The sequence below is a fragment of the Arthrobacter antioxidans genome (assembly GCF_023100725.1).
GTDB lineage: Bacteria > Actinomycetota > Actinomycetes > Actinomycetales > Micrococcaceae > Arthrobacter_D > Arthrobacter_D antioxidans.
Map to the genome: position 1 here is coordinate 1076516 of NZ_CP095501.1, position 57671 is coordinate 1134186.

The following is a 57671-nucleotide window of genomic DNA, read 5'->3' on the forward strand; positions in this document are numbered from 1 at the left end:
GCATCGTCACCGGGTCGTTCGCGGTGGTCAGCACGGACCTGCCGTTCCACAGCGAGGTCTTCAGCAGCACCACCGTGGCATGTCGTCCACGATCAGCCCGGCAGTGGATCAACGATTTCAGGACATTCACCAGATACGCCCTGCCGAAGAAACCGTTCGATTGTGCCTTCTCACGGAGCACAAGGACGGACAGTCTTCCGGGACCTCTCCACTGCGGAGAGAGAGCCATCGCTCGCGCTACGCGGTCCCCGTCGGGCACCACCACCAGGTCCGTACCAAGCTCCCTGGCGAGGTGGTGGAGGTGTCCCAGTGTCATCGCCGTCGTGCCTTCGGGCAACGACCGCACAGCGAATGGCCCATCGATCGCGCCGAGATGATGCTCGTACTCGTCGCTGGCCGGGGCGTCAGCCGCCAGCAGGACGAAGACCTCATCCCCCCGCCGCGCCGCTTCCTCGACGAGCAGCCGAACGTAGTACAGGCGGTGCCCCGTGGAGTTCGGCTCTACGATCGCAACCCTGCGAGGCCTGCTCGAAACCGCTGCATCACGGATCAAGTTCCGTCTCTCCTCCGGTGCGGGCCGGGACAAGTGCCGCTCGATTCTTCGTAGACCTGTCCGAGTTCGTGGGCTACGGCGTCCATGCCGAAACTGTTGTGTGCGAGCTCACGCGCCCGCGCGCCCGAACTCGCACACCTGGTGGGATTCACCAGGTATTCCGCGACGGCCTCGACGAGCCCCTCCAGGCTTCCATCGAACACTGTTCCGGCGCCGCTCGTGCGGACCTGTTCTGCGAGTCCGCACGACTCACCGACCACGACCGGCAGTCCCAGGGACAGCGCCTCCACGACCGACATACCGAAAGGCTCATCGACAGATGGAAGCACATAGAGGTCGCATCGCGACATCCGAGTCAGGGTCGCCGATGGACTGAGTGCACCTTCCCACAGGATGGTGTCCCCGAGGTTCGCGTTCCTGATGGCGCGTTGCACCGCACGACCTTCCCCTTCGTCCGGTCCGACCAATCGGAACCGAGCGTCGGGAAACCTTCCATGCAACTCGATCGCCATCTCGACGAATTGAAGAGGGCGCTTCCGCGGGTGAAGTCGAGCAAGGAACAGGACCTCCGGGCCGCCGCTCCCACGAGTGGATACGTCAGCACTCGGTACCCCATGGGGAAGGTATTGCAGGGGAAGTGCCGTTGCGGCGAGCTCGGTCAGATCGTCGGCTTCTCGATCCGTGAGGTACAGCACCCGCTGCGCCCGCCGAAGCAGCGGCCGGGTCAGGACACGGTCGAGAGGGCCGGCGAGGGGGTGGTTCGAGGCATCGATCATGCCGTGGGTCTGAACGACATAGGGAACGCCTGCTGCACGGGCGATGGCCGCCGCCGGCAGCGTGACGAAATCACGCGCCAGGTGGATGTGCACCGCGTCGAATCGTCGGACATTCGTCGCCAGCCACCGCAGGAGCGACACCGAGGTGAGCCCGGCGAATCCGGTCCGGGGGATGACCGTTCTGACCGTGAACAGCGAGACGGGGAACCCCATGAACCGTGTCGGGTTGCCTCCGGTGAAGCCCCGGGCTCCTGCCACGAGTTCGACGTCATGCCCTGCGTCGGTCAGGGCGCGGGATTGGTTGATGGCAACGCGGAGCGGCCCCCCGAAGGCTCCATCAGGCGAGGCGAGCGTGACCACCTGCAGTATTCTCATGATTCGATCCTGCCCGGCCTCACGCCGGCGACGGGGGCGAGCACTCGCGCTCCGTCAGGAACATCGGTGACCACGAGAGCAGTCGCCCCGATCACGGCGTCTCGGCCGACTGTCACCCCGCGAAGGACAGTCGCCCGACTGGCTATCCACGCCCCGTCTCCGATGCGGATCGGAGCATTGTCGAATTCAAAAGTTCGGGAATTGACGTCGTGGCTCCCTGTACACAGGAATGCCCCCTGGGAGATGCAGACGTCGCGCCCGATGGTGATGGGTTCGAGATTGAGCAGCCAGGCGTCCACTCCGATCCAGACGTCATCCTTGATGGTCAGCTTCCAGGGCCAGTGGACGCGCACCCCCTGCCGAATCAGCACGCCTTCACCTATTTCCGCTCCGAATGCGCGCAGGACTCCGACGCGGACCGACGGCGGACACCAGATGCGTTCGACGACGAGGGATGAGGCCGCAATCCAGAGGGCTTGGACGATCCTGCCGCGACCTTTGTCGTAGCCGGACCCGGTGAAGGCCGCAAGTCTGCGGAAATGCGTCACTGCTTTCACCTTTCACGCTTCGGCCGCACGCCAGTTCTCGCGGAGAATGCGACGGACCCGCGCGGTCGTGACAAGGCTACTGGACAAAGTGAATTTTCGCGGCAGCACACGTCAGCCGCTTCAACAAGGCATTGTCACGGTACAGGACGGCTGATTCTCACCCTCGGAGGAAGAAAAGCGCAACAACGCAGAATGGATTTTTCGATGACGGCCGGGTCCGGGATCGGAAGTAGCGGGTGGCCACTCCACCTAGCAGGTGTGAACGTCTCGTCCGCCTGCGACGAGGCTCACGAAGGGGCCTCATCCAGACTCGGCCGCAGGAATCAACCGAGAGGCCCCGCTGAGTGTCTATTCTTGGGGCGTGATCGATCGGAAGCTGCGTATCTCAATAATCGCCCTCAACTACATGCCGGAGTCGACGGGGATCGCTCCCTACGTCACCCGGCTGGCGGAGCGATTGGCAGCGGAGGGTCACTTCGTGCAGGCACTTGTCGGATTCCCGCACTATCCGGAGTGGAGACTGAGGGCCGGGTACTCCGGCTGGCAATCAATGGAGAAGATTCAGAACGTCCATGTGAAGCGCCTTCGCCACTACGTGCCCGCGAACCCCACTGCCCTGAAGCGCCTGCATCTCGAACTCAGCTTCGGAGTGCGAGTGTTGTTCGCGCGATGGAACAGCCCGGACGTGGTCCTGGTGGTGACACCCGCCCTGTTTTCGGCTGCGCTCGTCCTCTTGCGGACGCGATTCGGCCTACGTCGGCCGGCGACGGGCATATGGGTCCAGGATATCTACAGCCGCGGTCTGGAAGAGATCAGCAGAGGGCCGTCCGCACTCGTGTCCGCGATGCGGAATCTGGAGGGGCTCGTCTTTCGCTCGGCGACAGGCGTGTGCGTCATTCACGAGCGCTTCAAGGACTACGTCGTGTCAGCTCTCGGCGTGACTGATCGACACGTCACGGTCATTCGTAATTGGACTCATCTGGAGCCCCACGAATCGAACGAACGGACGGCAACTCGCTCACGGTGGGGGTGGCGAGATCAGGACATCGTTGTTCTGCATGCTGGAAACATGGGTGCGAAGCAGGGGCTGGACAACGTTGTCCGAGCTGCAGCCCTCGCGGCTCACCAGGACTCGCCCGTTCGTTTCGTGCTCCTGGGCGACGGCAATCAGCGCCAGCGCGTGGAGGCGCTGGCCGCGGGGGTCGGGCATGTCCAGTTCATCGACCCTCTTCCAGACGAGGATTTCAGAGCCGTCCTTGGTGCAGCAGACATCCTCCTGGTGAATGAGTTGCCCGGCCTCAGGGAGACTGCAGTTCCGAGCAAGTTGACGTCCTACTTCTCGACCGGGTTACCCGTCATTGCAGCAACAGATCCCGGCAGCACTACGGCAGGCGAAATTGCCAGGTCCCGTGGCGGAATACGTGTAGAACCTGATGCTCCAGCGGCCCTGCTGGAAACGGCCGAGCTGCTCGGTGCGAATGGATCGCTAGCCGAAGCGCTCGGACAATCGGGCAGGAATTACGCCATCAGTGCTCTGTCCGAGGACGCCGCTATAGTGGCCTACGGCGCCTGGTTGCAAGCGCTCCGGACAAACGAAAGTGCGCTCCAGCAGCCGATACGGCATGAAGCCAAATAGAACAGGGGATTCGGGTTGTCCAAGCGTGCTCTCATCACTGGAATCACCGGCCAGGACGGCTCTTACCTGGCTGAACTGCTGCTCGGGAAGGGGTATGAAGTTCACGGTTTGATCCGGCGAGCGTCAACCTTCAACACGGCGCGCATCGGTCACCTTTATGTCGATCCCCACGATCCCAGCGCAAAGTTGTTCCTCCACTATGGTGATCTGGGCGATGGCTCACGCCTCGTGACCCTTCTCGCGGATATTCGTCCCGACGAGGTCTATAACCTTGCGGCGCAGTCGCACGTCCGGGTCAGCTTCGACGAACCCGAACACACCGGAGACATCACCGGCATGGGTACGGTTCGGCTCCTCGAAGCCGTGCGGTTGGCAGGTATCGAAACGAAGTTCTATCAGGCGTCGTCATCGGAGATGTTCGGAGCAACTCCCCCTCCCCAGAACGAGGAGACACAGTTCTATCCCCGTTCCCCCTACGGCGCGGCAAAGGTCTACAGCTACTGGGTAACGAGGAACTACCGCGAGGCTCATGGCATGTATGCGGTGAATGGGATCCTCTTCAACCACGAGTCCCCCCGCCGCGGCGAGACGTTCGTGACCCGGAAGATCACGCGCGCCGTCGCCGCTATTCAGGCTGGGCAGCAGGAGCACGTCTACATGGGAAATCTCGACGCTGTACGGGATTGGGGTTACGCGGCGGAATACGTAGAGGGTATGTGGCGGATGCTGCAGGTCGACGAACCGGACGACTTCGTTCTGGCCACTGGCGGTAGCTACACGGTGAAGGACTTCCTGCGGATCGCATTCGAACACGCCGGCTTGAACTGGGAAGACCACGTCAAGTTCGACGAGCGATACCTCCGGCCGACAGAAGTCGACGCTCTGGTGGGAGACGCATCGAAAGCACAGGACAAGCTCGGGTGGAAGGCCACCATTCATACGCCCGATCTCGCTCGCCTTATGGTCGATGCAGACATCGAGAGCCTGAAGCATGCTGGACGCCACTGGATCGACACGGTCGCTCTCGAATGCTGGGGACGCTGACATGGCGGCTTTCGAGCCTCGCCGTCTCGAACGAGACGCTCCCTTCTACATCGCGGGCCACGGGGGACTGGTAGGGTCCGCGATCTGGCGCAAGCTCGAGTCGGAGGGATTCAGCAGCCTCCACGGACGAAGCTCGTCCGAGCTGGACCTCAGGGACCGCTCCGCCGTCTTCGGCTACATGGCGGACCTGCAGCCACGCTATCTGGTGTTGGCCGCCGCCAAGGTCGGCGGCATCATCGCCAACAACACCTACCCGGTGGACTTTCTGACGGACAACCTTCAGATCCAGTTGAACGTGCTCGACGCAGCCCGGGAACAGAATGTCGAGAGAGTACTCTTCCTGGGATCCTCCTGCGTCTACCCCAAGTTCGCGCCGCAGCCGATCCGTGAGGACGCCCTGCTCACCGGGTACCTCGAACCCACCAATGACGCTTACGCGATTGCCAAAATCGCCGGCATCGTGCACATCCAGGCAGTTCGCCGCCAGTTCGGTTTGCCCTGGATCTCGGCGATGCCCACGAACCTGTACGGTCCCGGCGATAACTTCTCTCCGGAGGGCTCCCATGTACTACCTGCACTCATCCGCCGATACGACGACGCCGCGCGGCGCGGCGAGGACACGGTCACGAACTGGGGCACCGGCTCACCTCGACGGGAATTCCTCCACGTCGATGACATGGCATCCGCGTGCCTGCACCTGCTGGAGCATTACGACGGGCCTGCGCAGGTCAACGTCGGCACCGGTACCGATGTAACCATCAGGGACCTCTCTGAGATCGTGGCTGCCGCTGTCGGCTACCGGGGCACCATCGAATGGGACGCCACCAAGCCCGACGGGACGCCACAGAAGTTGCTCGATGTGTCGAAGTTGACCGATGCAGGGTGGACCGCAGAGATCGGCCTGGAAGCCGGCGTGATGGCTACCGTCGACTGGTACCGCGCAAACCGATCCAGGCTACGCAGCTGACACCCGGCATCAACCTCGCGTACGCGGGCCTTCGGCCCCGTTGCCCGTAAGCATCCGTGGCACGACAAGCATCTAGAGAGGTCTCCTTTGGAGCTGAACGATTACCTTCGGATCCTGCGGCGCAGTTGGCTGCTGATCACCGTGTGCGTCGGCGTCGGCCTGCTCGTAGGAGCCGTTGCGTCCTTCGCTGTCCGGCCCGTCTATACGGCCCAGACCAAACTCTTCGTCGCGATCCAGAGCTCCGGCAGCGTACAGGAACTGCAGCAAGGTGATTCGTTCACGCAAGCCCGCGTGCAATCCTACGTGGAGACGGTGGCAGAGCCTTTGGTGCTGCAGCCTGTCGTCGAGTCCCTCGACCTCGGTGTCACGGCCGCGCAGTTGGCGAAAAAGGTCACTGCCACCGCTGATCCGAATACTGTCATCATCACTATTGCCGTGGACGACACCTCCCCTGCTCAAGCCGCTGCGATTGCACAAGCGACGGCGGAGAGTCTTGTCCAGTCGGTAGGGGGGCTGGAGAGTCCGACTGAGAGAGGTGCTTCGCCGGTCAACCTGACGGTCATCACTCCGGCAACTGCACCCTCGCAGCCCTCCGCTCCGAACACCTGGCTCAACCTCGCGCTCGGACTTCTGGTAGGGCTCGGACTCGGATTCGGCGCGGCGTTGCTCCGCACAACACTCGACACCCGAGTTCGTGGAGAGGCAGACCTGCGGCGAGTCAGTGATGCACCGCTCTTGGGTGGAATTTCGTTCGACACCGACGCACAGGCGAAGCCTCTGTTGACGCAGGCGCCCGTTCAAAGCCCCCGGTCGGAATCGTTCCGGCAGCTACGTACCAACCTGCAGTTCGCACACGTCGGCCGCGAGTCCAAAGCGGTCCTCGTCACGTCGTCGCTTCCCGGGGAGGGAAAGAGCACCACCGCCGCGAATCTCGCCATCGCTATCGCCCAAGGCGGCCAGTCAGCGGTGCTCGTGGATGCCGACCTCCGGAGACCACGCTTGGACGAGTACCTCGGGCTCGAGCGCAACGCCGGGCTGACCACTGCGCTGGTCGGCCGGGCAGAAGTGGAGGACCTCCTGCAGCCATGGGGCCCAGACGAGCTGTATGTATTGACGGCCGGCCAGATCCCGCCGAATCCCAGTGAACTGCTGGGCTCAGACGCCATGAAGCAGCTCATCACCGGCCTCGAGCAGAAGTTCGATGCAGTCATCATCGATGCCCCTCCTCTCCTTCCGGTGACGGATGCTGCAGTGCTCGCGCAGCAGGTCGGTGGCGTGGTGCTGGTCATCGGCTCCTCGAAGGTGAAGCTGCCCGATCTCCAGAAGTCGCTCGGGAGCCTTGAGATGGTCAACGCGGATCTGCTCGGCGTCGTCATCAACCTGCTTCCCAGCAAGGGTCCCGACGCCTATGCCTACGCCTACGGCTACTATTCGTATGATTCGGAAGCCCCGTCCGCCATGGAGGACACCCACCAGATCACCCGGCGCTCCACCGGAAACTCCTCCTCCGACATCGATGGGCGAGTCATCGGGGTTTCGTCTCAAAGCGCGTAATCCGCACGGCGCTGTCGCGCAGTGTGCTCCGGGGATGGGGAACGGGTGTCGAGAACGAGGAAGAATGATGGGTGGGCCCAGCGATACGGGCGACGGCTGGCTGTCGTCGATGCGGCTGTCGTTCTATGGGCCACCGTCGGAGCGCTGATCATCCGGTTCGGTGTTCCCGAGACGGAGCAACTGAACGCGCGTGATCAGCCCTACATCGTTCTGTCTCTCGTGCTCGCAGCGGGCTGGTGGGTGACGCTATCGCTGCGGGGCAGCCGCGAAGCAACCGTGCTGGGACACGGCACTGAAGAGTACAAGCGGGTTGTCAGTGCCTCTCTCATCCTCTTCGGCCTCGTGGCGATCGTCAGTTACGCGCTGCAGTTCGACACGGCCCGCGGATATGTAGGCGTTGCCCTACCGGCTGGACTCATCATGCTCCTGCTGTCCCGCGTGATCGTTCGTCGCCTCCTTCACATCGAACGGGAACACGGCAGGAGCTGCCTTCGTGTACTGGTGGTCGGCAGTTCCAGCGGCGTCCAGCATCTGGCCGACTCCCTTCGAGCGCAGCCCATGGCCGGCTATATCCCGATCGGGGCCTACCTTCCCGGGGTTGAACCTGATGCGAGCACTGCGGGCAATCTGGATCTGCAGGTGGTGGGAAGGGCGGTGGAGGCCGACGACATCATCTCCGACATCAAGGGGTTCAGCCCTGATGCGGTAGCCCTCTCGAGCAGCATGCAGCTCGCCCCGGAGACCATCAGGGCCCTCGGCTGGGCGCTTGCTGACCTGAATATCCGTCTCATCATGGCGCCCGCCCTCACGGATGTTGCCGGACCCCGCATCCATACCCGCCCGGTAGCGGGCCTTCCATTGATCCACGTCTCGACACCGAACCTCGAGAAGGGCCAGCGCTTCTTCAAGCGCACCACTGACATCATCGGCGCCACCGTGCTGATCATCGCCGCATCCCCACTTCTTGCTGCAATCGCCCTGCTCGTGCGGTTCGACTCGCCCGGCCCCGTCCTGTTCCGTCAGGAACGGGTGGGTACTGCCGGGGAATGCTTCGAGATGTACAAGTTCCGGTCCATGGTGGTGGACGCCGAAGCCAGGCTGGAGCAGCTTCTTGACAACCACGAAGGCAACGAAGTCCTGTTCAAACTGAAGAACGACCCCCGGATCACGAAGGTCGGCCGATTCCTCCGCAAGTTCAGCCTCGATGAGTTGCCCCAGTTGTTCAATGTGCTCGGTGGTTCCATGTCCCTGGTGGGTCCTCGCCCGCCACTGGCCGCCGAGGTGGAGCGCTACGACATCCGTGCTCACCGTCGGCTGCTTGTCCGTCCGGGAATGACGGGCCTCTGGCAGATCAGCGGCCGGTCGTTGCTCTCCTGGGACGAGACCGTGCGACTCGACCTGTACTACGTGGAGAACTGGTCCTTTCTCGGCGACCTGACCATCCTGCTGCGCACGTTCAAGGCCGTGGTCGGCCGTCATGGTGCCTTCTGATGCGTCCCGCCTGCTGCGAGCGTAGGTATCACATCCGCCTGTGGCCCTGGTTGCCCGGCAGACGGGAGGGCAAGCGTTCGGAGGGGCGGGATGATCTGAGCAACCATCTGTCGGTACACCTCGTCGCTGCGTCGGTAGGGATCCACGACGTCATCCAGTTCGGGTGCGGTGTGGGACGCCCGCGCGCGAAGTGCCCGGGGGAGGGCTGCCCGCCAGCGGTCAGCCGGCGGCAGTGCCTCGTCGAGCGTGAGGTGCGGGAGAATTCTCGCGAACTCGCGCAGGGTGAAGGTCTTCCTCAGCATGGCCGGCACCGTTTCGACGACACGGCTGCGGTGAGCCCTCGTGAGGGCGAGTACGAGGTCCACCTCGCGAAGGATCTCCGGGGTGAGCTGGCGGGCTGAGAAGTTGTCCGCCGTGCCGCCGAACCTGCGAACAAGCCCGGCGATCTGCGGATCGATCGGATTCCCTGCCAGGGCGCCGGTGCCGGCGCTCTCCACCACGAACTGCCCGGGGTAGCGTTCGTCCAGCCCTGCCTGCAGCAGCCGCTCCGTCATGGGGGACCGGCAGATGTTGCCGGTGCAGACCGCAAGGATGCGGAACGGAGTGTCCGTTGTCATGACTGAAGGTCCTCGTTGGTCTTGCCGGGAGGGACGTGTGTTGGGTGCGCAATGAGCCTACCCGCGGTTCGCCGCCCAGCTCAGGGAAGCGGTGCCGCGCGCCTTCGAGCAGGCCCCGGGTCCCAGGGGGCGGGGAGCCGGGGGACGGATCGCAGTGCCCGGTCCTGTAGGATGGCAGGCGATGCCTAGGCGAGGGAGCGGGCCGGATTGCAGGATCTCCGGCCGTACTCCGTGATCGACGGTGGCTAGCACCTTGACTGGTTTCTAGACAACTGCCCCACTCGCGTGTTCCTTCCGCCCCGGCTTTTGTCCCAGTGCTCCCGCAACCGCGTGGTGAGCCACAATCGTTTCAGGAGAAGCCATGTCCGAGCAGAAGCTCGCCGCACACGTCCGCACCGAATTCGGCAAGGGCTCGGCCCGCCAGGCCCGCCGCGCCAACATGATCCCCGCGGTCATCTACGGCCACGGCGCCGATCCCATCCACGTCCTGCTGCCCGCCAAGGCCACCACCCTGGCCGTCCGCACGCCCAACGCCCTGCTCACGCTGGACATCGCGGGCGAGGACCACCTGGCCCTCGTCAAGGACATCCAGCGCAACCAGCTCAAGCGCATCGTCGAGCACCTCGACCTCCTGACCGTCCGCCGCGGCGAGAAGGTCCAGGTGGATGTCGCCATCCACGTCGAAGGCGAGCCCGCACCCGAGGTCGTCTTCAACCTCGAGACCACCACGGTCCTCGTCGAGGCAGAGGCCACCCACCTGCCCGAGACCCTCACCGTCAGCGTCGAAGGCCACCAGATCGGTGAGCACGTCCACGCCTCGGACATCGTGCTGCCCCAGGGCGTCACCCTCCTCACGGACCCCGAGACCCTGGTGGTCAACCTCATGGCGCCCACGGTCCAGGACCTGGGCGAGACCGAGGAGACCGACGTCGACACCGAGGCCACCGCCGAAGGCGCGACCGCCGGCAGTGCCGACGCTGACGCCGTCGTCACCGACGCCGACGAGAAGTAGGTAACGATCGGTGTCCTCTGACACCTGGCTCGTAGTCGGGCTCGGGAATCCCGGGCCCGGCTACGCGGGCAACCGCCACAACGTGGGCCAGATGGTCCTCGACCTGCTCGCCTCCCGGATGAGCGGACGCTTCACGTCCTCGAAGGCGCAGGCGGTCACCCTCGAGGGGCGCCTGGGGATCGGCGGTCCGCGCCTGGTCCTGGCGAAGCCGCTCACCTACATGAACATCACGGGCGGCCCGGTCTCCACGCTGGCCCGCTTCCACGACGTCGCGCCCGATCACGTGATCGCCGTGCACGACGAGATCGACATCCCCTTCAACACGCTGAAGCTCAAGCTCGGCGGCGGGGAGGGCGGGCACAACGGCCTGCGCGACATCAGCAAGGCCCTCGGCACCAAGGACTACCACCGGGTGCGTGTGGGCGTGGGTCGTCCCCCTGGACGCCAGGATGCCGCGGACTTCGTGCTCAAGGACTTCGGCACGGTGGAGAAGAAGGAACTGCCCTTCCTGCTCGACGATGCAGCGGACGCCGTCGAACTCCTCATCCGCGACGGCCTGCTGGAAGCCCAGCAGAAGTTCCACGCCCCGGCCTAGGCCCCGGTGAGGGGCGCATAGGACTACCTACGCGAAGAAGGGGCGGAAGTGGCGGATCTCCACCCCTGGTCGGCTGGTTTCCCTCTCCGACGCAGGTGAGGACTCGCACCCGCGTAGTGAATCCCCATCTTTGCGAGTGGGTGGCCGTAGTCGGAAACCGGCCGAACAAGTAGCACTCTTCTTACGGCCCGTAGGTCCCACTCGTGTTACCGGGCAACTACCTTCCTACTGTGATCACAGGTCTTTGGTGGTTATCTGGGGGAAGAGGGCGACGACGTCGTGCAGTCTCAAACACGCGGTTCCATGAGTACGAACAGCTCGCCGGCGGTCGGCCCGTCGGTCACCTCGGACGGGGAGCGGGCCTTCTTCCAGGTGCGGACACAGCTCGTCGAGGACGTCCTGCGGCGCGTCGTCTCGGGGGACGGCGTCGGAGCCGCACTGCTGGGCGAGGAAGGCAGCGGCAAGACGGTCGTCCTGCGCGTCGTCGCACACCGTGCTTCCCGGACCCACCACGTCATCCGGATGTGGGCCTCGCGGACCTCCGCCTCCGAGCCCTACCGGGCCATCGCCTTCCTGCTGGCGGAACTGGAGGCGGAGCAGGCGGAGCACCCGCTGACCATGTTCCAGGGAATCTGCGCCCTGCTCGAGGAGCAGGCGAACGGGCGACCCGTGGTGCTCGCCATCGACAACGCGGAGCACCTGGATCCGGAGTCGGCCACGATCATCTCGCGGCTCGTGATCGCCGGACGGGCGTCCGTCCTGATCGCCGCCGAATCCCTCGGTGCCATGGACGACTCGTTCGCCCGGCTGTGGCGTGAAGGCGACCTGGAGCGCTTCGATCTCCAGCCCCTGACCCGGAGGGAGATACGTTCCGTCGCGGAGGCAGTGCTCGGGGCCCCCCTCTCACCGGATGCGCTCGAGGCCCTGTGGCGCTCGAGCGAGGGCAACGCCCGCTTCCTGCGCTGCGCACTCGAGGAGCTGCCGTCGTCGGACGTCAGCCTCCACGGGGGCGTCTGGGTCTCCACCGGCGATTCCACCGTGGTCCCCTCCCTGGTGCGCGAGAGGACCCACGCCGTCCTCGACGACCTCCACCCGCGGGAACTGGAGATCGTGCGTGTTCTCGCCCTCGCCGGATCCCTTCCCGCCGCAGCCGTCCGGCGGCTCGCGGGCCGGCTCGACAGCCCCTCGGACGCGCCGGGGGCCGCTGCAGGGCACCTCGACGCCCTGCAGTCCCTGACGGCGCTCGAGACCGGTGGAGGAACGGCGATCCTGTCCCTGCGGTCACCGCTGGTGGCGGCCGCCGTGCGCGGACAGACGACGGCCACGACAGCGGCGGTGCTCCATGCCCTGCTGACCGACCTGCCGACCGAGGCCTTCGACCCCGCGGACCTGGATCCGGCGATGCACGCCGAATGGCTCCTCCTCGCCGGACTGCCTGTCCCGCGGGGCCTGTGCCTGGCAGCGGCGCGACGCTGCACCGCCCTGGGGCAGGCGGTCCGCGCACGCTTCTGGATCACCCGCCGCCCCGCTGACCAGGATCTCCAAGGCCTCGTCGAGGCTGCTCGCGGCGCATTCGCCGACGGGCACCCCGAGGAGGCCCGGGCGCTGATGGCCGCGGGACACCTCCTGGCAGGGTCCGAGGAGGCCCCCGGTGCGGCGGCGACCACCCTCCTCATCCTGCGGAGCCGCGCCGCTCGACTCTCCGGCGGTAGTCCGGCTGAATGGACCGCGCTGCTCGACGAGGCCGAGGCCTCCATCGACTCGACCGAGCGGGACCCCGGAACCCCGTGGAGCAGCCGGCACGTCCTCGAGCAGCGCGGCGAGCTTGCGGTCGCGCGCGCCGAGGCGGCGTCGTTCGGCGGGGACTACCGGGCGGTCCTGCGGATCCTCCAGGACGGTGGCCGGACCGGGTGGACTCCGGAGCAGGGGGTGTCCGCGGACGCCCTCCTGTGCGAAGCCCTCGCCCTGACCGACCAGCAGCACGCCGCCGTCGGGCTCGCCCGCTCGCTCGAGGCGAGGCTGGGGGACCAGCGCGGCCTGGGCCACCGGGTGGTTGTCGCCGCGTGGCTGCGCCTCGCGGTCGCGCACTATGCCGCCGGGAGCATCGGAGAGCTGGCGCGGGCTGCCGACGCGGAGTCCCTGCCGTGGAGTTCCTCCGTGGCCCGCAGTGGCGCCGCCGAGACCGTCAGGGGAGTCGTCGCGGTGCTCCAGGGCAGGCCGGAGGAGGCGCTGGAGCTGCTGTTTCCCGTCGCACGGCAGCTCGAACGGCAGGACCCGCACGGTCTCCTGCCCCTGGTGGCGGCAGGCCTCGCGCACAGTCACGCCGAGACCGGCGCGGTGGCCCCCGCGATCGGATACCTCCCCCTCGCCCAGGCGGGGCACTCGATGCCGTGGGCGGTCCGCGCCCTGCTCACCCAGATCCAGTTGGGATCGTCCGGTCTGCGCGAACCACGGATGCAGACCGCCACGAAGCTCGGTGACCTCGCGGACGCTGCCTGCAGGGGAGGCGCGCCGATGCTCGAGCTGACGCATCGGCTCGCTCAGGTGCGGGCGGGTGATACACGTGCCGCCGAGGCGCTGGCCGGAGCGGCCGCACGGGTCGAGGGTGCCTATGCCGCAGCCTGCGCCCTGTACGCGCAGGCCGTCGCATCCGGCGATGCCGAGCTCTTCGCCCAGGCCATGGAGCACGCCCATTCCGTCGAGGACAGCGGCCTCGCGCGGGACTGTGCCACCCAGGCCATCCAGACGGCGCAACTCCTCGGCGCGCGCAGTGTCCTGAGGGACATCCAGCGGCGGGCCCGCCACCTCTTCGGCGACATCACCGAGATGGAACTGAGCTCCGCCCTCGAGCGCCTGACCAAGCGTGAGCGGGAGGTGGCCCAGCTTGCCGCCCGGGGGGCGAGCAACAGGGACATCGCTGCGCGGATGGAAGTCACGATCAGGACCGTGGAGGGGCATCTGTACCAGATCTATTCCAAGCTCCATCTCCGGGCCCGCAGCGAACTTGCCGACCTCGTGCTGACCGGAGAGCGATGAACTTCCCGCGTACCGGCGACCTGCTGCCGTGTCGGCAACCCGTCGTCGAGACCCTTCAGCGCGCCCTCCGTCGGGACGACCGACAGGGAGCCCTGGTCCTCGGGGAGACGGGGATGGGCAAGTCGATGATCGTGCGCGCCCTGCAGCAGTCCGCCCGGGACGGCGGCCCACGGCGCGTGGTCCGGGCGAGCCGTGCACTGCGCACCGTGCCCTACGGGGCCCTCAGCGAGGTCCTCGCGGGGGTCTCCACCCGTGACCTCGGTAGTCCCGTCTCCATGCTGCGCATCGCGCGGCAGCGCCTGAGCCGGCCCGAGGGCCGTGGTGTCCCCCAGATCCTGGTGGACGACGCACAGTTCCTCGACGACGAGAGCACACACCTGCTGACCCAGCTCGCGGTCATGGGCGCCATCCGGATGGTCGCCTTCGCCGACTACTCGGTGGCGGATTCGAGCGGGCTCTCCGCGTTCGCGAACGAGGGATACCTGGACCGGGTGCACCTCGAACCGCTGGCGGGGGCCGACCTCCGCACGGAGGCGGAGTCCGCCCTGGGGATGGGGTCCCTGGGACAGCAGTCGATCCTCCACCTCGAGCGGGCCACCGGCGGCAACCCGATGCTGCTGAAGGCGCTCCTCGGGCATGCCGGCATCCGGCTCGCCGCGGACGGGCCGGACTGGGACACGATCCTCACGGGGCCGCCCACCGATGCCCTGATGGACGTCGTCGCATCGATCGTCACCCCCGTGCCCGTGCCCGCGCCGCAGCGGAAAGCCCTCGATCTCCTCGCCCTCGGCGGTTCGGTGGCGATCACCCACGTGGAGCGACTCGCGGGAGGCGACGCCGTGCGCTCTCTCGTGGCGCGGCGTCTCGCGGTCGTCCACCCGGTCGCCTCCGGCTCCCTGATGCTCCGACACGGACTGGTCGCGGACGTGATCCGCGCAAGCCTGCCCCTCGGCCGGAAGGCCCTGCTGTGGGACCAGCTCCAGGATGTGGCACCGGTCCTGCCGCCGTACGACCTCCACCGCATCCGCCACCTGGAATGGGCCGTCGACACCGGATCGCCCGTGGCCCCGGGAGTGCTGCTCGACGCCGCCCGGGTCGCCACGCATGTCGGCCGCTTCGAGGTGGCGGACCGGTTCATCCACACCGCCTCCGCCCGCGAACCGGCGCATGCCGCACTCGAACGGGCACGCCTGCTGGCGGCGGGCGGCAGGGCCGCCGAAGCGGTGCAGCTCCTCGCCGATGTCACCGCCGGCGACGACGCCCGGTCGCAGGCCGTCGTCCTCCGCTGGACGGCGATGCGCCAGGGCGGCGCCGCGCCGGCCGAACTCCACGCGCTGCTCGACTCCTGCACCGCCCCCGACGGCTCGGACGGAACCGGTGCCGCGGTCGACGACGGCGAGGCCGCCGGGCGCCTGCGGCTCCTGAGAGCACGGACCCACCTCGATGAGGGCGAGGTCACCGCCGTCGCCGCCCTGACGAGGGCCCCCGTCGCCGGTCCGGAGGACGTCCTCGGGCTGGCACTGCGTGGCGCTGCGCTGGGAATGCGGGGCCACGCGGTCGAGGCCGAGGAGTGCACGCGGGCCGCGGTCGAGGCTGTGACGGCGGACCCGTACGCGCTGGTCGACGTCGTCGAGGATGTCGTGACCCACCACATCCTGGTCCTCGCGCACGCCGGCAGGGCCGCCGACGCGTTGCGCGGGATCGAGCAGGCCGGCGCCACGATCCCTCCGGGAGTCGCATCCGCCCTGCGCGGCATCGTCCTCACCCGGCAGGGCGAGTTCCGGAGCGGCCTCCGGACGCTGATGGCGGCCCTGCCGGGGCTGCGCCGCGCGGACCGGCAGCTCCTGCTGCCGTACGCCCTGGGGATCGCGGCCTGGGGAGCGGCGGTCCTGGGGGAGGTGGACCAGGCCCGGGCCCTGGTCCACGAAGGCCGCATGCTGCCGCGCCGGGGGCGCCTGGACCTGGAGCTGCTGGGCCGTGCCTTCGCCGCGGCGGCCGCATCCCTCCTGCCCCACTCCGCACGGCCCTCCGTGTCCGTGACCGGGTGCCTCGACGACGTCAGCCCTCTCGGGCTCCGCGCGTGCGAGAAGGACATCCTGGTGCTGGGGCTGCTGCTCGGCGTGCACGAGGGCGTCGACCGCCTGGCCCGTCTCGCCACGGAGATGGAGGGCGAGGAGGCCCTCGTCCTCGGCCGGTTCGCCGGAGCCGTGAGCTCACGCGATGCCGCGGAGCTGATCGGGGTGGCGGACCATGCGGCAGCGTCCGGTTTCCCGCTCCTCGCGGTCAGCGCGGCCGCGCGGGCACGGGCGCTGCAGGGGGAATCCGCCGCCTTCACCGAGGCGCGGGCAGCGTCCCGCCGCCTCGGCAGGTACGGCGCGCCCTTCGTCGGCACACATTTCGAGGTCCCGGCCGGCGCGCGGAGACTCTCCGACCTCGCGAAGAGCGAACAGGTGGTCGCGCATCTCGCCGCAACCGGCCACAGCAACAGGGGCATCGCCGAGGCACTCTCCCTCTCGATCCGCACGGTGGAGGGCCACCTGCACCGGACCTACGTGAAGCTCGGCATCACCGGGCGTGCCGACCTGGCGCGTGAGTTCCACGATCAGGGCGGGGAGCCGCTGGTGGGCGCCTGAGGCGCCGTCCGCTGCAGTCCCCCAGGGCAGGGCCGGGCCGATCGGGCCCGGCCCTGCCCTGTCGTCCATCACCCGTCGGGCCGGTTACCCCAGCTGACGCCGTCCCGGACCGCGGAGGGCGGGTACCCGCTGCCGGGAGCCGGCCTGCGCCACCCGCCGCCGTTCCGTTCCGGACCGCGGATCGCGCGTATCCGCTGCCGGGAGCCGGCCCGCGCCACCCGACGCCGTCCCGCCGGACCGCGGATCGCGCGTACCCGCTGCCGGGCCCGGACACACGAATGCGCCGGTGCGCTCCGGGCCATGACACCCGGAGCGCACCAGCGCATTCGTGCTGCAGCTGGTGGGAGGGCGGTCAGACGCCCTGACCCACCGTCATCAACTCGTCCGCGAGGAAGCCCGCGTTGACCGGCTGCTCGGGCCGTCCCAGTGCGCGGTACTCCCAACCGGCGGACCGGTACGCGTCGGAGTCGAGGGCGTGGCGTCCGTCGACGATCCGCCGCGAGGACACGAGGCGCCCCAGGACCTCCGGGTGGGCCTTCCTGAACTCGTCCCACTCGGTCAGCAGGACCACGACGTCGGCGTCGAGGACGGCCTCGGTGAGGGAATCCGCGTAGTGCAGCTGCGGGTAGGCCCGGCGGGCGTTCGCCATCGCCTCGGGGTCGAACACCGTGACCTGGGCACCCTCCTCCTGCAGCATGCGGGCGACATCCAGTGCCGGCGCGTCGCGGATGTCGTCCGAGTTGGGCTTGAACGCGGCACCGAGGCACGCGATCCTCGTGCCGGCGAGGTCTCCCTCGACCAGCCCGCGCACGATGTCGACGGTGCGGTGCCGGCGTCGGAGGTTGATGCCGTCCACCTCCCGGAGGAAGGCGACGGCCTGCCCGACGCCGAGCTCCTCGGCCCGGTAGGCGAAGGCGCGGATGTCCTTGGGCAGGCATCCGCCGCCGAAACCGAGACCGGGCTTGAGGAAGCGGCCGCCGATCCTGCTGTCGTAGGACAGGGCCTTGGCGAGCAGGCTGACATCCGCGCCGGTGGCCTCGCACACCTCGGCCATGGCGTTGATGTAGGAGATCTTCGTGGCCAGGAAGGAGTTCGCCGCCACCTTCACTAGTTCCGCGGTCGCCAGGTCGGTGACCACCAGGGGGACCTCGGCGGCGAGCAGCGCGGTGTAGCAGCGGCGGAGCTGCTCCTGCGCCCAGTCCGAGCCGACGCCGAAGACGAGACGGTCCGGCTGGAGGGTGTCCTGGACGGCGTAGCCCTCGCGGAGGAACTCGGGGTTCCACGCGAGCTGCACGGCCTCGCCGGCCGGCGCGACGTCGTGCACCAGGGTGGTGAGCCGCTGGGCCGTGCCGATGGGCACGGTGGACTTGCCGACGATCAGGGCGGGCCCCGTCAGGTGTCCTGCCAGCCGGGTGACGGCGGCATCGACGTACTGCATGTCAGCGGCCGCCGAGTCCTTCGCCTGGGGCGTCCCCACGCAGATGAAGTGGACGTCCGCGGACGCAGCAGCATCGGCGAAGTCCGTGGTGAAGCGCAGCTTCCCCGAATCGAGGGCGGTCCGCAGGAGCTCGGGGAGCCCTGGTTCGAAGAAGGGTACCTGCCCGGACTGGAGGGCCGCGATCTTGGTCTCGTCGACGTCGACGCCGACGACCTCGTAGCCCAGGGTCGCCATGCAGATGGCGTGGGTCGCTCCGAGATAGCCGGTACCGATGACGGACATGCGGGGCTGCTCGATCACGGGAGAACCGACGGCGGCCGTGAATGCTGCGGAGTTTTCGATGATGGTCATGACATGCTCCTGATGTGGTGAACTGTTCGATTGATGGAACCGATCGGGTGGTCGACCGGCCTGTTTTCGGGCTGGGTGTAGCGCGGAAGGTACTTCCGGGTGGTGCGGGTGGGCCGGTGGTCTAGCGGCAGTCCGCGTTGGTCAGGCCCTGCTCGGCGTTCTCGACGAGGTTGGCGCAGTCGACGATGTTCGCGCGTTCGGGGCGGGTGGCTATCGCATGGCCCGCACCGTTCACGATGGCGGTGTTGTCGACGAACAGGTTGCGGGTGCCCCAGCCGTCGACGATCTCGTGCGTCTGGAACCCGTCGAGCGGGGTGTCTTCCCCCCGGTTGCCGGTGATGGTCCAGGCCGTCCCCTTGACGTCGACCCAGGAGTCGGCGCCGCTCAGGGCCGACCCGTCGAACGTGTTGTCGATGATGAGGCCGTGCACCGTCCCTTCCTTGACGTCGATGCTCTCCGAGGTGGTCCCCGTGATCGTGTTGCCGGCGATGACGTTGCGGTCGCTGCGGTCGGGGAGGCAGTCGGTCACGGTGCACCAGTTGCTCTCGGCGGATCCGATGTAGACGCCTTCACCGAACTTCGGCTTGCGCAGGCCGGTGTTGCTGATGGTGTTGCCCAGGACGACGTTCGCCGTGCTGTTCTTCCGGAGGTGGATCGCCTCGTCGCCGATGCCGGTGACGGTCAGCTCCTGAATGACCGTTCCCGTGGTGGAGTCGGCCATGACCCCCTTCTGGCCGTTGCGGACGGTGAATCCGATGAGCGCCCAGTGCTCGGCCTGGTCGAGGTGGAAGACGTAGCCGCCCTTGATGCTGCCGCCGTCCAGCACGGCGCCCCGCCCGCCGCAGAGGAAGATGCGGTCCTGGGGGGTGCCGGATGAGCGTGCGACGAACGAGCCGCCGTAGACGCCGTCCCCGAGCTCGATGACGTCGCCCGGCGCGGCCGTGTCCAACGCCTGCTGGAGTTCCTCGCTGGTGGCCACCTGCGTGGTCGCGGCAGGACAGTCGAGTCTCTCGTAGTCGGGGAGGTCGGCCTGCCCCGGCTGGGCCTGGGCCTCGATGCCCGGTGTGGTGATGGGCTCGTCGTCCTTCCCGCGGTCCTCCTCCGGTTCCTCGGTCTCCTGGGGTTCCTCGGATTCCTCGGTCTCGTCCTCCTTCGTCCCGGAGTCCTGGGTCAGGGTGGGCAGGGGTGCGGGCGAAGTGCCCACGGTGGGCGGTGGGGTGATCGGGGCTGCCTGGGCCGCCTCGTCCGTGTCGGGGCCGGCGGGCGGCTCGATCAGCGGGACGACGATCACGAGTGTCAGCAGCACGCCGGCGAGGAGTCCTGCGACGGCGGCGACGATGAGCGAGGTGACGGTGCGTTTCACAGGGCTGGTCCTGCCGTCCTGCGACCGCTGGTCGCGCTGCCGGTGATGGCGGTGAGGGGTATCTTGTCCGCGTAGGGGTGCTGCCGGTCCCGGCTGCGTCCCGCCCCCTTCACCGCCGTGACGACGACGATCAGCGCGAGCAGGAGCCAGAGGACGGTCAGCGGCTGGAAGAAGTTCCGCAGCATGATGTACCAGGGGGTGGTGTCGTTCCAGGCGGAGGTGGTGTTCCCCTCGATGGTGACCTCCGCGGCCCGGCGTGAATCCACCGCACTCGGTCCCTGGCCTGCGATGGTGTTCTGCGCGATCGCCGTCCCCTGCGTGGCCCCGACGATGGTGATGCCGTGGTTCGTCAGGCCCGTGAGGGTGTTGCGCCCCACCTCGGCGATGGAATCGCGCACGTAGATGCCGATCTCGCCGCCGTCGACGATGTTCCCCGAGACCGTCGCGTCCGAGACCGTGTCACGCACCGCGATGCCCTGGCTCACCTGGTCGCGCAGCTGGTTGCCGACGACGCTGACGTTGCGGGCGCCGTCGCGGACGACGATGCCCATCGTGTTGCCGCTGATGTTGTTGGCGTGGACGCCCACATTGTCCCCTCCGACGACCTCGATCCCGTAGCGCCCGTTGCCCTCCGCCGTGCTGTTCGCGACGGAGTTGTTGCCGTACCGGCCCAGCGCGATCCCGGTGGCGCTGGGACCGTTGGCGAGGGGCTGGCCCTCGATGGAGATGCCGTTCCTCCGATTGTCCCGGGCCGTCACCTCGCTGAGCACGATGCCCGTCGTGGCCCGCGAGAGGACGAAGCCGTCGCCGGCGTTGTCGCTCGCCTCGGTCTTGCCGACCGCGGCGTTCGTGACGTAGCGGTGCATGACCACTCCGTCCGCCAGGCTGTTGCGGACCGTCGTGTCCTTGATGTCCACGCCGTTGGCATTGGCGATGAACAGGCCGAAGGCGTTCCCGTCGATCGTGGTGTCCGTGATGGAGGCGGAGACGTAGCTGTAGGTCGGGTCGGTGAGGTCGACGTCGGGGAGGGGGAGCTCGCCGGCGGGGAGGACGCCGTCCACCGGCTGCTGGGGGGACTCGGTGCCCGGGGCGTCCTTCAGTGCCTCGACCCCGGCCTTCACGTCCCTGCCGAAGGTCGCGAGCGTCCCGGTGCTGGGACGGTCCGTCCCGGTCAGGGACAGGCCGCCCGTACGGCCGCTCCAGAAGCCCATGTTGTGCAGCTCCACGTAGTTGAGCGCCACCTGACCGCCGATCGACCGGATGTAGGCGCGGCCGTCGTCGGTCAGGGTGTCGTCGGTGCCCTTGTCACGGTCCCAGCTGCGGATTCTGACGGGGTTGCCCTCGGAGCCGCTGAGCTTGAGGGTCCCGCCGTAGTTGACGATCGAGACGAAGCCCTGCGCGTCGCTCGCCATCCTCAGTTCCAGGCCTCCCGGCTCGGAGAGGTCCAGGGTCGCACCGTTCTGGATGACCAGGTGCTCGGAGAGCAGAAAGGAGCCGTCGGGCTGCCGGACGAAGGTCTGCGGCGCGAGTTCGAGCAGGCTCTCCACCGTGTAGGCCTCGTCGCGGGACGTCAGCACGAGGGAGTAGGCGGAGCCCGCCGCCAGGCGGTACGCCGTCTTCACGTCGAGGTTGCGCCACCGGACCATGGATGCCACGGTCCTGACCTCGGTCAGGCGCCTGTCCTCATCGGCGACCAGGGCGGCCTCCAGCTCGGGGTTCCCCGGATAGTCCGTGCCGTCCATGACCTCCGTCGTCCCGAGGTCCCCGATGCTCGCCTCCGCCGACGGTCGCGGGTCCGGTTGCCCGGCTGCGCCGGTCTCGTCGAGGGCATGGGCAGGAGCTGCGAGCGCCGGCAGGGCGACGCCGAGCGCCAGGAGGGCACAGGGCAGGCGGTGCCTGCGCAGGGAGGAGGGACGGCGGTTCATCGGGCACCTACCGGGGTCTGCTGGGCGGCCGTCGTGCCGGGGCTCGGCACGGGCTCGGGGAGTCGGGGGGCCGGCGACGCCTGCGTCCGGGGGAACGAGGGTGACTGCGAGAGGGAGGACGACGTCTGGCCGTCCCCACCCGTCGAGTCGGCGTGGCGCGTGAGCCAGCCCTGCTTGTTCATGGTGAAGAAGGCGTAGACCTTGATCGGCAACGCGATGAAGATCACCACCACGGTGACGAGGGGGAGCAGGAGGATCTCCTGCGGGTGGCGGCGCAGGTGGGAGAACCCTCGCACGCCCCGTCCCAGCAGGATCCAGCCCAGCGCGAGGGCTGCAGCGACCGGCGTCAGTTCCAGCCGGCTGAAGACGAGGTAGCCCATCGTCACCCCCATGGTCACGGGGGTGAGCAGGATCTGCAGCACGGTGATCTTCGTGACGAAGGGGACCCTCCAGAGCCACCCCTTGTAGACCGCGGTGAGGTAGCAGCGGTAGGAGTTGCGGCTCCACCGCACGCGCTGCTTGACGAAGGCACTGAAGCTCGAGGGGAACATCGACAGGGCGCGGGCCGTGGACTGGTGGACGGTCTTGTACCCGGAGGCCAGGACGAGCCAGGTCAGGCGGCCGTCGTCGCCCGAGATGCAGCGCCGCCCCAGGAAGAACTCGTTCTCGAGGTTCTCGAGGACGGGCAGGACGGCGGACCGGCGGTAGGCGCCGGTGCGGCCCGAGATGCAGGCGACGGCGCCCGCGCGCCCCATCGCCGGGACGTAGTCGTAGTACCGCAGGTTGACGAGCCAGTCGGCGACGCGCCGCCAGACGCTCGTGGTGCGCTGGTAGACGTTCTGCTGCGTGCTGACCCCGCCGACGGACGGATCGGCGAACGGCATCTGGACGGAGGCCAGCAGGCCGGGCTGCCAGAAGGTGTCGGAGTCGGTCAGGATGAACAGTTCACCCGATGCGCGCCGCATGCCCTCACCGAGCGCCGATCGCTTGCCGGCGTGGGGGAAGAGCACCGGTTTGATCCGCTCGTCCCCGAGGGCGACGAGCCGGGCGTAGGCCTCGGTGTCGGCCAGGTCCAGCACGATGATGATCTCGTCCGGATCCTGTTTCCGCCAGGTCTCCAGGCACGCCATGAGGATCTCCGTGTCCTCATGGAACGAGGGGACGATGACCGAGGTTGTCGCCCGGAAGTCGTTGACGGTCGGCCTGGCGCGCCGCGAGAGGATCACCCTGTAGAGCCACAGCGCCCAGACGACGGCGCCGGCGAGGGCGATCGGCATATAGGCCGTCCAGCCGGACAGGTCGATGGTCGGCAGCTGGACGGTGGAGAGGGCGTCGAAGAGCAACGCCCTCGATCCGGGCGGGTATGAGGTAGTCATGGAACCTCCAGTTGATGGGATAGCACGAGGATGCCGGGGCTCCTTGCGGAAGCGTCCAATCAGAAGGTTCGACGACGCGCTTGATGAAAGCGACTCTGCCCCCAGCGGCATATACCGAGGCTATGGGCGGTGCTCGGGACGGGACACCGTGCCCACCGCCCGAATGGGGCGGCACCCTACGTGGGATTGATGCGAGTAGTACTGGGCTCCGACGGGCAAAACTACGCATGATGAGGGCGCCGATGCGTATGTGCGGCGCGGGGAGTACGTATCCGCTGAAGAACCGGGGAGTAGAAAAGAGGTGATTTCGGGGACGGATCGAGTAGTATTCGGCGAAACCACAGTGCTGACCGACGCCCGTCGAGAGGACCGGGTCGCGTGTCCCGGCCGGCCAGGGCCAGGGGGCCGGGTGGTGGCTCGCGAGATGGAGAAGGGGGACCCACCGTGACGGACGACTACGCCGGCACCTGGCCCTTGCTGGAACGATCCGAGGAGGCCGCGGAGGTGCTGGCCGGCCTGGCGGCGCCCGGCTCGGCCGGTGTGCTGATCGTGGGCCCCTCGGGCGTGGGGAAGACGGCGATCGCCCGTGTCGTCGCGGCGCAGTTGGACAGCACCTCGCACGTGATCCTCATCCGCGGATCGGCTGCCATGGCCTCCACCCCCTATGGTGCACTCAGCGTGCTGCTGATGGACGTGGACCCGGCCGGGAGCGTCGAATCCCTCCCCATGCTGCAGTCCCTCCAGTCGGCCCTGCGGAGCCGCGCGCGCAACCGCCCCGTGGTCCTCGTCGTGGACAAGGTGCACCACTTCGACGATCCCTCCACCCGCGTGCTGTCCTACCTGGCGGAAGTCGGGGCGGTGCGCCTGCTCGTGGCCTGCGACGGCCCGCACGCGGCCGCTGCGCGCTTCTTCGACCTGTGGCGTACCGGGCGCCTCGTCCGCGTGGATATCGGACCGCTGACGTTCGAGAGGCAGCGCAGCCTCCTCGGGCACCTGCTGGGGGCGCCCCTCTCCGGCACGGCCGCCGTCGAGCTGTGGAGGGCGTCCCGCGGCAATCTCCGGTCCCTCCAGGCCGCCGTGCGCGGCGGTATCGCCGCCGAGGTGCTCGCCCGGACGGACGAGGCGTGGGTCTGGCACGATGCCGGGCACGGCCTCGCGCTGCAGGGCAACGACGGCGCCCCCGACGCCGCCGCCCTGTCCGTCGACGCCGCGGCGGCGCTGGACGTCGTCGCCGTCGCCGGTCCCGTCCCGCTCGACGCACTCCTGCCCTTCTGCGGTGCCGAGGTGGTCGACGAGCTCGAGGAGGCGGGGGTGTGCACCGTCGACCCCCGGCCGCCGCATGCCGTCGCCGTGGCCGACGGGATCATCGGCGACCGCGTGCGCCGTGCACTCGCCACCAGCCCTCCACCTGCATTCGTCGAACGGGTGACCAGGCTCGACGCCGGCGGTGCCTTGCCGGTCCGCGCCCGGGTGAACCTCCTGCGGTGGTTCCTCGCTGCGGGCATCCTCCTGCCGGACGGCTATCTCCGAAGCGTGACGCGGGCCGCCGTCGACGCCGGGGAGTTACGCGTCGCGCTGCTCGCCGTCGCGCAGCTCGGGGAGGTCGACACCGACGCCGTCGAGCGGGCGCGGGCGTGCGTCGATGCCCGACGGTCGAGCGAGGCCGGCGCCGTCCTCGGACGGATCGTGTCCGATACGGGGCCGCAGGACCGGGACCGGGCGGTCGACGGGTCCCTCGCGGTGGCCGTCGAGAGGGCCGCCTACGAGGGGCGCTTCCGGGATGTCCTGGCCCTCACCTCGGGGCAGGAGTGCGGGCAGTACCCCGATACCCCGGCACTCGAACCCGCCGCACGGCTCGTTCTCGCCCGCAGCCTCACGGGTACCGGCCCGGGGGCGAGGAGGTCCCTGGCCCGCCTCCGCGGGCCCGGCCTGCCGACGCCCACCGGTGCGGAGGCGCGGCTGCTGCAGGAGAACGGATTCGCGGCGCTGGTCCAGGAGGGATACCTCGAGGACGGCCTGCTCCTGACGGGCAGTGCCGCCCTTGCTGCGGGGGAGTGGCAGGACGCCTCGGTCGCGGACACCCTCGCCGGCACGGCGCTCGCGGCGCTGGGCCACGGAGAGGCCGCGCTCGCGCTGCTCCTGCCCGTGATCGAGCAGTTGCGCGTGGACAACCGGAGCCGCCTGCTGCCGCTCGCGGACGCGGCCGCGGCATACGCCTCCGCCCTGCTGGGTCTCGAGTACGGAGACCGCGCGGAGGCCCGGGACGGTGCGGCTGCGGAGCAGCTCCCCTGGGCGCACCGCTCCACGATCGGTCTCCTCCGGACCCTCGCCAGCGCCCTCGTCTCGGACAGCGACGTGGCCGCCCGCCGCTTCGCCATCCTTGCCGCCGAGCAGCGGATGTCCGGCAACACCGGGGCAGAGCTGATGCTCCGGATGCATGCCGTCCGGCTCGGCCGACAGTCCCAGGCCCCGATGCTGCTGGAGCTCGCGCAGGGCATCGACACACCCCTGGCCCGTGCCGGCGAACTCCTGGCACGCGGCGTCGCGGCGCGCGACCCCTTCATCCTGCTGCAGTCCGCGGAGGCGGCGTTCGGTTTCGGGCACCGCGACCTCGCCGGGTCCGCCGCTCTGATCTCCATGCGCCTCCACGACACCGAGGACGAGCCGCTGGACTTCATCCGGGCCGAGCAGATCTTCCGGCGCACCCACGTGCCCCGGCGGAATGCCAGCGCGCGCCGCATCCTCACCGAGCGGGAGCGGGCCTTCGCCCGGATGGCCGCGCAGGGGGCGACGAACAGGGAGGTCGCCGCCACCCACCACCTCTCCGTCCGCACCGTGGAAGGACACATCCTGAAGGCGATGGGCAAGCTCGGCGTCTCCAGCCGCAAGCAGCTCGCGACGGTGTTCACGCAATGAGCGACACCCGGGACAGCCCCCACCCGCTCATCGGGCGCGAGGAGCAGCACGCGTGGCTCGTCGAGGAGCTCCGCGACCCCTCGACCTCCGGTATCCTCCTGCTGGGAGAGGCCGGGATCGGTAAGACGGCCCTCGCCGCCGCCGTCACCGACGGCCTGGCTCCAGGGCTCCGCGTGCTGCGGATCCGCGGCAGCGCCGTGCTCCGCGAGGTGCCGTTCGGTGCGTTGTCGGGTCTGCTCAATGGCCTTCCGCCCGAGGACACCGTGCAGTTCGTCGCCGTCCTGCGGCGCGTGGTGCAGGCCCTCGGCGGGATCCCGCAGACCGGCAACGACCTGCCGCTCCTCGTCGTCGACGACGCCCACGACCTCGACGCGAGTTCCGTGACGCTGATCGCACAGCTGCTCGGCATGCGCAGGGCGCGGGCGCTGTTCCTCGCCCGCCCCGCGCCCGCCCTGCCGCAGGGCCTCGCCGAGCTGGTGGCCGACGGCCTCGTGGCGAGCGTCCCGGTGGAGCCGCTCATGCTCGACCAGGTCGAGGCCCTCTGCGCCGCGCTCCTCGGCGGGCCCGTGAGTGCCGGGTTCGTCCACGCCGTGGACCACGTGACGCGCGGCAACCCCCTGTTCGTCCGCCTGTTCGTGCGCGACGCCGTCACGCGCCGGTTCGTCACCGAGACCGCCGGCGTCTGGCAGGCGGACCGTGAGCTGCCACCCCTCGGAGCGCACCTCACGGACATCGTGAGCGCAGCGCTCGGCCCGCTCGACCCTGCGCAGCGGGAAGCGATGGAGCTGCTCGCCGTGGGCGGCCCGCTGCCGGGCGACCAGGCGCTGCAGCACATCGGCCAGGGGGTGCTGCAGCGGCTGCTCGGCGACGGGTGGATCCGCATGGGGGACGACGGCGCGTTCGAGGTGGAGCACCCGCTGCACGCGGAGGCGCTGCGCGTGTCCATCCCGACGGCGCGCCGGGTGATGCTGCAGCGCCGTGTCCTGGCGGGCGCCACCGCCCCACCTCGCGATATCGAGGAGATCCACCGGCGGGCGGCGCTGGCCCTGGAGGCCGGGGTCGTGCTCGACGACGGAATCCTTCTGGCGGCCGCGACGAGCGCCAACCGGTCCGCGGACAGCGGCTTCGCCGTCCAGGCGATCCAGGCCATCCGGTCGCCGGGACTCCAGCGTCGCTGCCTCGTGGAACTGGCGTGGGCCCGGGTCAACGGCGGCCTGCTCGACGAGGCCCTCGACCTCATCGCGGACGCCCTCGAGGCCCCCGCCCCGCCCGACGTCCTCCGCGCAGGCACGATGCTCGCGCTCGAGGTGAGGATGCGCGGGCTCGAGCCCGCCGACGCCATGCGCGGCGACATCGACCGCTGGGAGCAGTCCCTGCACCGGGCAGCGCCCGGGACCCCCGACGCCCGGGCGGTGGCGGTGGGGCGCAGCATCACGGCGCTCGCGCTCGAGGGTGCACCCGTCGACGCGGTGGCACTCCGCACCGTGGCCGACGACGACGCCGCCCCGCAGCCAGCCCGGCTGGCGGCACTGCTGGCGCTCGCGGTCTTCTCCGTGGGGGCCGGCAGGCCGTGCGACGCCGCCCGGCTCGCGCGGAGGGCGCTCGGGTCCGTCGGCACGGACGCGGACACGGTGGCCTACCACAGCCATGCCCTGAGCCTCGAGCTCTTCGCCCTCGCCGTCGCGGGGGAATGGGACACGGCGCGCGCCACCGCCGAGGCCCGGCTCCGGCGGGGCGCACGGCGCACGCACTTCGTCGCCGGATGGCTCGACCTCCTCGACGGCGTACGCGCCCTCCGGGAGGGCCGCTTCCCGGTCGCGCAGGCCCGCCTCCGCCTGGCGGTGCAGGCCCTGCACACCACGGACCACCTCCACCTCCTTCCGTGGGTGTCCGGGCTGGCGGCCTACGCCGCACTCCTCGCCGGAGACCAGCGGAAAGCGGCACTCCTGGTGGAGGAGGGCGCCGCGGAGGCCTCCGGCGGCACCCTCCTGACGCGCATGCTGGGGCGGGTCTACACGGTGGCCGTGACGGCGGCCCTCGAGGCGGACGTCGAGGGCATCCCCCAGCTCGTGCGGCTCGCGGACGACGCCGAAGCCGCCGGGCTGCCGCTCGTCGCCGTGACCGCGCTGGACCAGGCGCTCGTCCTGGGCGACCGCACGGTCTTCGCCCGCATCGCCGCGCTCACGGCGTCCTGCGACGGCAGGGAGCAGGCGCTGCTGCACGCGTTCGCCGCAGCGGGCGCGGACGGCGACGCCGAGCGGCTGCTCGCGGCCGGCGAGTCCGCGCTCGCCGCAGGCTATCGGCCGCTGGCCGCCGGGTGCTTCGAGCGTGCACGCGAGGTGTACGAGAAGCGCCGCGAGCCCGCCGCCGCACGTCGTGCCCAGAAGAAGCTCACCTCCGTGAGCGCCGAGTTCCAGGGGCCGACCACCACGGAGACCGTCCGCCTTCCCGGGGCCGTGCGGCTGACCCCCCGGGAGATCGCCGTCGTGAGCCTCGTGCTGCAGGGGCTGAGCAACCGGGAGATCGCGGACCGCCACGGGACCTCGGTCCGCACGGTGGAAGGGCACCTGTACCGCATCTTCATGAAGTTCGGCGTCAACCGGCGCGAGGACCTGCACCTGTTCGCGCGGGAGACCTAGGCCCCGCCCGGGTGCGCCCGTGCCGAGACGGCCGACGGCGGTCCCAGCCACGGGTTCGGCAGCGACCGGTCGGTGGTGAAGACGTGTCCCGCTCCGCGCCCGAGGGCGTCGCGCCGCAGCGCCGGGATCTGCGCCGGGCTGCACCCGTACACCAGGTGCCACAGCCGGGACGGCGCTACGTGGCGCGCCCACGCGGGATGCTCGAACTCCGCATACGTCGCGGCCGTGCCTTCGAAGACGGCCGTGACGTCGAAGAGATCCAGGTGCGCGGGCGACGGGAAGACGCCCGGGTTGGCCACCAGGAAGGTCACGCCTGCGGCCCGCGCTGCGGCCGCGTACCGGGCGCAGCGGGCGAGGCTCTCCGGGGCCGAGGGGACCTCGTCGAGCATGATCGCGTCGATCCCGTACAGGCGCTGCCACGCGTCGATGTCCCGCACGACGTCCGCCGGCGGACGCCTGCCGTAATCGACGGGGACGTACCCGACCAGTCGGATCCCCGGCAGCCCTGCCAGCGCCGTCGGATAGTAGGCGTCGTCGTCCCCGCCGGGCCCGTTGTGGACATTGACGACGGCGAAGGAGAGGGTCCGCCGTTGGGTCGCCAGCCACGCCCAGTCGCGGGGAGCTGCCGCGGGGTGCACGTACCACGGGGGTGCGATGCGGGCCGTTCTCATGCGTAGGCCCGGGGGTCGGACACCCGCGCCAACAGGGCCGCGATGCCCGCGGCCAGGAACACGACCGCGCAGAGCATGCCGGGCACATCGCCGAGGGCGAGCCACGCGACGGAGGCAAGGCAGGCCGCTCCGGCGAACACCACCCCGCCGCGTGCCAGCCCGAACGCGTTCAGGGCCGTGGACGTCGCCGCCAGCGAACTGAAGGCCGCTGCGACCAGCACGGTGGTGGCTGCCGGGTCCTCGACGAGGAACAGGATCACCAGGGTCGAGGCGACGGCGGAGACGAGGACGATCGCTGCGGACATCGCGAGCGCGACGAGCCGGGCGTGCCGCGCCGCATGCCGCAGGTGGGAGGTGCGGTTGGAGGACCACACGAGGCGCTGGCGCATGAGGACCAGGGCAGGATCGGTGGCCGCGGCGGCGACGACGGAGGCCACGATGAGGGCGGTCCCCTCCCACTCGGGCAGCCGGGCCAGCGCCACGGACAGCGCGGCGGCCAGGAAGCCGGCCTGCGCCGCGGGCGCGGGGGCGGCCTTCCAGTCGTGGCGGGAGGGAACGCACCGTTCGGCGGCGGTGCGCAGGACGCCGATCAGCGCGACGGTCACCGCGAGGAGCACCAGGAGCGCCACGGCTGCCCCGATGACGGCGGAGGCGTCGTGGCGCAGCACCAGCGTCACGGTCAGGATCGGGACCGCGGCGGCGAGGACGGCGAGCAGGAACCAGGAGCGTTCGAGGATGACGAGCATCGACACGACGCACGAGTACCAGCACCAGGCCATGGTGAGGACGGCGAGGGTGGGGTCCAGGCCGGGGATCACCAGGGTGATCACCAGGCAGGCGGCGAGGGCCATCGCCACGAGCAGGGCGACGCCGGTACCCCGGGCGACACCCCGGGGACCGTGCCCGGCCCCCGCGTGGGCCCAGACGATACCGGAGACACCCTGCCCGACGACCCAGGCACCGATGCCGGCGATCAGGATCTGCCGGCCGTCCACGGCGAGGATCGTCGCCGTGAGGCCCCCGAGAACGGCTCCGAGGACCAGGACGACGGCGCGGCGGACGGCGGCGAGCAGCAGGACCCGGGCCGGCCAGCTGCCGGGTGCGCCGGGTGCTCCGGACGCGGACGCCGGACGCGCGAGGGATCGGGCGTAGGTGAAGACGTCGTGGGCGCCGTGGGTCCGGCGGACGGTGCGGTCGCTCATCCCGGAGGCTTCGAGGCGGGCGGTGACCTCGAACGCGTCCACGGCATCATGGGTGAGGGTGCCGGTCCCGTGGGTGGTCAGTGCGTCGCCCGTGCCGGGCATCACCACGCTGTCGGCGCTCATGCTGCGACCCCGGTCCTGGCGTCATCGATCGTCCAGGACGGACGCCCGGTGCCGTCGGCCGTGAGGGCCCGACTCCCGAGCTGCAGCCCGTCCACGGCTGCGGAATAGGCCTCCCGGTAGCGGGTGAGGCACCGTTCCAGGGTGAACTCGGCGAGCGCCCGCCGTCGTGCCGCGGCGCCGATGGACGCCCTCAGCGAGGCGTCGGTCAGCAGCATGATGCAGGCCTCGGCGAAGGCGAGATGGTCGCGGGCCGGCACCAGCATGCCCGTGGTGCCCTCCTCGTCGAGGCATTCCGCGACACCGCCCACATCGGTATTGACGGTGGGGCGCCCGCACATCATCGACTCGATGAGGGTGAACGGCAGCCCTTCCGACACGCTGGACAGGGCCACCACGTGCCCCGCGGCGATGGCGGGTCGGCTGCCCTTGCTCGGCCCCTCCCAGTGCACCGCGTCCGCGATGCCGAGGGCCGCGGCCTGCTCCACGAGGCGCGCCTTGTAGGCGGCGTTCGCGGCCGGGGTCGGGCCGAAGAGGCGGAGCTGAGCGTTCGGTACGCTCTCGCGCACGACCGCGAAGGCGGCGATGAGGGTCCCCAGGTCCTTCAGCGGGTCGATCCGCCCCACGAAGCTGATCGTCGGCACATCCGGCTCGGTCCCGACCGGCTGGAACACGGCCGGGTCCACGCCATTGGGGATGGTGTGGATGCGTGCCGGGTCTGCGCCGAGCTGTCGTTCCCATCGGGCGTTGAACTGGTTGACCGGGAGGACCATGTGCGCATGGACGTGGACCACCTCGCAGAGCCGCCGCAGGAACGCCGTCACGGCGCGGCGCACGGGTTTGGAGGCCTTCGCATCGTGGAGTGCCAGGTACCGCTCGCGCAGGTAGACCCCGTGTTCGGTCAGGAGGATCGGGGTGCCGTCACGCCAGGACTGGGCCAGCGCCAGCAGGGACGAGGGGCCGTTGCTGGAAGCGTGAAGGACATCCACCGGTGCCAGGCGGTGGTCGACGACGGCGAGGGCGCGGTCCACGATCGCGGCGGCGAGGACGGCATCCGCGACGGACATCGGCGGCTCGCCCTCGGCGGGGGCATGCGCGGCCCAGGCGGTGAGAATGGGTGCGACCGATCCGCGGGTCGCGAGCGAGGATGCCAGCCCGACGCCGTCGCTGATGCCCACGAGGTGCTGCAGTGCGGCCGAGGTCCGCCGGACGGCGTCCTCACCGTCGGGGCCGAGCGCGGCGTCCCACAGCTCGGTGAGGGCGTACTGGGTGGAGTCCACCCAGCCGCGCCGTCGGGGGCCGGGGCGGAGCGGGGACTCCGGCGGTCCCCACACCGGTACGAGGTGGACGGCCCGTACATTGGTGGGCGCCTTCCACACGGTCCTCTCGGTTCCGCTGCCGGTCAGCGCCACGACGTCGAAGCTGTGTTCGGGCATGCCCTCGATGAGCTGGTTGCACCAGGTGCTGACTCCTCCGGTGACGATCGGATAGGTTCCCTCAGTGATGAGTGCGATCTTCATGCGCCTGTCCCGTCTGCTGGAATGGTGGCGGCCGCTTCGGGGTACTGATTCCGGACAGGGTGTGAAGACACCATTGCGTGGCCCTTTCACCGATCGACGACAACGATTCCAGTAGAACGGAAGCCGCCGGACCGGGCACGAGTAGCCGGCACGCATGGGCGCGCGTCCCGGGTCGGGACGAACGCCGAAGGCACTTGAACCCAGGGTGTTCGACTACTTGTCGCTTCAACTGACGGCCACACCTCTCGGGCCCCTGCGCCGGGAACTTAGGTCCCACTGGGGTGCCCCGGGCCGCCCGGAGTGGCAGGATTACAGCAGAGAAGCCTTGCGTAATTGACGCGGGGCCCGCTGCCTGATCCGAGGAGTCCGAAGTGCCCGTGGTCGACACACCCGTCACGCTCACCCCGTCCGACGCCGGGCTGACCGACGCCGAGGTGCTCCGCATCCGCAACGACTTCCCGATCCTCGGCACCGAGGTCGGCGGCAAGCCGCTCATCTACCTCGACTCCGGCGCCACCTCCCAGAACCCGGTGAGCGTCATGGAGGCGGAGCAGGAATTCTACGAGCAGCGCAATGCCGCCGTGCACCGCGGGTCCCACTCGCTGGCCGTCGACGCCACCGACGCCTACGAGGACGCCCGCGCCGCCGTCGCCCGGTTCATCGGCGCACGCGCCGACGAACTGGTCTGGACCTCCAACGCCACCGAGGGCATCAACCTCGTGGCCTACGCGATGTCCAACGCGGGCCTCGGACGCGGGGGAGAGGCGTCACGCCGCTTCGCCCTCGGCCCCGGGGACCGGATCGTCGTCACGGAGATGGAGCACCACGCCAACCTGATCCCCTGGCAGGAACTCGCGGCCCGCACGGGGGCCGAGCTCCGCTTCGTCCCGATCGCCGACGACGGCACGCTGCGCCTCGAGGAGGCGGCCCGCGTCATCACGCCGGCCACGAAGCTCGTGGCCTTCTCCCACGCCTCGAACGTCCTCGGGACCATCAACCCGGTGGCCGACCTCGTGCGGCTCGCGCAGGGCGTCGGTGCGCTCACGCTGCTGGACGCCTGCCAGTCCGTGCCGCACCTGCCCGTGGACGTGAAGGCCCTGGACGTCGACTTCCTGGTGTTCTCCGGCCACAAGATGCTCGGGCCCACCGGCATCGGCGCGCTGTACGGGCGCAAGGAGCTGCTCGACGCCCTGCCGCCCTTCCTGACGGGCGGCTCGATGATCACCACCGTCACGATGGAGCGGGCCGAGTACCTGCCCTCCCCGAACCGCTTCGAGGCCGGCACCCAGCGCATCTCGCAGGCGATCGCCCTCGGCGCCGCCGCGAACTACCTCGCCGAGACCGGCATGCAGCGCATCGAGGCCTGGGAGGAGACACTCGGCGCGCGCCTCGTGCGGGGACTCGGCGCCATCGAGGGCATCCGCGTCCTCGGCCCGGACGCGGGCCGCCCCCGCATCGGGCTGGCCTCCTTCGACGTCGACGGGGTGCACGCCCACGACGTGGGGCAGTTCCTCGACGACAAGGGCATCGCGGTGCGCGTGGGCCACCACTGCGCGCAGCCGCTGCACCGCCGCCTCGGCCTCACAGCGACCACCCGCGCGAGCACCTACCTGTACACGACGACGGACGAGGTGGACGCCTTCCTGGACGCCGTCGCGCTGGTCCGTCCCTTCTTTGGAGCACACCGATGAGCACGGGCCTCGAACAGCTGTACCAGCAGATCATCCTCGACCATGCCAAGGCGCGGCACGGCTCGCCGCTGCGGGAGTACGACGGCGCGGGCCGCGTGGGCGAGTCCCACCAGCTCAACCCGGTGTGCGGAGACGAGATCACCCTGCGCGCGGGCGTGGCCGACGGCGCCGTGGCCTCCGTGAGCTGGGACGGCGCAGGGTGCGCCATCTCCATGGCCTCGGCCTCCGTGCTCACCGACCTGGTGCAGGGACTGCCGCGGGACGAGGCGATAGGCCTGGTGGACAGCTTCCGCGAGGTCATGCGCTCGCGCGGCAGGATCGAGGCGGACGAGGAGGTGCTCGGTGACGCCGCCGCGTTCTCCGGCGTCTCGCGCTTCCCGGCCCGGGTGAAGTGCGCCATGCTCGCGTGGGTGGCCCTCGAGGAGTCCCTGCTCGCGGCCAACGCCTGACGGGGGACCCCGTCCAGGGGTCCCGTCAGCGCGTCGGCTGGGGGAGGAGCATGCTGAAGCAGGTCCCCACGCCCGGCTCGCTCGTCACGGTGATGGACCCGCCGTGCTCGCTGACGATGCTCTTGGTGATCAGCAGGCCCAGCCCCACCCCCTGCACGGTCGAGGAGCGGACCGACGAGGACCTGAAGAACCGGTCGAAGACCTGGTGCAGTTCCTCGGCCTCGATGCCGATCCCGGTGTCCTCCACCCGGACGGTCAGGCCGTCCCCGCCGAGGGCGGCGTCGAGCGTGATGCTGCCGCCGCGCCGGTTGTACTTGACCGCATTGCTGAGCAGGTTGTCCACGGCCTGCGCGAGCCGCAGCGGGTCGGCCACGGCAGGCAGGCCCGCCGGTGCGCGGTTCTCGAGGCGGATCCCCGCGCGCGTGGCCCGGAGCAGGCTCGAGGACGCCGCCTCCGTCAGGATCCGGCCCACGTCGGTGGGCACGGGATGCACCTCGAACGTGCCCGCGTTGATCGCCAGCAGGTCCTCGACCAGCCGTTCCAGGCGCAGGGCGTTGCGCCGCGCCACCTGGAGGAAGCCGGCCACGCCGTCCGGCAGGCTCTCGCCCCGCTCGAGGCTGAGCTCGAGGTAGCCCAGGATCGACGTCAGGGGGGTCCGGAACTCGTGGGAGACGTTGGAGAGGAAATCGTCCTTGGCGTGCAGGGCCTGCAGCAGTGCGGTGACGTCGTTGAAGGACACGACGGTCCCGGCGAACCCGCCGTCGTCGTCGTGCATGGACCGCGAGGAGATGCTGAGGGCACGCTGGGACCGTCCGGTCCCCACCCACACCTGTTCGCCGTCGAGGTCCTCGCCGCCGATCGCGCGGAGCACGGGGCGCCGCTCCGGCGGGATGGGCGTGACCCTGTCCTCGCCGAAGATCAGCAGCTCGGCCTCGTTGGGATCGTCGTTGCCCGGTGGCGCCGCGGCGGCGTGGCCCTCGCGCTGCCGGGCGTTCATGAGGATGTCGTCGCCGTGGGCGTCGACCGCGAGCACCCCCACGCTCACGGTGTCCAGGACGGTCCCGAGCAGCCGCTCGCGCGCCCGGCCGGCCTCCACGCTCTCCCGCAGGGCTGCCTGTGACGCGCTGAGGGCTTCCTGCCTCCGCCGGTCGGCCTTCGTCAGTTCGCTGACGAACCAGGCCAGGCCGGTGAGCATGATCGGGAGCAGGATCGGGTCGATCAGGGTGTCGACGGTCACGGGCCCGGGCTGGGCGACGAGCGGGAACCAGATGATCGCCAGGGCGGCGACGACGGTGATGGCGACGGTCGCGGCCGTCCGCACACGGGACGCGGCGATCCAGACCACGGGGAACGCCGCCAGCAGGCCGACGCCGGAGAGGGCGTCGCCCGCGGCCGCCCGGGCAAGGCCGATGGCCACGAAGTCCGCGAGCGGCACCAGGATGACCCAGCGGCTGGAGATCCTGGACCACGGCAGGGTGCAGCACAGCGCCAGGACCACGAGGTTCAGGGCCCACCCGGCGAGGAAGACCGCCGTCGAGTCGAGGGCCCCGCGCTGGGCGAGGCCCAGTCCCACCGCGAGGGTGAAGGTGATGGTCAGGGCGAGTTCGCTGAGGACGATGCGGCGGCGCCGATGCCGGGACCGTCGTGCCCCGCGGTGGTCCTCCCGTTCCCGCGGCCGGCCGGTGTCCGTCATGGACCGATCCTAGTTGCCGCGGTCCTCGAACACGTCCGGGATGCCGTCGGCGTCGGAGTCCACCTTCTCCTCCGCGTCGATCCGCCGGTAGTGCTTGTTGCGGGCGCGCAGCACCACGCTCGCGAGGAGCGCCGCCAGCACGGAGGCGGCGAGGATGGCCACCTTCGCGTGGTCGTCGTGTTCGCTGCCCGCGCCGAAGCTGAGATCGTTCACCAGCAGCGAGACGGTGAAGCCCACGCCGGCGAGGATGCCGACGCCCAGCAGGTCCCACCAGCTCAGCCCGGGATCGAGGTTGGCGCGCGTCATCTTCGTGACGACGAACGTGGTCAGCAGGACGCCGATGGGCTTGCCGAGGACGAGGCCGAGCACGATCCCGATGAACACCGGATCGGTGACCGCCGACGCGAACCCGGCGACGCCGCCGATCGCCACGCCCGCCGAGAAGAAGGCGAAGACCGGGACGGCGAAACCGGTGGAGAGCGGACGGAAGCGGTGTTCCAGGACCTCGGCCAGGCCGGGCCTGTCCGAGGTCGGCAGCGTGGCCTTCCCGTCGGTCTTGTGCAGCACGGGGACGCAGAAGCCGAGCAGCACGCCCGCGACCGTCGCATGGACGCCGGAGGCATGCATGAGGGCCCAGGTGGCGATGCCGAGGGGCAGGAGGATCAGCCACGGGCCGCGCGTGGTGGTGCCGAAGAACTTGGGCAGGCGCTGGGCGAGCAGCGCGAACAGCCCGAGCGGCAGGAGCATCCACAGCAGGTAGACGAAGCTGACGTCCTCCGAGTAGAAGAACGCGATGATCGCGATCGCGATGAGGTCGTCGACCACCGCGAGGGTCAGCAGGAAGATGCGCAGGGCCCCGGGCAGGTGTGAGCTGATCACCGCGAGGACGGCCAGAGCGAAGGCGATGTCCGTCGCGGTGGGGATGGCCCAGCCGCGCAGGGTGTCCGGGGAGGACAGGTTGACGGCCGCGTAGATGAGCGCGGGCACGACGACGCCGCCGAAGGCCGCGGCCACGGGGACGATCGCCCGGCTGATCCGCCGGAGGTCGCCGGCCACGAACTCGCGCTTGAGCTCGAGTCCCGTGAGGAAGAAGAACACCGCCAGGAGGCCGTCCGACGCCCACTGGCCGACGGAGAGCTTCAGGTGCCACGGCTCGTAGCCGAACTCGAAGTCGCGGATGGCGAAGTAGGAGTCGGAGAACGGGGAGTTGGCCCAGATGATCGCCAGGGTCGCGGCGATCAGCAGCAGGATGCCGCCCACGGTCTCCTTGCGGAGGATCTCCGAGATGCGCAGGTACTCGGGGTAGCTGGAGCGCTGCAGGATCACCGGGTGGGAGCCGGCCGGCTTCCGGGACTCGTCGTGGGCCATGAGGTCTCCTGGGTGGGGCGGGTGACGGCGGGGGATCGCTAGGCGACGAGGGCGCGGACGCCGATGACGGCGGTCGCGGCGCCGAGGATCATCGACGTGGAGATGAGCATCAGGTGCACGGTGAGGAACCGGGTGGCGGCACCCTTCTCGTCACGGGCGCGCGGGTCCTTGAGGACCCTGCGCAGGAACGGCGGCCAGACGACGAGCGTCCAGACGCCGGCGAGGATCAGGATGAGGGAGAGGGGCGTGGGGAGTTCCATGGCGTGCGCGGATCCTTCGGGTCGACGGAGAGGTGGCGGGGTGGCGTGGCCCCGGTCAGCGGCTCTCGAGCCACTTCCGGGCCTCGACGGCCTGGACGTTCAGCGCCTTGCCGATCATCGGCTCGGCGGCGCCGGCGATCTTGCCCCCGAGGAACGGGATGGACGAGGTGACGTTGCCCTGCAGGTCGACGACGGTGTCGGTGCCCTGGGTGATCAGGCGCTGGACGGCGGCGACGTTCAGCGGGACGCCCGCGACCGTCATCTCGAGCTTCGCCTCGCGGGAGCCGTCCGCGGACGGCGCGCCCCACTGCTCCGTCTGCGTGACGGAGAGGGTCTCCCCGACGAACTTCCGCGCCATGTCGGGCAGCCGGTCGGTGGGCATGGTGCGGACGGCCGTCAGGGTGAAGGGACCGGAGGTGTCGCCGTCGACCGTGAGGGACTCGAGGGTGCCGCCCACGTACTCGCTCATGTGGCGGACGAAGCCCTCGTCCGTGAAGACGCCGAGCACCGTCCGGGTGTCGTAGGGGAGCGTGGTGGACGCGTTCAATGCCATGGTTCCTCCGAAGGATGCACAGGTGGGTGCCGCGTGGCGGCGGGGTCAGGGGTCTCCCGCAATCCTACGGCCTGGCCTTCCCCGGTGTGCTGCCGATGACACGCCACGGGGAGCGTCGGTGCGGCTTGGTAGTGTGGAATCGTCCCCGGGAACGCGTCATGTTTTCGGGCTTTCGTGCTGTCGTCACCCCGTTCTCCACCCGTTGTTCTTCACCCCGTTGCCCGAGGAGTCCCACCAGATGAGCCTGAACGGATTGCGCGCAGCTCTTGCCGAGGATGCGTCCTACGTGCGCGTGCGGACCAACGCATCACGCCCGGTCGAGGAGCGCAGCGCCGACCTGCAGATCGGCGCACCCGCCGGGATGCGCGCGCCCCTGATCGCCGAGATGGTCGACGGCCTCGACGCCGTCCCGGCCTCGGACGACGCGGGCAGCGCCGTACCGGTGGTCCTGGCGATCACCGCGACGGGGCGCGAGGCGGAGGATCTGGCGGCCGCGCTGCGCAGCTACCTGCCGGAGAGCGCCATCGAGGAGTTCCCCAGCTGGGAGACCCTGCCCCACGAGCGGCTGTCCCCGCGCTCCGACACCGTGGGCCGGCGCCTGTCCGTGCTGCGCCGGCTGGCCCACCCGGAGGGGAGCCCCGTCCGGGTCATCACGGTGCCCATCCGCGCCGTCGTGCAGCCGCTCGTCGCGGGTCTCGGCGACCTCGAACCGGTGTCCCTGAAGGTCGGCGACGAGGTCGCCTTCTCCGACGTCGTCCGTGCCCTCTCCGACGCCGCGTACGCGCGCGTGGACATGGTCACGCACCGCGGGGAGTTCGCCGTCCGCGGCGGCATCATCGACGTCTTCCCGCCCACCGAGGACCACCCGGTCCGCGTGGACTTCTTCGGCGACGAGGTGGACCAGATGCGCTGGTTCGCCGTCGCCGACCAGCGCTCCCTCACCACGGGTGAGCCGCCGACCGCCCTGTACGCGCCGCCGTGCCGGGAGATCCTCATCACCCCGTCCGTGATGTCCCGGGCCGCGAAGCTGCAGTCCGAGCTGCCGGCCGCCGCGTCCATGCTGGAGAAGATCGCCGGCGGGATCGCCGTCGAGGGCATGGAATCGCTCGCCCCCGTGCTCGTGGACGCGATGGTGCCGTTCATGGGCGAGCTGCCGGCCGGCTCGATCGCCGTCGTCCTCGAACCGGAGAAGGTCCGCACCCGCGCGCACGATCTCGCGGCCACGAACGAGGAGTTCCTCGCGGCCGCCTGGTCCACGGCGTCCGACGGCGGCGCCGCACCGCTGGACCTCGGCGGCGCCCTGGGCACCGACCTGCAGGAGGCGAGCTTCCGGTCCCTCGCCGACACGCGGGCCACGGCGCTCGCCCACGCGGTCGCCTGGTGGGGCATCACGTCCTTCGGGGCGGACGAGGAGCTGACCGACGTCGACAGCTTCACCCTGCACGCCCGCGAGCCGCGTGGCTACCAGGGCGATGTCGCCGAGATGATGGACTTCATCGGCGGGCGGGTCCGCGACCAGTGGCGCGTCGTCGTCGCCACGGAGGGCCCCGGCCCGGCGGAGCGCCTCGCGGAGCTCTTCCACGACAACGACATCCCGACGAGCCGCGTCGACTCCCTCGACGCCGCACCGCAGCCGGGCATCATCGGGATCACCACGGCATGCGCCGGCCGCGGCTTCGTGGTGGACGGGCTCAAGCTGGGACTGCTCACCGAGGCCGATCTCCTCGGCCGTACGAGCGCCTCGGGGACGCGCGACATGCGGAAGATGCCCTCGCGGCGCCGCAACGCCGTCGACCCCCTGCAGCTCAAGGAAGGCGACTTCGTGGTGCACGAGCAGCACGGCGTCGCGAAGTTCGTCGAACTGCTGCAGCGCTCCACCGGGGCCGGGCCCACCCGGACCACGCGCGAGTACCTCGTGCTCGAGTACGCGCCGTCCAAGCGCGGTGCCCCCGGGGACCGCCTGTTCGTGCCCACGGACCAGCTGGACCAGGTGACGCGCTACGTGGGCGGGGACGCCCCGGCGCTGAGCAAGATGGGCGGCTCCGACTGGAGCAAGACCAAGAACCAGGCCCGCAAGGCCGTCAAGGAGATCGCCGGCGAGCTCATCCGCCTCTACTCCGCCCGCATGGCGTCCAAGGGCTACGCCTTCGGACCGGACACGCCGTGGCAGCGCGAACTCGAGGAGGCGTTCCCCTACGTCGAGACGCCCGACCAGCTGACCACCATCAACGAGGTCAAGGCGGACATGGAGCGCGAGGTCCCCATGGACCGGCTGGTCTCCGGCGACGTGGGCTACGGCAAGACGGAGATCGCCGTCCGCGCAGCGTTCAAGGCCGTGCAGGACGGCAAGCAGGTGGCCGTGCTCGTGCCCACCACGCTCCTGGTCCAGCAGCACTTCGAGACGTTCTCGGAGCGTTTCTCCGGCTTCCCCGTCCGTGTCCGCGCGCTGTCCCGGTTCCAGACGGCCAAGGAGTCGCGCGAGACCGCGGCGGGCCTCACCTCGGGCGCGGTCGACGTCGTCATCGGCACGCACCGCCTGCTGTCGAAGGAGATCGCGTTCAAGGACCTCGGGCTCGTGATCGTGGACGAGGAGCAGCGCTTCGGCGTGGAACACAAGGAGGCGCTGAAGAAGATGCGCACCAACGTGGACGTCTTGGCGATGAGCGCCACCCCCATCCCGCGGACGCTCGAGATGTCCCTGACCGGCATCCGCGAGACCTCCACGCTCGCCACGCCCCCGGAGGAACGCCACCCGGTCCTCACCTACGTGGGCCCCTACACCCACAAGCAGGCCTCCGCCGCGATCCGGCGCGAACTGATGCGCGAGGGCCAGGTGTTCTTCGTGCACAACCGTGTGTCCTCGATCGACCGCACGGCCGCGCAGCTCAGGGAGCTCGTGCCCGAGGCGCGCATCGCCGTCGCGCACGGCCAGATGACGGAGTCCCGCCTCGAGCAGATCATCGTGGACTTCTGGGAGAAGCGGTTCGACGTCCTCGTCTGCACCACGATCATCGAGACGGGCCTGGACATCTCCAACGCCAACACGCTGATCGTGGACCGCGCCGACTCCTACGGGCTGTCCCAGCTGCACCAGCTCCGCGGACGCGTGGGCCGTGGGCGGGAGCGGGCCTACGCGTACTTCCTGTACCCGTCGGAGAAGCCGCTCGGCGAGGTGGCCCTCGAGCGCCTCAAGGCCGTGGCGTCCCACAACGAACTGGGCGCCGGCATGCAGCTGGCCATGAAGGACCTCGAGATCCGCGGCGCCGGCAACATGCTGGGCGGCGAGCAGTCCGGGCACATCCAGGGCGTGGGGTTCGACCTCTACATCCGGCTGGTCGGCGAGGCCGTCGCGAACTTCCGCGGCGAGGCCGAGGAGAAGGCGGCGGAGATGAAGATCGAGCTGCCGATCAACGCGCACCTGCCGCACGACTACGTGCCGGGGGAGCGGCTGCGCCTCGAGGCCTACCGCAAGCTGGCCTCCGCCATCACGGACGAGGCGATCGACGCCGTCGTCGCCGAACTCAAGGACCGCTACGGGGAGCCGCCCGCGGCCGTGGAGAACCTCATCTCCGTGGCACGCTTCCGGGTGTCCGCCCGGGCCCTCGGGCTCACGGACGTGGCGCTGCAGGGCAACTTCATCAAGTTCGCCCCGGCCGAGCTGCCGGAGTCCAAGCAGATGCGCCTGCTGCGGATGTACCCGGGCGCCGCCGTGAAGCCCGCGCTCAACGCGGTGCTGGTCCCGAAGCCGAAGACCGCGAGGATCGGCGGCCGGGACCTCGTGGACGCCGAGATCCTGGACTGGGCGAGGAACGTGCTCGACTCCGTGTTCACCCCGTAGGCGACGGGCCCGGGTCCCGCCAGGAGTCAGCGGCGCGGACCGCTCTTCCGGTGGTCCGTCCTGGCCGCTGCCGTCGGCGCGTTGTGCTGTGGGAGGCGCAGCGCGCGGAGGGCCAGCACGGTCACCGGCACGAGGGTCACATGGCACAGCGCCAGCGCGACTGTGCTCGGCCCGTCGAAGTCGGCGGGGATCGTCAGGGCGACGATCGTGCCGAGCTCGACGATCGGGGCGACGATCAGCGCGACCGTCACCACCCCCGGCCACCAGCGGCGCGTCACGGCGACGACGGTGAGGCCGAGCGTCAGCGGGATGATCGTGAAGGCGGCCACGACGGCGGCGTTGACGGTCGCGGGCCCCGCCGGTGACGTGAACGCGTAGGTCCCCCCTGCGAGTGCCCCGATGAAGAAGATGACCAGGTTCACGACGACGGCCGCAGCGACGGCCAGGGCGATGACCCTGACGACCGCAGGATCGGCGGTATCTGTTGTTCCGGTCATGCGTCCGTTCCCTTCTCGAGCGCCCCGGAGGTGTTCCGGAGCGTGGAGCAGGCATCGGGACCGTCCAGTCGGCGTTCCCACGCCGATCCATGCCCTCCACTGTGGACCGATCGCGGGGCGGGATCAAGGGGGGCGGAAACGAGAGAGGCCGCCCCATCGGGGCGGCCTTTCTCGTCGACGGCGCGGATCTGCGCGGTCGTTACGAGCTGACGCTCGCCGAGGTTTCCTTCTCGTCCGTCCGGTTGCCCTCGGCGAGGTTGTAACCGGTGTCGGAGCGGCCCAGGATGCCCTGCGGGATGAAGAATGCGAGGAACGAGATGACCACGATGGCCGCCATCGGCCAGACGGTGTCGAGGGTCAGCCAGTTGAGCAGGTAGATGCCCAGCAGGAAGGCGCCGAAGATGACCACGAACACCACGACGTTCTCGACGAGGTGGCCTTCGCCGGCGTGGGAGGGCTGCTTCGCGCCGGTGGGTTCGTGTGACATGGGGTCTCCTTGACTGCGTTCGTGCGTGCCGGGTCTACTGCTGGGTCTGCTGGTGGATCTGCTGCTCGGGCCGCGGGCGGGGCTCCTGGTGGTCAGTAGCCTGCCGCGCCCTGTTCACCCTTAACGATAGCGACTCCGGAGCTCGCCCCGATACGCGTGGCCCCCGCGTCGATCATCGCGCGTGCGTCCTCGAGGGACCGCACCCCGCCCGAGGCCTTCACGCCGAGGTCCGGACCCACGGTCTTCCGCATGAGGGCGACGTCCTCGACGGTGGCGCCGCCGCCGTTGAAGCCGGTGGACGTCTTGACGAAGTCCGCGCCCGCCTCGACGGCCGCCTCGCAGGCGAGGACCTTCTGCTCGTCCGTGAGCAGGGAGGTCTCGATGATGACCTTGAGGATGGCGCCGTGCTCGTGGACGGCATCGGCGACGGCGAGGATGTCCCGGACGAGGAGTGCGCGGTCCCCGGCGCGCGCGGCCGCGATGTCGACGACCATGTCGATCTCGTCGGCGCCGTCGGCCACCGCGCCCTGGGCCTCGAAGACCTTGACCTCGGTGGTGGTGGCGCCGAGGGGGAACCCGATGACGGAGCAGGTGAGGACACCGGTGTCCTTCACCGCCGTGCGCACGGTGCTGACCCAGACGGGGTTCACGCAGACGGACTTGAACGAGTACTCGACCGCCTCGCGGCAGACCGTGAGGATCTGCTCACGGCTGGCCTCGGGCTTCAGGAGGGTGTGGTCGATGTAGGAGGCGAGGGATACGTCGTTAGGCATGCTCCCCATCTTTCCATGTCGGTGCCCCTCGTGCCCCCGTGCCCGCCGTGCCCGCCGTCGAGAGGGCAGTGTCAGAGGCCGAGGGCCCCGGCGACGTCGCGCTTGACCGCCTCGAGGCGCACGCGGGCGGACTCCTTCGCCTCATCGAGCCCGGCGGCGGACCCGACCGGCTCCACCACCTCGAGGTAGCACTTCAGTTTCGGCTCCGTGCCGCTGGGCCGGATGATGATCCGCGTCCGGTCCTGCGTGAGGTAGCGGAGCCCGTCGGTGGGCGGGAGGTGCGCGGAGCCCTCCGCGAGGTCCTCGGCGACGGCCACGGGGGAGCCGGCGAAGGACGACGGCGGGGTCTCCCGGAGCCGGCCCATCATGGCGCCGAGCAGGTCGAGGCTGTCCACGCGGACCGAGAGCTGGTCCGCGGCGTGCAGGCCGTGCACCAGGAAGGCGTCGTCGAGCAGGTCGAAGAGGGTGCGGCCTGCGGCCTTCGTCGCGGCGGCGAGTTCGGCGAGCAGCAGACCGGCGGAGATGCCGTCCTTGTCCCGCACCAGCTCCGGGGCCACGCAGTAGCCGAGGGCCTCCTCGTACCCGAAGGAGAGGTCGTGGACGCGGGCGATCCACTTGAAGCCGGTCAGCGTCTGCTCGTGGTCGATACCCGAGGCCGCGGCGATCCTGCCGAGCAGGCGGGAGGAGACGATCGAGTTCGCGAAGACCGCGGTCCGCGGGGCGGCGGCAGCCTCGGAGACGGAGCTGCCCGTCGCGAGGCGGGCCGCGAGGTGCAGGCCGAGCAGTGTGCCCACCTCGTCGCCGCGCAGCATGCGCCACGCGCCGGTGGAGGGTTCGCGGGCCGCGAGGGCCACGCGGTCGGCGTCGGGGTCGTTGGCGATCACGAGGTCCGCGCCGACCTGCGCCGCGGTCTCGAGGGCGAGGTCCAGGGCACCGGGTTCCTCCGGATTGGGGAACGCGACGGTGGGGAAGTCGGGGTCCGGTTCGGCCTGGCGTGCGACGACGGTGACGTCGTCGAACCCGGCGGCCGCCAGCACCGCCTGCGCGGTCCGTCCGCCCACCCCGTGCAGGGGCGTCAGGACGATCTTCAGGTCGCGGTCCGTCAGGTGGGGGTCGGCGAGGGCCGCGACGGAGGCCACGTAGTCGGTCTCGATGGCCTCCGGCAGGACCGTCCAGCCGGACGCCGCGAGCGGGATGTCCCGGACGGCGTCGATGTGGGCGGCGATCCCGGCGTCGTGCGGGGCCACGATCTGGACGCCGCGGGCGTCCTCCTCGACGGCGCGCCCGCCGAGGTAGACCTTGTACCCGTTGTCCTGCGGCGGGTTGTGGCTCGCGGTGACCATGATGCCCACCTCGCACGCGAGGGCGCGGATGGCGTAGGCGAGTACCGGCGTCGGCAGTTCGCGGGGCATGAGGAACGTCTGGATCCCGGCGGCGGTGAGGATGGCCGCGGTCTCCTCGGCGAAGATGCGGGAGTTGTGCCGGGCATCGAACCCGACGACGGCGCGCGGTGCGTAGGCGCCGGCCGCGAGGTCCAGCGCGTGGGCGGCGACCCCCGCGGCGGCCCGGCGGACCACCACGCGGTTCATGCGGTTGGGGCCCGCCCCGAGGGCTGCGCGCAGCCCTGCCGTGCCGAACAGGAGCGGACCCGAGAAGCTGTCCTGCAGCTCCAGCTCCGCGGCGGTGTCACCGGAGCGCACCTGCCCGGCCAGGGTCCTGAGCTCCTCCGCCGTCCGTGGATCCGGGTCGGTGGCCGCCCAGGCGTCGGCGGCGGCGAGGAGGGTGTCCAGGGCGGAGGTGGTCATGCGGGTCCCTTACGTGGGTGGGCGGCGGGGGAGCGGCGCCGATGCCGCCGTGGACGGCGGCGCCGGGCCGGGGTGCGGCTAGAGCGTGGCGACGATGTCGGCGAGCAGGCGGGAGATGCGCGGTCCCGCCGCCTGGCCGGTCTCGAGGACCTCGGTGTGGCTGAGCGGGACGGGGCTGATCCCGGCCGCGAGGTTCGTCACGAGTGACAGGCCGAAGACCTCCATGCCGGCGTGCCGGGCCGCGATGGCCTCGAGTGCCGTGGACATGCCCACGAGGTCGGCGCCGATGCGCCTGGCGTACTGGACCTCGGCAGGCGTCTCGTAGTGGGGTCCCGTGAACTGCGCGTACACGCCCTCCTCGAGCGTGGGGTCCACGCGGCGGGCGAGTTCGCGCAGGCGCGGGGAGTAGAGGTCCGTGAGGTCCACGAACGTGGCGCCCTCGAGCGGCGAGGACGCCGTGAGGTTGATGTGGTCGCTGATCAGCACGGGGGTGCCGGGCTGCCAGTGCTCCCGCAGGCCGCCGCACCCGTTGGTGAGGATCATCGTCGTCGCGCCCGTCGCGGCCGCGGTGCGGACGCCGTGCACCACGGCCCGCACGCCCTTGCCCTCGTAGAAGTGGGTGCGGGCCCCCAGGACCAGCGCGCGCTTACCCGCGGGCGTGAGGACGGAGCGGATGGTGCCGGTGTGGCCGACGACGGCGGGGGCCGAGAAGCCGGGGATGTCCGCGGCGTCGAGGGTGTGCGTGGTCTCGCCGATGAGCTCGGCGGCCTCCCCCCAGCCGGAGCCGAGGACGAGTGCGGTGTCATGCCGGTCGATGCCGGTGGCGCGGGCGATGTGGCCGGCAGCGTCGCGGGCCAGGTCAAAGGGATCAGAAGTCACCGCTACAACCTACCCTCTATTTCCCGCGCGTCAGTGGCATGCGCGATGATGGGTCGGTGACCAACCAACTCGATTTCAGTTCATTACGCCTGGCGATCCTGGGCGGGGGACCCGGCGGCTACGAAGCGGCGCTGGTCGCGGCGTCGCTCGGTGCGAAGGTGACCATCGTGGAGCGCCAGGGCCTCGGCGGGTCGGCGGTCCTCACGGACGTCGTGCCGTCCAAGACCCTCATCGCGACGGCAGACACCATGACGCGCTTCACGGACGCGAGCGGGCTCGGGGTCCGGTTCTCCGAGGACAGCAAGGTCTATGCGGACCTGGACAAGGTCAACCAGCGCCTCCTGAAGCTCGCCGTCGAGCAGTCCTCCGACATCCGCGCCACCCTGGAACGCCTCGGCGTACAAGTCATCATCGGCACGGGCAAGCTGCTCGACAACCACCGCCTCGAGGTCCGGTCCGGGGGAGAGACGAGCATCGTCGAGGCCGACGCCGTGCTCCTCGCGGTCGGCGCCACGCCGCGCGAGCTGCCGAGCGCCATGCCCGACGGCGAACGCATCTTCAACTGGACGCAGCTCTACAACCTCCGGGAGATCCCGGACCACCTGATCGTCGTCGGCTCGGGCGTCACCGGGGCGGAGTTCGCCAGCGCCTACAACGGGCTGGGCTCCAAGGTCACCCTGGTCTCCAGCCGCGACCGCGTGCTGCCGGGCGAGGACGCCGACGCCGCCGAGGTCCTCGAGGGCGTGTTCAAGGACCGCGGCATGACCGTCCTGTCGAAGTCCCGCGCCGAGGCGGTGGACCGCACGGACGGCGGCGTCGTCGTGCGCCTGGCGGACGGCCGGACCGTGGAGGGCAGCCACTGCCTCGTCGCGGTCGGCGCCGTCCCCAACACCGTCGGGATCGGCCTCGAGGACGCCGGGGTCGCTGTCAGCGAGTCCGGGCACATCACGGTGGACGGCGTCTCCCGCACCACCGCGCCCAACGTGTATGCCGCCGGCGACTGCACCGGCGTCTTCGCGCTCGCCTCGGTGGCGGCGATGCAGGGGCGGATCGCCATCGCCCACCTCATGGGCGATTCCGTGAGCCCCATCAAGCTCAAGCAGGTCGCCTCGAACATCTTCACCTCCCCGGAGATCGCCACCGTCGGCGTGACGGAGGAGGACATCGAGTCCGGGCGGTACCAGGGGGACATCGTCAAGCTCTCCCTGCACACCAACGCGCGGGCCAAGATGATGAACGTCAAAGACGGTTTCGTGAAGGTGATCTCCCGCAAGGGCTCCGGCACGGTGATCGGGGGAGTCGTGGTCGGCCCCCGTGCGTCCGAGCTCATCTTCCCGCTGGCGCTCGCGGTGACGAAGAAGCTGCACGTGGACGACGTCGCCAACACGTTCACCGTGTATCCGTCGCTGACCGGCTCCATCTCCGAGGCGGCACGCCGCCTGCACGTGCACATCTGAGCCCGGCACCGGGTTCCCGGTGTCCAGATGCTGGACAGGCTTATCCACCTGATGGACGCCGGTGGTCAGATATTGGCATTCATCTGTTGCACGGACGCCGTGCTGCGGTGGCCTCGGGCCCCCGCGGCGGCGCCTCGTTTCAAGAAAGCCGACGCCAATGACCTCCCCTACGTCCGCCAGTGCCGGCGGAACCACCAAGCCGTTGAACTCCCGGGGCAGGGTGATCTTCGCCAGCCTCATCGGAACAACGGTCGAGTTCTACGACTTCTACATCTATGCCACGGCCGCCGTGCTGGTGTTCCCGGCCCTGTTCTTCCCGAACCAGACCTCCGCGAACCAGCTGCTCAGCTCCTTCGCCGTGTTCGGCGTCGCGTTCGTCGCCCGGCCGCTCGGGTCCATCGTCTTCGGCCACTTCGGCGACAAGATCGGGCGCAAGGCCACCCTCGTGGCCTCGCTGCTCACGATGGGCATCGCGACCTTCCTGATCGGCCTGCTGCCGGCGGCGACGAACGACGGCTGGGTGTTCCTGGCCCCGCTGCTGCTCGTGGTGCTGCGCTTCCTCCAGGGCCTTGCGCTCGGTGGCGAGTGGAGCGGCGCGGCCCTGCTGGCCACCGAGAACGCCCCCGAGGGCAAGCGGGCCATCTACGGGACGTTCCCCCAGCTCGGTGCTCCGATCGGCTTCATCCTGGCCAACCTGCTGTTCGTCCTGCTGAGCACCGTCCTCACCCCGGAGGAGTTCCTCAGCTGGGGCTGGCGCGTGCCGTTCCTGCTGAGCGCGGTCATGGTGATCATCGGCCTCTACGTGCGGCTCAAGCTCATCGAGAGTGCGTCCTTCCAGAAGGTCCAGAACGAGGGCAAGGTGGTGAAGGTGCCGCTCGGCACCACCTTCCGCCTGCACTGGCGCAGCCTGATCCTCGGTACGTTCATCATGTTCGCGACCTACGTGCTCTTCTACTTCATGACCGCCTTCACCCTGACCTACGGGACCGCGCCGTCGAGCGAGGAGCAGGCGCGGGCCAACGCCGAGGCGGCGGGCCGCGTGTTCACCGACGCGGATGCCGCGGCATTCGTGCCCGGCCTGGGCATGGCGCGCACCGACTTCCTCTGGATGCTGATCCTCGGCGTCGTGTTCTTCGGCATCTTCACGCTCGTGTCCGGTCCGCTGGCCGAGCGTTTCGGCCGGCGCAAGATGCTCCTCGGGACCACCGCGGGCATCGCCGTCTTCGGGCTCCTGTGGGCTCCCCTGTTCGGCGCGGGGACCGTGGGCGCCATGGCGCTGCTGATCATCGGCTTCATCCTCATGGGACTCACCTTCGGCCCCATGGCCGCGGTGCTGCCCGAGCTCTTCCCCGCCAACGTCCGCTACACGGGCTCGGCGGTGGCCTACAACGTGTCGAGCATGATCGGCGCCGCACCTGCCTCCTTCATCGCCGTGGCACTGTGGCAGGCCGCGGGCGGAAGCACCGTGCTGGTGGGCGCCTACCTGAGCGTGGCCGCCGTCGCCACCTTCATCGCGCTCTGGATCTCGCAGGAGACCCGGGATCGCGACTACGAGAACAACGTCGCCTGATCGGCTCCTAGCCCAACGACGGCGCCGCACCCGCCCGGGGGCGGCGCCGTCGTCGTTCCCGGGTGGTGTCCGCACTGATTCCGCGGCGTCGTGCACGGCATTGCCGCGTCCCGGGCCGGAGTCGCGGCATCTCGTGGCGCGACACGCATCCCCGGTGCCCGACCGCGTGCACGACGACACCGCTTCCCCCCGGATCGCGCCCGCCCCGTACACTGGATGGAAAGTCGGCTTACCAAATTCCCGGACGTACGCCGATCGTGTGCGCCCGGAAGCCGCGCAGCGGGGTAGTGGAAGCAGGTGGCATTGGAGAAGCAGGCACTGGCAGGGCGGTACGCCCTGGGGGAGCGCGTCGGCACCGGCGGGATGGCGGATGTCTTCTCGGCCCGGGACACACGGCTCGAGCGGGACGTGGCCGTCAAACTCTTCCGGCCAGGCATCTCCGACGGCATCGAACGGGGGTCCGCGGAGGCCCGGATGCTCGCCGGGCTCGACCACCCCGGCCTGGTCCGCGTCCTGGACATGGACAGCGGCGACGACACCGGGGACAACGCCTATCTGGTCATGGAACTCGTCGACGGACCGGACCTGGGCGTGCTGCTGCGCTCCGGCGGCCCGCTCGGGAGGGAGGACGTCCGCCTCCTGGCGCTCGATCTGGCCCGGACGCTCCAGTACATCCACGGGCGCGGGATCGTGCACCGCGACCTGAAGCCCTCGAACGTCCTGACCCGGCAGGCGGATGCCGACAGCGGCGTCTTCCGCTTCCTGCTCACCGACTTCGGGATCGCCCGGTTCTTCGACGGCAGCCGGATGACCGCCACGGGGCAGGTGATCGGCAGCGCCGCCTACTTCAGCCCCGAACAGACACGGGGCGACGGCGTGGGCCAGCCCTCTGACATGTACTCCCTCGGGCTCGTGCTGATCGAGGCCCTGGCGGGGGAGCGCGCCTTTCCCGGAACCGGCGTCGAGAGCGCCCTGGCGCGCCTGCACCGCAGCCCGTCCATCCCGCATGCTGCCGGCCCCGCACTGTCGGCGCTCCTGGTGTCCATGACGCTCGACGACCCGGCCGACCGGCCCGACGCCGCCCGCGTGGTCCGGGCCCTGACGGCCATGGGCCCGCAGCACGACGGCGGGAACGCGACCACGGTCATGCTGCCTGCGGGAGTGTCACGGACGACGACGATGCCTTCGGGCGGCGGCGGCGCTCCGCGAACCGACGCTCCGCGCACGGCCGCCATGGGTGCGCCGCCGTCGGACACGGCGATGGGTGTGCCGACCTCGGACACCGCGGCGCTCGGTAGCGTGACGTCGCCTCCGGCGGCAGCCGCCCCGATGGCCGGTACGGCCACATCCCACACAGCGGCAGCCGCCCCGATGGTCGAGCCTGCTGCTCCCGCTGTCGCATCGTCCGGGACGCGGCGCGTGACGGCGACTGTTGCCCGTCCGGAGAGCCCTGGTCCGGCCTCGCCGCGCCGGCAGCCCACCGGTACCCGGACGTCCACGGCCCGCCCCTCCGGACGCCGTCGGCATGTGCTCCCGTGGCTGGTCACGCTGCTCGTCATCGGGCTTCTGGCAGGCGCCCTGTGGGCCTTCACCACCACGACCGCCCCCGATGCGGGATCCGAGGTCGAACCCCTGCCGGCAGTGCCCGGCGAGACAGGCGAGAAATTGCAGGAACTCTACGACAGCGTGCAGCCATGACGGCCCTCCGCAGGCAGGTGCTGCCCCTCCTGATCGGCTCGACGATGCTCCTCACGGGTTGTGGCAACGAGGCGATCGACGCCGGCGCGGCCGGGGACCTCCAGGCCGAGGTCCGTGCCATCGCCACGACGGCCGCCGCGGGTGACCTCGACGGCGCCATCGTCCAGGCCGAGCGGTTGAAGAACGACGTGGACGGTGCCCGGACCGACGGCACCGTCACCGAGGAGCGCGCTGCGCTGATCGGTACGCGCATCGACGCCCTGATCGCCTCGCTCGATGCGGGGCAGCCGGCGTCGGACGGGGCGTCGGACGCGCCGGCCGACGAACCCGCGGATCCTTCAGCGCCGGTGGTGCCCGACGGTGTTCCCGCGCAGCCCGCGCCCGTCGATGCACCGCCGGTGCAGCCCGCGCCTGTCGATGCACCGCCGGTGCAGCCCGCGCCTGTGGACGCACCGCCGGTGCAGCCCGCTCCCGCGCCGGTGCCCGACGGCACGGTCCCCGACGGCTCGGACCCTGACGACGACGTCACAGGCGACGGAGACGGAGACGGAGGCAGCAACGGCGGAGACGGCGACGGTGACAGCGACGTCGGACACGGCGACGATGCGGGCGGCGACGGTGACGGTGACGGCGGCGAGGACGCCGCCGGCCAGGGCGCGGGCGGGAACAGCGGCGGCAAGGCTGCCGAGAAAGCCGCCGAGCAGCAGCGCAAGGCCGAGGAGAAGGCGCGGGAAGCCGCCGAGCGCGGGGAGAAGAGCCCGCCCGGGAACGGCGGGAGGGGGAACGAGGACGGCTAGTGGTCCCGGAGCGCGCGCCTCAGTGTGCGGTGTCCCTGTCGGGGAGTTCGCCGCTGTTGATGAGATAGTCGGCGACGCTCCAGAGTTTCAGGTGGGTGCGCTGGCTGGCCATGGACAGCACGATGAACGCCTGGGCTCCGGTGATCCTGTGGCGTTCCATGAGGATGCCCTTGGCCTGGCCGATGGCGTCCCTGGAATCGATGGCCTCGTGGAGCTGCCGGGTCTTCTCCGCCTCGGCGAACGCCACGGCGGCGTGGGAGGCGACGAGCAGGCCCACGTTCTCCGACTCGTCCGTGAAGGCGTCGGCCTTGTACGAGTAGAGGTTCAGGGCGCCGAGGTCGTCGCCCTGGACCCACAGCTGGATGGAGAGCATCCCCTTGGCGCCGGCCTCGGTGGCGCGCTGGGCGAAGAGCGGCCACCGCTGCTCGTGCGCCATGTCCGGGACCCGCACCGTGCGGTGCTCGTACGCGGCTTCCATGCAGGGGCCCTCGCCGGTCTCCATCTGCAGCGCGTCGATGCGCACGGGCAGGTCCCCGGAGCAGGCGCGGGCTCCGATGTTCCTCCGCCCGAGGACGAGGCTCACGGAGCCTTCGTCGACCCCCGGGATCAGTTCGATGGCCGCGTGGACGAACCCGCTCAGGATCGCGTCCGAGTCCGGTTCCTGCTGCAGCCCGCGGGCCAGCTCCGCCAGGTCCGTGGCGAGATCACGTTCCCGCAGATTGCCGCCGTACTCTGACGAGGGCATTCCCCTCAGCTGCTCGCTCATGACCCACGCGCCTCAGCAGTCGCACGAAGCGTACGGGCGGCCGTGTCCTCGCGGTAGGGCTCGTCGTGGTGTGCGTGTGGCATGGGACTCCCCTGGTGGAACGGCAATAGCGGTTCTCTGCCAGGGTCCGGGGCGAGACCCCAAGCGTGCTCGCTCAGTCGGGAGAAGTCAATAACGGATGAACACCTCAAGGAGGCCGAGACCGAATTGCTCCCTTCGGTTCCGACGATCGGCTCACCCGTCCGATCGGTGGTGGTGGTGTCATCGCCTTCGATATCGGTCGTCTCCGCCCAGCCACGCGATGATCGTGCTCGCGCACGACCACCGCGTGGGGGTCAGGAGGGCCGGCGCTCCCGGCCCGAGCGACCTAGAAGGTCAGTACCAGGCGACCGCGGACGCCGCCCGCCTCGAGGCGACGGTGTGCTTCGGGGGCGTCCTCGGCGGGCAGGGTGTCCGCCACCCGCGCCGTGAGGATGCCGTCCTCCACTGCCTGCCGCAGGCCGTCGAGCTTCGCGGCGGAGAGATACTCGTCGAACACCCACACCGCTTCGAAACGGATGCCGCGGGTGGGCCGGTCGCCCTGCCAGCCCCGGACCGAGACGAAGACCCCCTGATCGCGCAGCGCTGGTACGACGTCGTCGTGCAGGAGCGCTGTGTCAGCGACGGCGTCGACGCCGTCCGGGAAGATCTCCCGGATGCGATCCGCGAGGTCGGCGCCCCGCTCGAGGACGTGGTCGGCTCCGAGACCCTCCACCAGGGGACGATCCTTCGGTGCTGCGTCCGTGATCACGACCAGGCCCTGCTGCTTGGCGAGCTGGATCGTGTAGTTGCCCAGCGTCCCGGCGCCACCGGTGACGGCGATGACCTGCCCGGGCTGCAGGGCGGCGAGTTCGAGGATCTGCACGGCCGTCAGGCCGTTCATGGGAAGAGTGGCGGCTTCTTCGAGCGTGGAGTTCACGGGGATCCGGGCGATCGAGTCGTCCGGCGCCACGAGGTATTCCACGTAGGCGCCGCCGTGGCTGCCCAGGGGCAGCGCGATCGCCATGACCTCGTCACCGACCGACCACGTGCTGCCCTCGCCCACTTCGTCGATGACACCGGCGGCGTCCATCCCGGGCATGTACGGCGGCTCGGACTGGCTCATGTCGTAGGCGCCCGTGCGCACGTTCGTGTCGGTCGGGCTGACAGCGGCAGCCCTGACCCTGATGCGTACTTCCTTCTGACCGGGATGTGGTTCGGGAAGATCCTGAACGGTCAGGACCTCGGGGCCGCCGAACTCTGTGACTCCGATTGCTTTCATGACGAACCAACTCCGTAGCATTTTGTGGCTTATGGAAACTACCGACGGTTCCAGAACGGAGATCAGCGCCGAGTCATTCCATGACAGGACGGCCGGTCGTACAGCTAGTCGCGGATGGTGGCGAGGACGGACCCGGCGGACACGGTGTCGCCGGGCTTCGCAGCCAGGCCGGACAGCGTGCCCGACTTGTGCGCCGTGAGCGGCTGCTCCATCTTCATGGCCTCGAGCACCATGATGAGATCGCCCTCGGCCACCGTGTCGCCGTCGGACACCGCGACCTTCACGATGGTGCCCTGCATGGGAGAGGTCAGTTCGTCGCCGCTGACGGCCGTCTTGCCGGCCCGGGCACGCGCGGACTTCTTGGACTTCGCCGGTGCGGCCGGCTTGCCGTTCGACGTCGTACCGAACCCTGCGGGCAGCACCACGTCGAGGCGGCGCCCGCCCACCTCCACGGTGACGCGCTGGCGGGCGTCGTCGTCCGCGGCGGGCTCCACGGACCCCTTCCACGGCTCGATGGTGTTGGCGAACTCCGTCTCGATCCAGCGCGTGTGCACCGAGAACGGGCCGTCGGCCGGGGCGAACGCGGGGTCCTCGACGACGGCGGCGTGGAACGGGAGCACGGTCGGCATGCCCTCCACGACCATCTCCCTGAGGGCCCGGCGCGCGCGCTGCAGGGCCTGGTCGCGGGTGGCGCCGCTGACGATCAGCTTGGCGAGCATGGAGTCGAAGTTGCCACCGATCACCTCACCGGCCTCGACGCCGGAGTCCACGCGGATGCCCGGCCCGGTGGGGAGGGTGAGGGTCTGCACGGTGCCGGGGGCGGGCATGAAGCCGCGGCCGGCGTCCTCCCCGTTGATGCGGAACTCGAACGCGTGGCCGCGGACCTCGGGGTCCCCGTACCCCAGCTTCTCGCCGCGGGCGATGCGGAACTGCTCGCGCACGAGGTCGAGGCCGGTGACCTCCTCGGAGACGGGATGCTCCACCTGGAGCCGCGTGTTCACCTCGAGGAAGGAGATGGTGCCGTCCTGGCCCACGAGGAACTCGCAGGTGCCCGCACCCTGGTACGAGGCCTCGCGCAGGATGGCCTTGGAGGCCTCGTAGAGCTGGGTGTTCTGCCCGGCGGTGAGGAAGGGGGCGGGTGCTTCCTCAACGAGCTTCTGGTTGCGGCGCTGCAGCGAGCAGTCGCGCGTGGAGACCACGACGACGTTCCCGTGGGCGTCCGCGAGGCACTGGGTCTCGACATGGCGCGGGGCGTCGAGGAAGCGCTCCACGAAACACTCACCGCGACCGAAGGCCGCCGTCGCCTCGCGCACCGCGGAGTCGAACAGCTCGGGGATCTCCTCGTGGCTGCGGACCACCTTGATGCCGCGCCCGCCGCCGCCGAACGCCGCCTTGATCGCGATCGGCAGCCCGAACTCGGCGGCGAAGTCGATGACCTCCTGCACCGATTCCACCGGGTCCCTGGTGCCCGGGACCAGCGGCGCGCCGACGCGCTGCGCGATGTGCCGTGCCTGGACCTTGTCGCCGAGCTGAGCGATCGAGTGGGGGGAAGGGCCGATCCAGGTGATGCCGGCGTCGAGGACCCGCTGCGCGAACTCGGCGTTCTCCGACAGGAAGCCGTAGCCGGGGTGGATGGCGTCGGCGCCGCTGCGCTCCGCGGCCTCCAGGATGCGGTCCATCACCAGGTAGGACTCCGCGGCGGTCTCCCCGCCGAGGGCGAACGCCTCGTCGGCCATGCGGACGTGCAGGGCGTCACGGTCCGGTTCCGCGTACACCGCGACGGACGCGATCCCCTCGTCACGGGCGGCGCGGATGACCCGGACGGCGATCTCGCCCCGATTGGCGACCAGGACCTTCGTCACCGGGCGGTACTCCGCGGAACCTGGGTCGGCGCCGTGGGCGCTCGCGGGGGTGGACGCGGACGGGCTGAGGGGGGACTGGCTCATGGGGGGTGGGGCTCCTTCTTCTCTCGTGGGAGCCTAGCCCGGTTTGGTGGCTTCCGCCCATGGATCGTGCCGAACGGGAGTGTTGTGCGGCGATCCTTTGTAGGGAACCTACAAGGCGGCCGCGGGCGCCCAGAGATCCGTCACGGAGACGCCGGCCGCGTGCAGGAGGGCGCGGAGCGTGGAGATGCTGAGCCCGACGACGGCGTGCGGATCGCCGTCGACGCGCTCGATGAAGGCACCGCCGAGGCCGTCGATGGTGAAGGATCCGGCGCAGTGCAGGGGCTCGCCGCTGGCCACGTACGCGTGGACCTCGGCGTCGGACATCGCGCCGAAGTGGACGGTCGCCGAGGAGACCGCCCCGAGGGTGGCGCCGGATCCGCCGGCCCGCGTGTCCACGAGCCAGTGGCCCGTGTGCAGGACGCCGGAGCGGCCGCGCATGCGGCTGATGCGTTCGATCGCCACCGCGGGTTCGTAGGGCTTGCCGTGCGCCTCGCCGTCGAACTCGAACACGGAGTCGCACCCGAGGACGAGGGCGTCGTCCGCCTCGTCCAGCGCCGCGACGGCCTCGGCCTTGGCGCGCCCCAGCAGCAGCGAGGTGTCGTGCGCGTCGAGGTCGCCGTAGGAGGCGACGACGGCGGGCTCGTCCACGGAGGAGACGAGCACCGAGTGCCGGATACCCGCCTCGTCGAGGAGTCGGGTGCGGGCAGGGGACTTCGACGCGAGGATCAGGCGGAGGGTCATGCACCAAGCCTAGGTGCCCCCGCGCCCGGGGGCGCGACCGCCGGGATCCTCACCAGCGGTGCGCGACGTCGATCACCACCCTCGATCCGGCGCCGGGTCCCGGCACCACGAAGACCCGCATGGGAAGGCGTGCCCGCACCCCGAGCCCGAAGCTCGTATATCCCTCGTGGCTCCCGCCGTACGCGACCTGGCGGAACGTGGTGTAGCCCGCGACGTCCACGACCCGCCGGGGGTCCACGGGCTGGTAGACGGCCTGCCCGGCCTGGTTGTAAGCCGGAGCGTTCACCGTCACGGACAGGCGCGCGCCGCCGCGGAGGGGGATCGTCTCACCGGACCCGATGCCGGTGAAGGCGCCGACGTACCGGACGGTATACCCGGCCGTACGCCTCCGCACATCGACGACCAGCCGGTCGAAGCAGGCGTGCCGGCCCGCACGGACGTCCGTGATGGGAGCCGGACGGAGTGTGGAGGTGGCGACCTTCGCCGTCGAGCCCCATGTGATGCCGCAGTATGCGGCGGATGCCGGAGGCCCACCTGCGAGGCCGAGGCCTGCAGTGAGGGCGAGGGCGGCGAGTGTGGCGGAGAGCTTCCCCGTCATGCGCGATTTCTTCATGGCGCACCACCTGGTCGTGCTGGATAGGGAGGACAATCGTCCTCCCGTGTGCGGCGAAAAGCGCCGCCATGGCCCGGAACGGCGCCGAATCGTTAGCCGGATGCAGGACGGCCCGCTCCCGGGCGGATGCCG

At 70.1% G+C, this 57671-nt stretch carries 43 protein-coding genes (1 of these 43 cut by a window edge); 18 read left to right on the forward strand and 25 right to left on the reverse strand.

From position 1 onward, the window contains the following. The 3 genes in view from MWM45_RS04965 to MWM45_RS04975 are tightly spaced (each overlapping or abutting the next) and all read right to left on the reverse strand, a layout consistent with a single transcriptional unit that may run on beyond the window. Window positions 1–553, reverse strand: the start of a protein-coding gene (locus tag MWM45_RS04965) for a glycosyltransferase family protein (RefSeq protein ID WP_247828495.1). It extends 572 nt beyond the left edge of the window; 553 of the gene's 1125 nt are visible here — the first part of the coding sequence; it begins with the start codon at window positions 551–553; its stop codon lies beyond the left edge, outside the window. Beyond that, complete coding sequence (locus tag MWM45_RS04970) at window positions 550–1704, reverse strand: glycosyltransferase (RefSeq protein WP_247828496.1); 1155 nt, start codon at window positions 1702–1704, stop codon at window positions 550–552. The genes MWM45_RS04965 and MWM45_RS04970 overlap by 4 nt, the downstream gene beginning before the upstream one ends. Further along, window positions 1701–2252, reverse strand: a complete 552-nt coding sequence (locus MWM45_RS04975) for a DapH/DapD/GlmU-related protein (RefSeq protein WP_247828497.1) — start codon at window positions 2250–2252, stop codon at window positions 1701–1703. Before MWM45_RS04975 ends, MWM45_RS04970 begins: the two co-directional genes overlap by 4 nt. A gap of 361 nt (window positions 2253–2613) precedes the next feature. Here MWM45_RS04975 and MWM45_RS04980 point away from each other — a divergent pair, with 361 nt between their 5' ends. From MWM45_RS04980 to MWM45_RS05000, 5 genes are all read left to right on the forward strand, one after another. Continuing rightward, entirely contained in the window at window positions 2614–3888 is a 1275-nt protein-coding gene (locus MWM45_RS04980; protein WP_247828498.1) for a glycosyltransferase family 4 protein, read from the forward strand. A gap of 15 nt (window positions 3889–3903) precedes the next feature. Further along, window positions 3904–4932, forward strand: coding sequence for a GDP-mannose 4,6-dehydratase (gene gmd / locus MWM45_RS04985; RefSeq protein WP_247828499.1), 1029 nt, complete (start codon window positions 3904–3906; stop codon window positions 4930–4932). Window position 4933: 1 nt separating this feature from the next. Then, complete coding sequence (locus tag MWM45_RS04990) at window positions 4934–5899, forward strand: GDP-L-fucose synthase family protein (RefSeq protein ID WP_247828500.1); 966 nt, start codon at window positions 4934–4936, stop codon at window positions 5897–5899. Window positions 5900–5986: 87 nt separating this feature from the next. Beyond that, window positions 5987–7453 (forward strand): tyrosine-protein kinase domain-containing protein, encoded by a 1467-nt coding sequence (locus MWM45_RS04995; RefSeq protein WP_247828501.1) that lies wholly within the window; start codon window positions 5987–5989, stop codon window positions 7451–7453. Window positions 7454–7498: 45 nt separating this feature from the next. Continuing rightward, complete coding sequence (locus tag MWM45_RS05000; protein ID WP_247828502.1) at window positions 7499–8944, forward strand: sugar transferase; 1446 nt, start codon at window positions 7499–7501, stop codon at window positions 8942–8944. On the opposite strand, the gene MWM45_RS05005 is transcribed toward MWM45_RS05000, so the two are convergent. After that, a complete protein-coding gene (locus tag MWM45_RS05005) occupies window positions 8929–9561 on the reverse strand; it encodes an arsenate reductase/protein-tyrosine-phosphatase family protein (protein WP_247828503.1) in 633 nt (210 codons plus the stop codon). The genes MWM45_RS05000 and MWM45_RS05005 overlap by 16 nt on opposite strands. A gap of 361 nt (window positions 9562–9922) precedes the next feature. Between MWM45_RS05005 and MWM45_RS05010 the strand changes: the two genes are divergently transcribed. From MWM45_RS05010 to MWM45_RS05030, 4 genes are all read left to right on the forward strand, one after another. Continuing rightward, window positions 9923–10573, forward strand: a complete 651-nt coding sequence (locus MWM45_RS05010) for a 50S ribosomal protein L25/general stress protein Ctc (RefSeq protein WP_247828504.1) — start codon at window positions 9923–9925, stop codon at window positions 10571–10573. Between the two features lie 10 nt (window positions 10574–10583). Continuing rightward, window positions 10584–11168 (forward strand): aminoacyl-tRNA hydrolase, encoded by a 585-nt coding sequence (pth, locus tag MWM45_RS05015; protein WP_043447192.1) that lies wholly within the window; start codon window positions 10584–10586, stop codon window positions 11166–11168. Between the two features lie 303 nt (window positions 11169–11471). Next, window positions 11472–14204, forward strand: a complete 2733-nt coding sequence (locus MWM45_RS17645; protein ID WP_269076575.1) for a LuxR C-terminal-related transcriptional regulator — start codon at window positions 11472–11474, stop codon at window positions 14202–14204. Beyond that, window positions 14201–16837 (forward strand): LuxR C-terminal-related transcriptional regulator, encoded by a 2637-nt coding sequence (locus tag MWM45_RS05030; RefSeq protein WP_247828505.1) that lies wholly within the window; start codon window positions 14201–14203, stop codon window positions 16835–16837. Before MWM45_RS17645 ends, MWM45_RS05030 begins: the two co-directional genes overlap by 4 nt. A gap of 352 nt (window positions 16838–17189) precedes the next feature. Here MWM45_RS05030 and MWM45_RS05035 read toward each other — a convergent pair whose 3' ends face one another. The 4 genes from MWM45_RS05035 to MWM45_RS05050 all read right to left on the reverse strand — a co-directional run bounded on the left by MWM45_RS05035 (window position 17190) and on the right by MWM45_RS05050 (window position 23290). Continuing rightward, window positions 17190–18557 (reverse strand): UDP-glucose dehydrogenase family protein, encoded by a 1368-nt coding sequence (locus tag MWM45_RS05035; RefSeq protein WP_247829140.1) that lies wholly within the window; start codon window positions 18555–18557, stop codon window positions 17190–17192. A 190-nt stretch (window positions 18558–18747) separates the two neighbouring features. Beyond that, a complete protein-coding gene (locus MWM45_RS05040) occupies window positions 18748–19989 on the reverse strand; it encodes a right-handed parallel beta-helix repeat-containing protein (protein WP_247828506.1) in 1242 nt (413 codons plus the stop codon). Next, window positions 19986–21914: a right-handed parallel beta-helix repeat-containing protein gene (locus tag MWM45_RS05045; RefSeq protein ID WP_247828507.1), complete on the reverse strand. Its 1929-nt coding sequence runs from the start codon at window positions 21912–21914 to the stop codon at window positions 19986–19988. The genes MWM45_RS05040 and MWM45_RS05045 overlap by 4 nt, the downstream gene beginning before the upstream one ends. Then, window positions 21911–23290 carry a glycosyltransferase gene (locus MWM45_RS05050; RefSeq protein ID WP_247828508.1) on the reverse strand — a complete coding sequence of 460 codons (1380 nt, stop codon included), beginning with the start codon at window positions 23288–23290 and terminating at the stop codon, window positions 21911–21913. The genes MWM45_RS05045 and MWM45_RS05050 overlap by 4 nt, the downstream gene beginning before the upstream one ends. A gap of 444 nt (window positions 23291–23734) precedes the next feature. On the opposite strand from MWM45_RS05050, the gene MWM45_RS05055 reads away from it, so the two are divergent. Together MWM45_RS05055 and MWM45_RS05060 are read left to right on the forward strand one after the other, a co-directional pair. Continuing rightward, window positions 23735–26206, forward strand: a complete 2472-nt coding sequence (locus tag MWM45_RS05055; RefSeq protein WP_247828509.1) for a LuxR C-terminal-related transcriptional regulator — start codon at window positions 23735–23737, stop codon at window positions 26204–26206. Continuing rightward, complete coding sequence (locus MWM45_RS05060) at window positions 26203–28845, forward strand: helix-turn-helix transcriptional regulator (RefSeq protein ID WP_247828510.1); 2643 nt, start codon at window positions 26203–26205, stop codon at window positions 28843–28845. Before MWM45_RS05055 ends, MWM45_RS05060 begins: the two co-directional genes overlap by 4 nt. Here MWM45_RS05060 and MWM45_RS05065 read toward each other — a convergent pair. The 3 genes from MWM45_RS05065 to pelF are packed head-to-tail and all read right to left on the reverse strand — an operon-like array spanning window position 28842 to window position 32358. Then, window positions 28842–29516, reverse strand: coding sequence for a spherulation-specific family 4 protein (locus tag MWM45_RS05065; RefSeq protein WP_247828511.1), 675 nt, complete (start codon window positions 29514–29516; stop codon window positions 28842–28844). The genes MWM45_RS05060 and MWM45_RS05065 overlap by 4 nt on opposite strands. Further along, window positions 29513–30841 carry a hypothetical protein gene (locus tag MWM45_RS05070; protein WP_247828512.1) on the reverse strand — a complete coding sequence of 443 codons (1329 nt, stop codon included), beginning with the start codon at window positions 30839–30841 and terminating at the stop codon, window positions 29513–29515. The genes MWM45_RS05065 and MWM45_RS05070 overlap by 4 nt, the downstream gene beginning before the upstream one ends. Further along, on the reverse strand, window positions 30838–32358 hold the full coding sequence (pelF, locus tag MWM45_RS05075) for a GT4 family glycosyltransferase PelF (RefSeq protein WP_247828513.1): 1521 nt from the start codon (window positions 32356–32358) through the stop codon (window positions 30838–30840). Before pelF ends, MWM45_RS05070 begins: the two co-directional genes overlap by 4 nt. Before the next feature lie 371 nt (window positions 32359–32729). Here pelF and MWM45_RS05080 point away from each other — a divergent pair, with 371 nt between their 5' ends. Then, complete coding sequence (locus MWM45_RS05080; RefSeq protein WP_418909734.1) at window positions 32730–34049, forward strand: aminotransferase class V-fold PLP-dependent enzyme; 1320 nt, start codon at window positions 32730–32732, stop codon at window positions 34047–34049. Beyond that, window positions 34046–34498, forward strand: coding sequence for a Fe-S cluster assembly sulfur transfer protein SufU (sufU, locus tag MWM45_RS05085; protein WP_043447210.1), 453 nt, complete (start codon window positions 34046–34048; stop codon window positions 34496–34498). Before MWM45_RS05080 ends, sufU begins: the two co-directional genes overlap by 4 nt. Window positions 34499–34523: 25 nt before the next feature. Here sufU and MWM45_RS05090 read toward each other — a convergent pair whose 3' ends face one another. Genes MWM45_RS05090 through MWM45_RS05105 form a run of 4 tightly spaced genes read right to left on the reverse strand, consistent with a single transcriptional unit; the run spans window position 34524 to window position 38372 of the window. Then, window positions 34524–36191, reverse strand: coding sequence for a sensor histidine kinase (locus tag MWM45_RS05090; protein WP_247828515.1), 1668 nt, complete (start codon window positions 36189–36191; stop codon window positions 34524–34526). Window positions 36192–36200: 9 nt separating this feature from the next. Then, window positions 36201–37559 (reverse strand): Na+/H+ antiporter NhaA, encoded by a 1359-nt coding sequence (gene nhaA, locus MWM45_RS05095; RefSeq protein ID WP_247828516.1) that lies wholly within the window; start codon window positions 37557–37559, stop codon window positions 36201–36203. A gap of 38 nt (window positions 37560–37597) precedes the next feature. Then, window positions 37598–37819: an SCO4848 family membrane protein gene (locus tag MWM45_RS05100; protein WP_043447218.1), complete on the reverse strand. Its 222-nt coding sequence runs from the start codon at window positions 37817–37819 to the stop codon at window positions 37598–37600. Between the two features lie 55 nt (window positions 37820–37874). Further along, a complete protein-coding gene (locus MWM45_RS05105) occupies window positions 37875–38372 on the reverse strand; it encodes a DUF2505 domain-containing protein (RefSeq protein ID WP_043447221.1) in 498 nt (165 codons plus the stop codon). Between the two features lie 238 nt (window positions 38373–38610). Here MWM45_RS05105 and mfd point away from each other — a divergent pair, with 238 nt between their 5' ends. After that, on the forward strand, window positions 38611–42210 hold the full coding sequence (mfd, locus tag MWM45_RS05110; protein ID WP_247828517.1) for a transcription-repair coupling factor: 3600 nt from the start codon (window positions 38611–38613) through the stop codon (window positions 42208–42210). Window positions 42211–42236: 26 nt separating this feature from the next. On the opposite strand, the gene MWM45_RS05115 is transcribed toward mfd, so the two are convergent. The 5 genes from MWM45_RS05115 to MWM45_RS05135 all read right to left on the reverse strand — a co-directional run bounded on the left by MWM45_RS05115 (window position 42237) and on the right by MWM45_RS05135 (window position 46651). Then, window positions 42237–42707 (reverse strand): DUF6069 family protein, encoded by a 471-nt coding sequence (locus tag MWM45_RS05115; RefSeq protein ID WP_247828518.1) that lies wholly within the window; start codon window positions 42705–42707, stop codon window positions 42237–42239. A 199-nt stretch (window positions 42708–42906) separates the two neighbouring features. Then, on the reverse strand, window positions 42907–43194 hold the full coding sequence (locus MWM45_RS05120) for a hypothetical protein (protein WP_247828519.1): 288 nt from the start codon (window positions 43192–43194) through the stop codon (window positions 42907–42909). Window positions 43195–43286: 92 nt separating this feature from the next. Beyond that, complete coding sequence (gene deoC, locus MWM45_RS05125) at window positions 43287–43967, reverse strand: deoxyribose-phosphate aldolase (RefSeq protein ID WP_336296692.1); 681 nt, start codon at window positions 43965–43967, stop codon at window positions 43287–43289. Between the two features lie 71 nt (window positions 43968–44038). Next, window positions 44039–45772 carry a phospho-sugar mutase gene (locus tag MWM45_RS05130; RefSeq protein WP_247828521.1) on the reverse strand — a complete coding sequence of 578 codons (1734 nt, stop codon included), beginning with the start codon at window positions 45770–45772 and terminating at the stop codon, window positions 44039–44041. 78 nt (window positions 45773–45850) lie between these two features. Continuing rightward, window positions 45851–46651, reverse strand: a complete 801-nt coding sequence (locus MWM45_RS05135; protein WP_247828522.1) for a purine-nucleoside phosphorylase — start codon at window positions 46649–46651, stop codon at window positions 45851–45853. Window positions 46652–46707: 56 nt separating this feature from the next. Here MWM45_RS05135 and MWM45_RS05140 point away from each other — a divergent pair, with 56 nt between their 5' ends. The 4 genes from MWM45_RS05140 to MWM45_RS05155 all read left to right on the forward strand — a co-directional run bounded on the left by MWM45_RS05140 (window position 46708) and on the right by MWM45_RS05155 (window position 52173). Beyond that, window positions 46708–48108, forward strand: a complete 1401-nt coding sequence (locus tag MWM45_RS05140) for an NAD(P)H-quinone dehydrogenase (protein WP_247828523.1) — start codon at window positions 46708–46710, stop codon at window positions 48106–48108. Window positions 48109–48265: 157 nt separating this feature from the next. Further along, window positions 48266–49678 carry an MFS transporter gene (locus tag MWM45_RS05145; protein WP_247828524.1) on the forward strand — a complete coding sequence of 471 codons (1413 nt, stop codon included), beginning with the start codon at window positions 48266–48268 and terminating at the stop codon, window positions 49676–49678. A gap of 297 nt (window positions 49679–49975) precedes the next feature. Then, window positions 49976–51376 (forward strand): serine/threonine-protein kinase, encoded by a 1401-nt coding sequence (locus tag MWM45_RS05150; protein ID WP_247828525.1) that lies wholly within the window; start codon window positions 49976–49978, stop codon window positions 51374–51376. Continuing rightward, entirely contained in the window at window positions 51373–52173 is an 801-nt protein-coding gene (locus tag MWM45_RS05155) for a hypothetical protein (RefSeq protein WP_247828526.1), read from the forward strand. The genes MWM45_RS05150 and MWM45_RS05155 overlap by 4 nt, the downstream gene beginning before the upstream one ends. A 19-nt stretch (window positions 52174–52192) precedes the next feature. Here MWM45_RS05155 and MWM45_RS05160 read toward each other — a convergent pair whose 3' ends face one another. From MWM45_RS05160 to MWM45_RS05180, 5 genes are all read right to left on the reverse strand, one after another. Continuing rightward, window positions 52193–52939, reverse strand: a complete 747-nt coding sequence (locus MWM45_RS05160; protein WP_247828527.1) for a GAF and ANTAR domain-containing protein — start codon at window positions 52937–52939, stop codon at window positions 52193–52195. A 367-nt stretch (window positions 52940–53306) separates the two neighbouring features. After that, a complete protein-coding gene (locus tag MWM45_RS05165) occupies window positions 53307–54239 on the reverse strand; it encodes an NADP-dependent oxidoreductase (protein ID WP_247828528.1) in 933 nt (310 codons plus the stop codon). Between the two features lie 104 nt (window positions 54240–54343). Continuing rightward, entirely contained in the window at window positions 54344–56185 is a 1842-nt protein-coding gene (locus MWM45_RS05170; RefSeq protein ID WP_247828529.1) for an acetyl/propionyl/methylcrotonyl-CoA carboxylase subunit alpha, read from the reverse strand. A 108-nt stretch (window positions 56186–56293) separates the two neighbouring features. After that, window positions 56294–56926, reverse strand: a complete 633-nt coding sequence (locus MWM45_RS05175) for a Maf family protein (RefSeq protein WP_247828530.1) — start codon at window positions 56924–56926, stop codon at window positions 56294–56296. Window positions 56927–56975: 49 nt separating this feature from the next. Then, window positions 56976–57524, reverse strand: coding sequence for an AMIN-like domain-containing (lipo)protein (locus tag MWM45_RS05180; protein WP_247828531.1), 549 nt, complete (start codon window positions 57522–57524; stop codon window positions 56976–56978). Window positions 57525–57671 lie beyond the last annotated feature (147 nt).

Coding starts and splice junctions, on each gene's coding strand:
- deoC (WP_336296692.1), bottom strand. CDS start 43,967: ATGCCTAACGACGTATCCCTCGCCTCCTACATCGACCACACCCTCCTG.
- nhaA (WP_247828516.1), bottom strand. CDS start 37,559: ATGGCCCACGACGAGTCCCGGAAGCCGGCCGGCTCCCACCCGGTGATC.
- MWM45_RS05120 (WP_247828519.1), bottom strand. CDS start 43,194: ATGTCACACGAACCCACCGGCGCGAAGCAGCCCTCCCACGCCGGCGAA.
- MWM45_RS05180 (WP_247828531.1), bottom strand. CDS start 57,524: ATGACGGGGAAGCTCTCCGCCACACTCGCCGCCCTCGCCCTCACTGCA.
- MWM45_RS05010 (WP_247828504.1), top strand. CDS start 9,923: ATGTCCGAGCAGAAGCTCGCCGCACACGTCCGCACCGAATTCGGCAAG.
- mfd (WP_247828517.1), top strand. CDS start 38,611: ATGAGCCTGAACGGATTGCGCGCAGCTCTTGCCGAGGATGCGTCCTAC.
- MWM45_RS05060 (WP_247828510.1), top strand. CDS start 26,203: ATGAGCGACACCCGGGACAGCCCCCACCCGCTCATCGGGCGCGAGGAG.
- MWM45_RS05170 (WP_247828529.1), bottom strand. CDS start 56,185: ATGAGCCAGTCCCCCCTCAGCCCGTCCGCGTCCACCCCCGCGAGCGCC.
- MWM45_RS05050 (WP_247828508.1), bottom strand. CDS start 23,290: ATGACTACCTCATACCCGCCCGGATCGAGGGCGTTGCTCTTCGACGCC.
- MWM45_RS04990 (WP_247828500.1), top strand. CDS start 4,934: ATGGCGGCTTTCGAGCCTCGCCGTCTCGAACGAGACGCTCCCTTCTAC.
- MWM45_RS05155 (WP_247828526.1), top strand. CDS start 51,373: ATGACGGCCCTCCGCAGGCAGGTGCTGCCCCTCCTGATCGGCTCGACG.
- MWM45_RS05090 (WP_247828515.1), bottom strand. CDS start 36,191: ATGACGGACACCGGCCGGCCGCGGGAACGGGAGGACCACCGCGGGGCA.
- MWM45_RS05045 (WP_247828507.1), bottom strand. CDS start 21,914: ATGAACCGCCGTCCCTCCTCCCTGCGCAGGCACCGCCTGCCCTGTGCC.
- MWM45_RS05100 (WP_043447218.1), bottom strand. CDS start 37,819: ATGGAACTCCCCACGCCCCTCTCCCTCATCCTGATCCTCGCCGGCGTC.
- MWM45_RS04970 (WP_247828496.1), bottom strand. CDS start 1,704: ATGAGAATACTGCAGGTGGTCACGCTCGCCTCGCCTGATGGAGCCTTC.
- MWM45_RS05130 (WP_247828521.1), bottom strand. CDS start 45,772: ATGACCACCTCCGCCCTGGACACCCTCCTCGCCGCCGCCGACGCCTGG.
- MWM45_RS05165 (WP_247828528.1), bottom strand. CDS start 54,239: ATGAAAGCAATCGGAGTCACAGAGTTCGGCGGCCCCGAGGTCCTGACC.
- MWM45_RS05070 (WP_247828512.1), bottom strand. CDS start 30,841: ATGAGCGCCGACAGCGTGGTGATGCCCGGCACGGGCGACGCACTGACC.
- MWM45_RS05105 (WP_043447221.1), bottom strand. CDS start 38,372: ATGGCATTGAACGCGTCCACCACGCTCCCCTACGACACCCGGACGGTG.
- MWM45_RS05160 (WP_247828527.1), bottom strand. CDS start 52,939: ATGAGCGAGCAGCTGAGGGGAATGCCCTCGTCAGAGTACGGCGGCAAT.
- MWM45_RS17645 (WP_269076575.1), top strand. CDS start 11,472: ATGAGTACGAACAGCTCGCCGGCGGTCGGCCCGTCGGTCACCTCGGAC.
- MWM45_RS05065 (WP_247828511.1), bottom strand. CDS start 29,516: ATGAGAACGGCCCGCATCGCACCCCCGTGGTACGTGCACCCCGCGGCA.
- MWM45_RS05145 (WP_247828524.1), top strand. CDS start 48,266: ATGACCTCCCCTACGTCCGCCAGTGCCGGCGGAACCACCAAGCCGTTG.
- sufU (WP_043447210.1), top strand. CDS start 34,046: ATGAGCACGGGCCTCGAACAGCTGTACCAGCAGATCATCCTCGACCAT.
- MWM45_RS05115 (WP_247828518.1), bottom strand. CDS start 42,707: ATGACCGGAACAACAGATACCGCCGATCCTGCGGTCGTCAGGGTCATC.
- MWM45_RS05035 (WP_247829140.1), bottom strand. CDS start 18,557: ATGTCCGTCATCGGTACCGGCTATCTCGGAGCGACCCACGCCATCTGC.
- pelF (WP_247828513.1), bottom strand. CDS start 32,358: ATGAAGATCGCACTCATCACTGAGGGAACCTATCCGATCGTCACCGGA.
- MWM45_RS05005 (WP_247828503.1), bottom strand. CDS start 9,561: ATGACAACGGACACTCCGTTCCGCATCCTTGCGGTCTGCACCGGCAAC.
- MWM45_RS05030 (WP_247828505.1), top strand. CDS start 14,201: ATGAACTTCCCGCGTACCGGCGACCTGCTGCCGTGTCGGCAACCCGTC.
- MWM45_RS05175 (WP_247828530.1), bottom strand. CDS start 56,926: ATGACCCTCCGCCTGATCCTCGCGTCGAAGTCCCCTGCCCGCACCCGA.